The 56,145-nt window shown below is 69.1% G+C and carries 57 protein-coding genes and 1 pseudogene (2 of these 58 running past the window's edge); 31 read left to right on the top strand and 27 right to left on the bottom strand.

The window, feature by feature from the left end:
* Positions 1-26: the 3' end of a lipid-transfer protein gene (locus tag FCG67_RS16610; protein WP_077042935.1), read on the top strand. Its footprint begins 1,144 nt before the window's first position; only the last 26 of its 1,170 coding nucleotides appear in the window; its start codon lies off the left edge, out of view; it ends in the stop codon at positions 24-26.
* A 33-nt stretch (positions 27-59) separates the two neighbouring features.
* Here FCG67_RS16610 and FCG67_RS16605 read toward each other — a convergent pair whose 3' ends face one another.
* Positions 60-671, bottom strand: a complete 612-nt coding sequence (locus FCG67_RS16605; RefSeq protein ID WP_246045113.1) for a TetR/AcrR family transcriptional regulator — start codon at positions 669-671, stop codon at positions 60-62.
* A gap of 56 nt (positions 672-727) precedes the next feature.
* Between FCG67_RS16605 and zapE the strand changes: the two genes are divergently transcribed.
* The gene (zapE, locus tag FCG67_RS16600) at positions 728-1,684 is read left to right on the top strand and encodes a cell division protein ZapE (protein ID WP_211243231.1); all 957 of its coding nucleotides are present in this window, start codon (positions 728-730) and stop codon (positions 1,682-1,684) included.
* A gap of 1 nt (position 1,685) precedes the next feature.
* On the opposite strand, the gene FCG67_RS16595 is transcribed toward zapE, so the two are convergent.
* Complete coding sequence (locus FCG67_RS16595; protein ID WP_136910812.1) at positions 1,686-2,618, bottom strand: bile acid:sodium symporter family protein; 933 nt, start codon at positions 2,616-2,618, stop codon at positions 1,686-1,688.
* 206 nt (positions 2,619-2,824) lie between these two features.
* On the opposite strand from FCG67_RS16595, the gene FCG67_RS16590 reads away from it, so the two are divergent.
* The 9 genes and pseudogenes from FCG67_RS16590 to FCG67_RS16555 form a co-directional block, all read left to right on the top strand.
* A complete protein-coding gene (locus tag FCG67_RS16590) occupies positions 2,825-3,568 on the top strand; it encodes an SCO6745 family protein (RefSeq protein ID WP_136910811.1) in 744 nt (247 codons plus the stop codon).
* A gap of 60 nt (positions 3,569-3,628) precedes the next feature.
* Positions 3,629-4,549 carry a DUF4129 domain-containing protein gene (locus FCG67_RS16585; RefSeq protein WP_136910810.1) on the top strand — a complete coding sequence of 307 codons (921 nt, stop codon included), beginning with the start codon at positions 3,629-3,631 and terminating at the stop codon, positions 4,547-4,549.
* A complete protein-coding gene (locus tag FCG67_RS16580; protein ID WP_136910809.1) occupies positions 4,531-5,016 on the top strand; it encodes a hypothetical protein in 486 nt (161 codons plus the stop codon). The genes FCG67_RS16585 and FCG67_RS16580 overlap by 19 nt, the downstream gene beginning before the upstream one ends.
* On the top strand, positions 5,013-5,972 hold the full coding sequence (locus tag FCG67_RS16575; RefSeq protein ID WP_136910808.1) for an AAA family ATPase: 960 nt from the start codon (positions 5,013-5,015) through the stop codon (positions 5,970-5,972). Before FCG67_RS16580 ends, FCG67_RS16575 begins: the two co-directional genes overlap by 4 nt.
* The gene (locus tag FCG67_RS16570; protein ID WP_136910807.1) at positions 5,969-7,207 is read left to right on the top strand and encodes a DUF58 domain-containing protein; all 1,239 of its coding nucleotides are present in this window, start codon (positions 5,969-5,971) and stop codon (positions 7,205-7,207) included. The genes FCG67_RS16575 and FCG67_RS16570 overlap by 4 nt, the downstream gene beginning before the upstream one ends.
* On the top strand, positions 7,204-7,689 hold the full coding sequence (locus FCG67_RS25235) for a hypothetical protein (protein WP_211243230.1): 486 nt from the start codon (positions 7,204-7,206) through the stop codon (positions 7,687-7,689). Before FCG67_RS16570 ends, FCG67_RS25235 begins: the two co-directional genes overlap by 4 nt.
* Before the next feature lie 197 nt (positions 7,690-7,886).
* Entirely contained in the window at positions 7,887-8,651 is a 765-nt protein-coding gene (locus FCG67_RS25230) for a PaaX domain-containing protein, C- domain protein (RefSeq protein WP_211243229.1), read from the top strand.
* 66 nt (positions 8,652-8,717) lie between these two features.
* Positions 8,718-10,346, top strand: coding sequence for an acyl-CoA dehydrogenase family protein (locus FCG67_RS16560; RefSeq protein ID WP_097214272.1), 1,629 nt, complete (start codon positions 8,718-8,720; stop codon positions 10,344-10,346).
* Positions 10,297-11,754: pseudogene (locus FCG67_RS16555) on the top strand (AMP-binding protein); the annotation flags it as partial. The gene FCG67_RS16560 and the pseudogene FCG67_RS16555, both read left to right, overlap by 50 nt.
* A gap of 264 nt (positions 11,755-12,018) precedes the next feature.
* Here FCG67_RS16555 and FCG67_RS16550 read toward each other — a convergent pair.
* From FCG67_RS16550 to kstD, 3 genes are all read right to left on the bottom strand, one after another.
* Positions 12,019-13,794: a cholesterol oxidase substrate-binding domain-containing protein gene (locus FCG67_RS16550; RefSeq protein ID WP_136910805.1), complete on the bottom strand. Its 1,776-nt coding sequence runs from the start codon at positions 13,792-13,794 to the stop codon at positions 12,019-12,021.
* A 107-nt stretch (positions 13,795-13,901) separates the two neighbouring features.
* Positions 13,902-14,762, bottom strand: coding sequence for a MaoC/PaaZ C-terminal domain-containing protein (locus FCG67_RS16545; protein ID WP_097214275.1), 861 nt, complete (start codon positions 14,760-14,762; stop codon positions 13,902-13,904).
* Positions 14,763-14,774: 12 nt separating this feature from the next.
* Positions 14,775-16,499 (bottom strand): 3-oxosteroid 1-dehydrogenase, encoded by a 1,725-nt coding sequence (gene kstD, locus FCG67_RS16540; RefSeq protein ID WP_211243228.1) that lies wholly within the window; start codon positions 16,497-16,499, stop codon positions 14,775-14,777.
* Between the two features lie 126 nt (positions 16,500-16,625).
* Here kstD and FCG67_RS16535 point away from each other — a divergent pair, with 126 nt between their 5' ends.
* The 4 genes from FCG67_RS16535 to dmpG are packed head-to-tail and all read left to right on the top strand — an operon-like array spanning position 16,626 to position 21,005.
* Positions 16,626-18,221 (top strand): FAD-binding protein, encoded by a 1,596-nt coding sequence (locus tag FCG67_RS16535; RefSeq protein WP_136910803.1) that lies wholly within the window; start codon positions 16,626-16,628, stop codon positions 18,219-18,221.
* A 28-nt stretch (positions 18,222-18,249) separates the two neighbouring features.
* Positions 18,250-19,035 carry a 2-keto-4-pentenoate hydratase gene (locus FCG67_RS16530; protein ID WP_136910802.1) on the top strand — a complete coding sequence of 262 codons (786 nt, stop codon included), beginning with the start codon at positions 18,250-18,252 and terminating at the stop codon, positions 19,033-19,035.
* A gap of 9 nt (positions 19,036-19,044) precedes the next feature.
* On the top strand, positions 19,045-19,947 hold the full coding sequence (locus FCG67_RS16525; protein WP_136910801.1) for an acetaldehyde dehydrogenase (acetylating): 903 nt from the start codon (positions 19,045-19,047) through the stop codon (positions 19,945-19,947).
* Between the two features lie 5 nt (positions 19,948-19,952).
* Positions 19,953-21,005, top strand: coding sequence for a 4-hydroxy-2-oxovalerate aldolase (gene dmpG / locus FCG67_RS16520; RefSeq protein ID WP_136910833.1), 1,053 nt, complete (start codon positions 19,953-19,955; stop codon positions 21,003-21,005).
* 68 nt (positions 21,006-21,073) lie between these two features.
* On the opposite strand, the gene FCG67_RS16515 is transcribed toward dmpG, so the two are convergent.
* Complete coding sequence (locus tag FCG67_RS16515) at positions 21,074-21,406, bottom strand: hypothetical protein (RefSeq protein WP_136910800.1); 333 nt, start codon at positions 21,404-21,406, stop codon at positions 21,074-21,076.
* Position 21,407: 1 nt separating this feature from the next.
* The gene (locus tag FCG67_RS16510; RefSeq protein WP_136910799.1) at positions 21,408-22,589 is read right to left on the bottom strand and encodes a 3-ketosteroid-9-alpha-monooxygenase, oxygenase component; all 1,182 of its coding nucleotides are present in this window, start codon (positions 22,587-22,589) and stop codon (positions 21,408-21,410) included.
* A gap of 199 nt (positions 22,590-22,788) precedes the next feature.
* Here FCG67_RS16510 and hsaA point away from each other — a divergent pair, with 199 nt between their 5' ends.
* From hsaA to hsaB, 4 genes are read left to right on the top strand one after another with little or no spacing between them, the layout of a single operon-like run.
* Positions 22,789-23,964 (top strand): 3-hydroxy-9,10-secoandrosta-1,3,5(10)-triene-9,17-dione monooxygenase oxygenase subunit, encoded by a 1,176-nt coding sequence (gene hsaA, locus FCG67_RS16505; protein ID WP_136910798.1) that lies wholly within the window; start codon positions 22,789-22,791, stop codon positions 23,962-23,964.
* Between the two features lie 11 nt (positions 23,965-23,975).
* A complete protein-coding gene (gene hsaD, locus FCG67_RS16500; protein ID WP_077042922.1) occupies positions 23,976-24,857 on the top strand; it encodes a 4,5:9,10-diseco-3-hydroxy-5,9,17-trioxoandrosta-1(10),2-diene-4-oate hydrolase in 882 nt (293 codons plus the stop codon).
* Positions 24,857-25,756 (top strand): iron-dependent extradiol dioxygenase HsaC, encoded by a 900-nt coding sequence (gene hsaC / locus FCG67_RS16495; protein WP_136910797.1) that lies wholly within the window; start codon positions 24,857-24,859, stop codon positions 25,754-25,756. The genes hsaD and hsaC overlap by 1 nt, the downstream gene beginning before the upstream one ends.
* Entirely contained in the window at positions 25,756-26,337 is a 582-nt protein-coding gene (gene hsaB, locus FCG67_RS16490) for a 3-hydroxy-9,10-secoandrosta-1,3,5(10)-triene-9,17-dione monooxygenase reductase subunit (protein ID WP_136910796.1), read from the top strand. The genes hsaC and hsaB overlap by 1 nt, the downstream gene beginning before the upstream one ends.
* Before the next feature lie 85 nt (positions 26,338-26,422).
* Here hsaB and FCG67_RS25060 read toward each other — a convergent pair whose 3' ends face one another.
* Entirely contained in the window at positions 26,423-26,524 is a 102-nt protein-coding gene (locus tag FCG67_RS25060) for a neutral/alkaline non-lysosomal ceramidase C-terminal domain-containing protein (protein ID WP_169310552.1), read from the bottom strand.
* 257 nt (positions 26,525-26,781) lie between these two features.
* On the opposite strand from FCG67_RS25060, the gene FCG67_RS16475 reads away from it, so the two are divergent.
* The gene (locus FCG67_RS16475) at positions 26,782-27,570 is read left to right on the top strand and encodes a hypothetical protein (protein WP_136910794.1); all 789 of its coding nucleotides are present in this window, start codon (positions 26,782-26,784) and stop codon (positions 27,568-27,570) included.
* Between the two features lie 70 nt (positions 27,571-27,640).
* Here the strand turns inward: FCG67_RS16475 and FCG67_RS16470 are convergent, their stop codons facing one another.
* Positions 27,641-29,695 (bottom strand): neutral/alkaline ceramidase, encoded by a 2,055-nt coding sequence (locus FCG67_RS16470; RefSeq protein WP_136910793.1) that lies wholly within the window; start codon positions 29,693-29,695, stop codon positions 27,641-27,643.
* A gap of 142 nt (positions 29,696-29,837) precedes the next feature.
* Positions 29,838-30,344: a MarR family winged helix-turn-helix transcriptional regulator gene (locus FCG67_RS16465; RefSeq protein WP_136910792.1), complete on the bottom strand. Its 507-nt coding sequence runs from the start codon at positions 30,342-30,344 to the stop codon at positions 29,838-29,840.
* Positions 30,345-30,501: 157 nt separating this feature from the next.
* On the opposite strand from FCG67_RS16465, the gene FCG67_RS16460 reads away from it, so the two are divergent.
* A complete protein-coding gene (locus tag FCG67_RS16460; protein ID WP_136910791.1) occupies positions 30,502-31,719 on the top strand; it encodes an MFS transporter in 1,218 nt (405 codons plus the stop codon).
* 30 nt (positions 31,720-31,749) lie between these two features.
* Here FCG67_RS16460 and FCG67_RS16455 read toward each other — a convergent pair whose 3' ends face one another.
* Together FCG67_RS16455 and FCG67_RS16450 are read right to left on the bottom strand one after the other, a co-directional pair.
* Entirely contained in the window at positions 31,750-32,445 is a 696-nt protein-coding gene (locus FCG67_RS16455) for an acetoacetate decarboxylase family protein (protein WP_136910832.1), read from the bottom strand.
* 47 nt (positions 32,446-32,492) lie between these two features.
* Positions 32,493-33,338 (bottom strand): SDR family oxidoreductase, encoded by an 846-nt coding sequence (locus FCG67_RS16450; protein ID WP_136910790.1) that lies wholly within the window; start codon positions 33,336-33,338, stop codon positions 32,493-32,495.
* Positions 33,339-33,473: 135 nt separating this feature from the next.
* Between FCG67_RS16450 and FCG67_RS16445 the strand changes: the two genes are divergently transcribed.
* Positions 33,474-34,646 (top strand): cytochrome P450, encoded by a 1,173-nt coding sequence (locus FCG67_RS16445; RefSeq protein WP_136910789.1) that lies wholly within the window; start codon positions 33,474-33,476, stop codon positions 34,644-34,646.
* Between the two features lie 23 nt (positions 34,647-34,669).
* On the opposite strand, the gene FCG67_RS16440 is transcribed toward FCG67_RS16445, so the two are convergent.
* From FCG67_RS16440 to FCG67_RS16415, 6 genes are all read right to left on the bottom strand, one after another.
* Entirely contained in the window at positions 34,670-35,176 is a 507-nt protein-coding gene (locus tag FCG67_RS16440; protein ID WP_136910788.1) for a nuclear transport factor 2 family protein, read from the bottom strand.
* 115 nt (positions 35,177-35,291) lie between these two features.
* Positions 35,292-36,422, bottom strand: a complete 1,131-nt coding sequence (locus tag FCG67_RS16435; RefSeq protein ID WP_136910787.1) for an acyl-CoA dehydrogenase family protein — start codon at positions 36,420-36,422, stop codon at positions 35,292-35,294.
* Positions 36,419-37,375, bottom strand: coding sequence for an acyl-CoA dehydrogenase family protein (locus tag FCG67_RS16430; RefSeq protein WP_136910786.1), 957 nt, complete (start codon positions 37,373-37,375; stop codon positions 36,419-36,421). The genes FCG67_RS16435 and FCG67_RS16430 overlap by 4 nt, the downstream gene beginning before the upstream one ends.
* Positions 37,372-38,535 (bottom strand): acyl-CoA dehydrogenase family protein, encoded by a 1,164-nt coding sequence (locus FCG67_RS16425; protein ID WP_077042916.1) that lies wholly within the window; start codon positions 38,533-38,535, stop codon positions 37,372-37,374. The genes FCG67_RS16430 and FCG67_RS16425 overlap by 4 nt, the downstream gene beginning before the upstream one ends.
* Positions 38,535-39,413 carry an enoyl-CoA hydratase gene (locus FCG67_RS16420; protein WP_136910785.1) on the bottom strand — a complete coding sequence of 293 codons (879 nt, stop codon included), beginning with the start codon at positions 39,411-39,413 and terminating at the stop codon, positions 38,535-38,537. The genes FCG67_RS16425 and FCG67_RS16420 overlap by 1 nt, the downstream gene beginning before the upstream one ends.
* A complete protein-coding gene (locus FCG67_RS16415) occupies positions 39,410-40,963 on the bottom strand; it encodes a FadD3 family acyl-CoA ligase (protein ID WP_136910784.1) in 1,554 nt (517 codons plus the stop codon). The genes FCG67_RS16420 and FCG67_RS16415 overlap by 4 nt, the downstream gene beginning before the upstream one ends.
* A gap of 45 nt (positions 40,964-41,008) precedes the next feature.
* Here FCG67_RS16415 and FCG67_RS16410 point away from each other — a divergent pair, with 45 nt between their 5' ends.
* The 3 genes from FCG67_RS16410 (at position 41,009) to FCG67_RS16400 (ending at position 44,177) form a co-directional block, all read left to right on the top strand.
* A complete protein-coding gene (locus tag FCG67_RS16410; RefSeq protein WP_097214294.1) occupies positions 41,009-42,214 on the top strand; it encodes an acyl-CoA dehydrogenase family protein in 1,206 nt (401 codons plus the stop codon).
* A complete protein-coding gene (locus FCG67_RS16405; protein WP_136910783.1) occupies positions 42,211-43,020 on the top strand; it encodes an SDR family oxidoreductase in 810 nt (269 codons plus the stop codon). Before FCG67_RS16410 ends, FCG67_RS16405 begins: the two co-directional genes overlap by 4 nt.
* A gap of 74 nt (positions 43,021-43,094) precedes the next feature.
* Positions 43,095-44,177 (top strand): hypothetical protein, encoded by a 1,083-nt coding sequence (locus FCG67_RS16400; protein WP_136910782.1) that lies wholly within the window; start codon positions 43,095-43,097, stop codon positions 44,175-44,177.
* Here the strand turns inward: FCG67_RS16400 and FCG67_RS16395 are convergent.
* Positions 44,174-44,932, bottom strand: coding sequence for an SDR family NAD(P)-dependent oxidoreductase (locus FCG67_RS16395; RefSeq protein ID WP_246045112.1), 759 nt, complete (start codon positions 44,930-44,932; stop codon positions 44,174-44,176). The genes FCG67_RS16400 and FCG67_RS16395 overlap by 4 nt on opposite strands.
* 41 nt (positions 44,933-44,973) lie before the next feature.
* Here FCG67_RS16395 and FCG67_RS16390 point away from each other — a divergent pair, with 41 nt between their 5' ends.
* A complete protein-coding gene (locus tag FCG67_RS16390; protein ID WP_077042913.1) occupies positions 44,974-45,606 on the top strand; it encodes a TetR/AcrR family transcriptional regulator in 633 nt (210 codons plus the stop codon).
* A gap of 9 nt (positions 45,607-45,615) precedes the next feature.
* A complete protein-coding gene (locus FCG67_RS16385) occupies positions 45,616-46,767 on the top strand; it encodes an acetyl-CoA C-acetyltransferase (protein WP_136910780.1) in 1,152 nt (383 codons plus the stop codon).
* Between the two features lie 93 nt (positions 46,768-46,860).
* On the opposite strand, the gene FCG67_RS16380 is transcribed toward FCG67_RS16385, so the two are convergent.
* Positions 46,861-47,481: a TetR/AcrR family transcriptional regulator gene (locus FCG67_RS16380; protein ID WP_169310551.1), complete on the bottom strand. Its 621-nt coding sequence runs from the start codon at positions 47,479-47,481 to the stop codon at positions 46,861-46,863.
* Between the two features lie 104 nt (positions 47,482-47,585).
* On the opposite strand from FCG67_RS16380, the gene FCG67_RS16375 reads away from it, so the two are divergent.
* Positions 47,586-47,864: a DUF2277 domain-containing protein gene (locus tag FCG67_RS16375; RefSeq protein WP_136910778.1), complete on the top strand. Its 279-nt coding sequence runs from the start codon at positions 47,586-47,588 to the stop codon at positions 47,862-47,864.
* Between the two features lie 87 nt (positions 47,865-47,951).
* On the opposite strand, the gene FCG67_RS16370 is transcribed toward FCG67_RS16375, so the two are convergent.
* Genes FCG67_RS16370 through echA20 form a run of 4 tightly spaced genes read right to left on the bottom strand, consistent with a single transcriptional unit; the run spans position 47,952 to position 51,425 of the window.
* Positions 47,952-49,016, bottom strand: coding sequence for an NAD(P)H-dependent flavin oxidoreductase (locus FCG67_RS16370; protein ID WP_136910777.1), 1,065 nt, complete (start codon positions 49,014-49,016; stop codon positions 47,952-47,954).
* A complete protein-coding gene (gene ipdB, locus FCG67_RS16365; protein WP_136910776.1) occupies positions 49,013-49,771 on the bottom strand; it encodes a cholesterol ring-cleaving hydrolase subunit IpdB in 759 nt (252 codons plus the stop codon). The genes FCG67_RS16370 and ipdB overlap by 4 nt, the downstream gene beginning before the upstream one ends.
* Positions 49,768-50,658, bottom strand: coding sequence for a cholesterol ring-cleaving hydrolase subunit IpdA (gene ipdA, locus FCG67_RS16360; RefSeq protein WP_342775491.1), 891 nt, complete (start codon positions 50,656-50,658; stop codon positions 49,768-49,770). The genes ipdB and ipdA overlap by 4 nt, the downstream gene beginning before the upstream one ends.
* Positions 50,655-51,425: a (7aS)-7a-methyl-1,5-dioxo-2,3,5,6,7,7a-hexahydro-1H-indene-carboxyl-CoA hydrolase gene (gene echA20, locus FCG67_RS16355; RefSeq protein WP_136910774.1), complete on the bottom strand. Its 771-nt coding sequence runs from the start codon at positions 51,423-51,425 to the stop codon at positions 50,655-50,657. The genes ipdA and echA20 overlap by 4 nt, the downstream gene beginning before the upstream one ends.
* Before the next feature lie 131 nt (positions 51,426-51,556).
* Here echA20 and FCG67_RS16350 point away from each other — a divergent pair, with 131 nt between their 5' ends.
* Positions 51,557-52,357: an SDR family oxidoreductase gene (locus FCG67_RS16350; RefSeq protein ID WP_077043918.1), complete on the top strand. Its 801-nt coding sequence runs from the start codon at positions 51,557-51,559 to the stop codon at positions 52,355-52,357.
* A complete protein-coding gene (locus tag FCG67_RS16345; RefSeq protein WP_136910773.1) occupies positions 52,354-53,268 on the top strand; it encodes an SDR family oxidoreductase in 915 nt (304 codons plus the stop codon). Before FCG67_RS16350 ends, FCG67_RS16345 begins: the two co-directional genes overlap by 4 nt.
* A gap of 68 nt (positions 53,269-53,336) precedes the next feature.
* On the opposite strand, the gene FCG67_RS16340 is transcribed toward FCG67_RS16345, so the two are convergent.
* The 3 genes from FCG67_RS16340 to FCG67_RS16330 all read right to left on the bottom strand — a co-directional run bounded on the left by FCG67_RS16340 (position 53,337) and on the right by FCG67_RS16330 (position 55,751).
* Complete coding sequence (locus tag FCG67_RS16340; protein WP_136910772.1) at positions 53,337-54,008, bottom strand: GNAT family N-acetyltransferase; 672 nt, start codon at positions 54,006-54,008, stop codon at positions 53,337-53,339.
* A 107-nt stretch (positions 54,009-54,115) separates the two neighbouring features.
* Positions 54,116-54,580 carry a nitroreductase family deazaflavin-dependent oxidoreductase gene (locus FCG67_RS16335; RefSeq protein ID WP_136910771.1) on the bottom strand — a complete coding sequence of 155 codons (465 nt, stop codon included), beginning with the start codon at positions 54,578-54,580 and terminating at the stop codon, positions 54,116-54,118.
* Positions 54,581-54,587: 7 nt separating this feature from the next.
* Positions 54,588-55,751: a steroid 3-ketoacyl-CoA thiolase gene (locus tag FCG67_RS16330; protein WP_136910770.1), complete on the bottom strand. Its 1,164-nt coding sequence runs from the start codon at positions 55,749-55,751 to the stop codon at positions 54,588-54,590.
* Between the two features lie 173 nt (positions 55,752-55,924).
* On the opposite strand from FCG67_RS16330, the gene FCG67_RS16325 reads away from it, so the two are divergent.
* Positions 55,925-56,145, top strand: the 5' portion of a protein-coding gene (locus tag FCG67_RS16325) for a cytochrome P450 (protein WP_136910769.1). The gene runs 1,030 nt beyond the window's last position; only the first 221 of its 1,251 coding nucleotides appear in the window; its start codon is at positions 55,925-55,927; its stop codon lies beyond the right edge, outside the window.

Genomic DNA, 56,145 nt, shown 5'->3' with positions numbered 1-56,145 from the left:
CCTCCGGGCTGGTCCTGACGGCGTAGGCGCCTCCGGCGCCCGTGCGCGGTTGACGAGTGCTAGGACTCGTCAACCGCGCACGGGCGCGTCAGCGCCTTTGCGATCGGCGCGGCGAGCGCGGCGACGCTCTCGGCGGTACCCGGCACGGGGCCCTCGTGTGCCCTGGCGCCGACGGTCCGGTCGAAGACCAGGCCCTCCAGGAGGGCGATCAGGTCCGCCGCGTCCTGCTCCGGGTCGCCCGTGCCGAGCAAGCGGGTGAGCCCGACCGCCCGCTCCCGGGAGAACAGGCTCACGGCCAGCGCGGCTTGAATCTGCTTGTCGTGCACCATCTCCAGTGTGAGTGCGTAGCGGGCGCGGATGTCGCGAGCGCGGTTGGAGAGCAACCCGTCGACGTAGGCCGCGATCCCGTTGGCGATCTCGGTGATGCCCGCGCTCGGCGCAGGCGCTTCCGGCTGGGAATCGGTGAATGCGTGTCGTGAGCGGTCGGTGAGGTGCCCGACGGTCGCGACCAGCAGATCGCGTTTGGTCCGGAAGTAGTAGGACGTAGATCCCGCGGGCAGTCCCAGGTGTCGGTCGATGCCGCGATGGGTGAGTGCCCGGATGCCGTCCGTGGCGATGATGTCGAGCGCGGCGTCCGCGATGCGCGCCCGCCGGTCCGTCATTTCAGTCATTGAATGTCGCTCCGATCACGTTGACCCATGAAACTCTACATTTGTAGAGTCGCGCTATGAAACCTATCCGAGTGGACGCGTTCGACCGGGCCGCACACGGCGCCGGATTCGTGCTCGATCCGGCGCAGCGGGCGGCCGCCGGGCGCATGGCCGCGATGGACCTCGCCGCCGGTCGCGGCATCTACCTGTGGGGCCCGGTCGGCAGGGGTAAGACCTGGCTGATGGACGTGCTCCGCGATGGCATGAGTGGCGTTCCGACCCAGCGCGTGCACTTCCACGAGTTCTTCCGTCGCCTGCATGCGCTCGCGCACACCGAGGGCATCGAACGCGCGTTGGACCTGCTGCTCGGGCGCTGCAAGATCCTGTTCTTCGACGAGTTCCACGTGCACGACGTCGGGGACGGCGCGCTGTTGACGAGGCTGCTCGGGGCGCTGCGCAAGCGCAAGGTGACGCTGGTGGTCACCTCGAACTATCCGCCGGACGGGCTGATGCCGAACCCGCTGTTCCACGAGACGTTCGTGCCGACCATCGAGGTGCTCAAGGAGCGGATGGCGGTCGTCGAGGTGGCGGGCGCGGTCGACTACCGCGGGCAGGGGGCCGGTGGGCGGCGATTCGGGGGCGGGCGGTACCTGTCCGACGCGGCCGGCCTGCAGTGGCCCGCGGCAGGCGATCGCGTCACGCTCCGCCCGACCACCCAGTCCATCACCGCGCTCTCGGCGGCAGGCGATCGCGTCTGGTTCGAGTTCGCGGACCTGTGCGAGCGCCCGACCTCGACGCTGGACTACCTGAGCCTGGCGGCGGCATACCCGCGCTGGGTGCTGAGCGGCGTGCCGCGGATGGCCGACGCTAGTCCCGATGGGGTGCAACGATTCTGCAATGTCGTCGACATCCTCCACGACCAGGACGCCGAACTGACCCTGGTCGGCGCGGATTGGCGGGTGCCCGAGTCCGAGCCGGTCGCGGGTGGGCTGGACCTGGCACGCACCCGCAGCAGGCTGGCGCTGCTCGGATGAGCTAGCCGGCGGCGGGGTCGAGGTCGCGATCGGTCGATGGCCCCGCCGTCCCTGCCGCCGACGGACCCTGCTCGTCCGTACGGCCGCGGGTGATCAGCAATCCGAAGGCTGCCGCGACGGGGAACATGACCACGCCGTACACCGCGGCGGGGACCGCGATGCGGGTGCTGTCGAGCAGGCTGATCGCGATCGTGATCGCGAGGGTGCTGTTGTGGATGCCGATCTCCATCGAGCTGGCGATCGACTGCCTGTTGGCGATGCCCAGCCTCCGCGGCAGCACGTAGCCGATGCTCAGGCTCATGATGCAGAAGATCAACGTGATCAGTCCGACGTCCGCCAGGTAACCGGTGACGTTCTCCCGCTCGGCGATCACCGTGCCGACGATGACCAGGGCGAGGACCACGGCCGACCCGATCCGGACAGGACGGTCCATCCGGTCCGCGAAGGCGGGCCACGCCCGCCGCACCCAGACGCCGACGGCCACCGGGATCAGCACGATCGCGAAGATCTGCACCACCTTCGAGAACTGCAGGCCGAGGGAACCCGTGCCGTCCGACGGTGCGAAGTGTCCGAGTGCGAAGTTGGTGATCAGCGGCAGCGACACCACCGCGATCACCGAATTCACCGCCGTGAGTGTGACGTTCAGTGCCACATCGCCGCGGAACAGGTGGCTGAACAGGTTTGCCGTTGTCCCGCCGGGGGAGGCGGCCAGCAGCATCATGCCCACCGCGAGGAGAGGGGGCAGGTCGAACAGCAGCACCAATCCGAACGCGATCGCGGGCAGCAGGATCAACTGGCAGACCAGCGCGATCACGACGGCCTTGGGGTGCTTCGCGACCCGGGCGAAGTCCCCGATGGTCAGGGACAGGCCGAGGCCGAACATGATGATCGCCAACGCGAGTGGCAGCGCGACCGTGGACAGCCCGGAATTCATCGCAGGTCCCCGTTTCCTGGAAGTCTCGCGACGTGCACCCGTCGCCGTCAGAAGTCTCGGCGCAAAGATACGGGTGTCCGCACCGGAATTGGGCATATCGTCCAGATTCGTCGTACCGGAGGTCGCCGCGTCGGCGAAGCGGCCTTCCTCTCCTATGACGGGTGGCATAGCCTCGCTGGGACGGTACCCGGCGAGAGGTGGAATCGATGACGGTCGCACACGCGGTCAAGGACCAGATCCAGCAGATCGGTGGGGGATTCATGTTCTCCCGTGAGGCCAAGGAGTTCGGCCGCACCACCGGCGTGGACGGCTTCATCGGCCCGTACATGCGAGGCCGGTGCGGTGTCCTGGGAGAGGTCGACGCCGATGTGGTGACGGCCGCCGCGGGGTTCTTCCCCGCCGACAGCGTCCGGGCCGCCTGGGAGTCGGTGACGATGCCCGCCGCCGAGGCCGCCCGCGGCTACGCGCTTGCCGCGCAGCAGTTCGGTGTCCGCAAGCTCGCCTCGTTCGACGCCGCCGAGAGGCTCGCCGAACTGATGGAGGCGGTCGCGGTCAATGCCGATCCCGCGGGCGTGCCGCTGTTCGCCGGCTGGCGGGCCGTGCCGCTGCCCGCGGATCCGCGGGCCCGGGTCCTCCAGCTCACCCACGTCCTGCGTGAGCTGCGCGGCGGGCTTCACCTCGTCGCGGTCAAGAGCCAGGGCGTCAGCCCGCGGGACGCCGTCCTGATCGCCGGGTCGCCGCTGGCCAGCGGACCCGACCAGGCCGCGCTCTACGGTTGGCCCGCGCCCTACACGGCGCCCGGCGAGGACGTCCGGGCCAGGTGGGCGCGCGCCGAGGAGATCACCGACGAGCTCGCCTCCCAGGCATTCGACGTCCTCGACGAGCCCGAGGGCAAGGAGCTCGTCACCCTGCTCGCGGACGCCCACGCCGGGGTCTTCGCCCCTCGCTGATCGCGGATCGGCCCGCACGCATCCATCGATCTCGTGCGGGCACCGTGCGACGATGGAGTGGTGGGCACGGCGGTCGGTCGCACTGCCACGGTTATCGCGTTGATCGTGGTGAGCGTCCTTGCGCTCCGCGGCTACCTGCCCGAGGTCGAGCAGCCGACGGCGCCGCCGCGGACCGACGGAAGGGCCGCGCTGGTCGCGATGCTCGTCATCGCCGCCCTCGCGGTCCTGGTGGCCGCGATCGCCCTCGTGGCGGTGCTGGCACTGGGCCCCTCGCGCAGTCCCGTGCGGCCGGCGCCGACGTGGGTCGGCCATCGCCCGGCGCCCGGCCGGTGGTGGCAGGGGGCGGCGTGGTTCGGGTTCGCGGGACTGGTCGTGGTCGCTGCGCTCGCCCTCGCGCCGAGCCGGGACCGGGCGGCCCCCACCGATCCGAATGGCGGTGCGTCGGATCCGAACGTGCCCGCGGCCGGACAGCTCCCGGCGCCGCGGGGCAGCGAGATCTGGCCGGACGTCCTGCTGGTGTTACCGCTGTTGACCGCGCTGCTGTTGGCCGGGGCCGTCGCCCGCGCGCGGCTCCTGTTGCCCGACCACGGCGACGCCCGCGAGGACGACATCGTCCCCGGCGCTCGGCGCGCGGCCGCCGAATCCCTGAGGCGCGCAGCGGAACTGGGCCTTGTCGAGGTCGCGAACAGCGGGGCGGACCCCCGATCGGCCATCATCGCCTGCTACCTGGCGATGGAACGCGGGCTGGGTGCGGCTCCCGACGCCGCGCCGCTCGCGTCCGATACCCCTTCGGAGGTGCTGGCGCGTGCGGTACGCCACGGTGTGCTGCACCGGGAGAGCGCCACGGCGCTGGTCGGGCTCTTCGAGGAGGCCAGGTTCAGCGGGCACGAGATGACCGAGCGGCATCGGAGCGCCGCGGCGGAACTGTTGCGCGCGGTCCTGGCCGAGCTGAGGGAGACGCGATGCGCCGCATCGCCGTGATCGGGATCCTCGTCGTCGCGGCGCTGGAGGCGATGGCGCTGCGGGCGGGTGCGCCCGCGGCCTCGCTGATCGCGGTCGGAGCGTCGGCAGCCGTCGTGATCTTCGCGATGCGCCGAACCGTCGACGCGGCACCGGCGGCAGGCGAGATCGCCGTGCCACTGAACTCCCAGGAGGAGATGTTGCGTCGCTGGCGGCTGCGCACAGAGACGCTGGTGAGCTGGGCGGACGGTTCGTGCGCGGACTGGGACCGGCACCTGCGGCCACTGCTCGCCCGCGAGTTCGTGCACGTGAGCGGACCGCGTGCGCCCCGGGGTCATGCCGAGATCGAAGCGGCCGGGGCCGCGATGTTCGGCGCCGCCCTGTGGCGGTGGGTGGACCCGGCCGGGGCGCGCACGGGCGATCCGGATGGGCCCGGCCCCGGGCGCGGCGCACTCGAGCGCATCCTGACCCGACTGGAGCAGCTGTGACCGCCGCGACGCAGGCCACCACGGCCCGGGCCGGGGCAGTCCTCGCCGAGGTCGAACGGGCCGTGGTCGGCAAGCGGGACGCGATCACGACCGTGCTGCTGGTGGTCCTCGCCGGTGGGCACGTGCTGATCGAGGACCTGCCGGGGTTGGGCAAGACACTGATCGCGCGGTCCTTCGCGTCGGCGCTCGGGCTGGAGTTCACCCGTGTCCAGTTCACGCCGGACCTGCTGCCAGCCGACCTGCTCGGCTCGACCGTCTACGACATGCAGTCGGGACGGTTCGAGTTCCGCGCCGGACCGGTGTTCACCAATGTCCTCCTCGCCGACGAGATCAACCGCACTCCACCGAAAACCCAAGCGGCGCTGTTGGAATCGATGGCGGAGGGACAGGTGAGCATCGACGGCGTCACCCGCAGGCTGCCGGATCCGTTCATCGTCCTCGCCACCGACAACCCGATCGAGTACGAGGGCACCTATCCGCTCCCGGAGGCGCAGCTCGACAGGTTCATGTTGCGGCTGCGGGTGGGATACCTCGGCGCCGAGGACGAGCAGGAGATGCTGCAGCGCCGCCTGGACCGGGGCGCCGACACGGTGGCCGTCCGGGCGATCGTGACGGCCGAGGAACTGCATGCCATGCGCGGCAGCGTCGAGCAGGTCTCGGTGCATCCGGACGTGCTCCGCTACGTGGTCTCGCTGGCGGCCGCGACCCGCTCGCATCCCCAGGTGGAGGTCGGCGCGAGTCCGCGGGCCGAACTCGACCTCGTCCAGCTCGCCAGGGTGCGGGCACTCCTGGGCGGTCGGGACTACGTCGTCCCCGAGGACGTCAAGGCGCTGGCCGCGCCCGCGATGGCGCACCGGATCTCGCTGCGACCGGAGATGTGGGTACGCCGGATCCACGCGGAGGAGGTGGTCGCCGACATCCTGCGACGGCTCCCGGTGCCGAGGGCGAGCACGTGAGCGCCGTCGAGTGGCGGGCCTCGCCCGCGGCGGCGGCGCTTGCGACGTGCTCGGCCACCGCGCTGGTCGTTGCGCTCGTCGGCGGTAGGCCGGAGCTGCTGGTCTTCGCCGCCCCGATGCTCGGCGCGCTCGCGGCTCGCGCACTCTTGCCGCGCCCCGTCGATCGCGTGACCGTGCGCAGCGAGCCCACGACGGTCCGATTGTTCGAGGGAGAGTCGGTGCGGCTGGCCGTCGCGGTCGACGAGGCCGGCTCGTGGCCGGGATGCGGTGTCCGTGCCCTTCCGCAGGAAGGGCTGGAGATCGACCAGGAATCGGCGAGGTCGGGCGCCCCGCGCACCGGCGTGCTGATCACCGCCGGGCGGTGGGGGAGATATCGGCCGCGGGTGGCCGTCGACGCGACCGCGGCGGGCGGGTTGTTGGTGGGCGTGGCGGTGGCCGAGGTGGCAACGGTCGATGTGTTCCCGCTTGTGGATCCGAACCAGCCGGGGATCCCGCCGACGGATCTGCCCGATCGGTTCGGGGCGCATCCAACCGAACGGCACGGTCCCGGGGTGGAGTACGCGGACATCCGCGCCTACGTCCCCGGCGACCAACTGCGAGCGGTGAACTGGCCGGTGAGTGCGCGTCGTCGTGCTCTGTACGTCACCGAACGGAGGACGGACCGAGCGGCGGATGTCGTGGTGCTGATCGACGCGCACCCGCAGGCGCCCGGGCCAGCGAGCGAGAGCCTGGATCGGTCGGTGCGCGGCGGCTGTCAGGTCGCGCAGGCGGCGCTTCGGCGTGGTGACCGCACCGCGGTCGTCGTGCTCGGAGCCCGATCGCGATGGCTCGCACCGGATCTCGGTCGTCGGCAGTTCTATCGCATCGTCGAGGCCGTGCTCGGGGCCGGGGAGCACACCCTGCCGCTCGAGGGCACGCTGGTGCCGCGGCCCGCCGTGCCGCCCGGCGCCGCGGTGGTCGCCTTCACCACCCTGCTGGACACGGACTTCGCCCTGGCCCTCATCGACCTCCGCAAGCGGGGCCGCACCGTGGCCGTGGTGGACGTGCTCTCGGGCCCGCCGTTCGCGGACGAGCTCGATCCGACCGTCGCGAGGATGTGGCGGCTCGAACGCCGGAACATGTATCGGGATCTCGGCGTCCTGGGGATCGATGTCGTTGGCTGGCAGGGGGATTCGCCCCTCGACCGCGTACTGGCCGGGATCGGCCGTCGGGGCAGGCGGGCGGTGCCGCGATGACGGGGCTCGCCGGATCCAGCGTGATGGCCCTCGGGGCCGGCCTGGCGATGAGCGCCGCCGTCGTTCCGCACGCGCAGGCGCCTGCGCTGATCGCGGCCGGGCTCTCCGCCGTCGGGGTGCTCGCCGCGCGGTGGAGCCGGGTGGCCGTGATCTGTGCGGTACAGGGCGCGCTGCTCGCATTGGCCCTTGGCGAGCCCACGCCGGTACAGGCGGGCCTCGCCGGGGTCGGCGCGACGGTGTTCGTGCTGGCCGCCCATACCGCGCACACACCCGGGACCGCGGTCGCCGAGGCCGGGCTGGTGCTGGCGGTGGCGGTCGTGACCGCCGTCGCGGCCGTGTCGGTGTTCCTGCTGCCCTTCGAGATCGCCTGGCTGCCGCTGGTCGGGCCGATCGCCTGCCTGGCGGTGTACGCGCTGGTGCTCGCTCCCTATGCCTCGACGAAACGGGCCAGGCGTACCGGAGATCGGCATCTGGTGGACTGAGCGGCCGTGCCGCGCTGTCCCTGCGGCGAACCTGGCGCGCGCACCCACCGGGAGGTCTGGGTCCGATCTGGTCCTACGGTTGGGCGAAAGAACCCACGGCAGTGAGATCGAGTTCGACGGGGTCGTTCGTGATCGGCCGCCCGGTGACAATCGGGGTGGCGCGACTGCCTCACACCCACAGCAAGGAGCATCAGTACGTGGACGGCACCACCGATTCTTCGGCGTTGGACCTGGAGGAACACCTCCCACGCCTGACGGCGCGTGGCGTGATCCTCAGCCTGCTCGTCAGCAACCATCCCGCTCGGCCAACCCCGGCGCAAGTGGTTCGTGCGGCGGGAGCCTTCGGGATCAAGGAGTCCGCCGCCAGGGTCGCGCTGAGCCGGATGGTCACCGGCGGTGACCTGATCCGGACCGCCGACGGATTCCACCTGAGTTCGTCGCTGCTCGAGCGGCGTCAGCGGGTGCTCCACGAGGTGCAGCAGGACACCAGGTCCTGGGACGGGGAGTGGGAGATCGTGGTGGTGACCGGGACCGGGCGAGATCCCGGCGACCGGGTCACCCTGCGGTCCCGGCTGTCGCGACTGCGCTTGGCGGAGATGCGCGAGGGGGTGTGGCTTCGTCCGGCGAACCTGATTCGCCCGCTGAACCTGGCGGACCAGCCGGTGCAGACGATGCGGGGTCGGCCGGACGGCGACGCCGACGAGCTGGCCGCCCAGTTGTGGGACCTCTCCGCATGGGAGGCGGAGTCCGGCCGGCTGCTCGACCTGATGGATCTCGCCGTCAGCGCTGTCGACCGTTTCACCGTGGCCACCGCGATCGTGCGCCACCTGCTCACCGATCCCGTCTTGCCGCCTCAGCTTCAGCCGCGCCCGTGGAACGCGGAGCGTGTGCACGTGGCGTGGGCCGCCTATCAGGAGGAGTTTGTCGCGATCCCCGAGGTGGGAGACGGTTCGGAGAGCTGATTATTACTCATTGACATCGACTGTTTGAAAAACGTAATGTCCCTCGCATAGTCGAAGGAGGCAGCCATGCAGACGCATGAGGTTTTCAATCAGGCCAACCCGCTCGAGGGCCACAACGTGGCCGACGACCAGACGCTGATGGACGGGCTCGTCCGCGAGGGCGCCGAATGGTCCGTGGGCGAGGTGAGCGCGCTCGGCGAGCTGGCGGGCACCGCCGAGGTGCAGGACTGGGGACGGCTGGCCAACGAGAACCCGCCGATTCTGCGGCCCTACGACCGCTTCGGCCACCGGATCGATGACATCGAGTTCCACCCGGCCTGGCACAACCTCCTGTCCACCGCGGTGGCCAATGGCCTGCACGGCGCGCCGTGGTCGGATGACCGCGCCGGCAGCCATGTCGCCCGCGCCGCGAAGTTCTACGTGTGGTCGAACGTCGAGGCCGGTCACACCTGCCCCATCTCGGCCACGTATGCCGCGATCCCCGCCCTGCGGGACAACCCGGAGCTGGCGGCCACCTACGAGCCGCTGCTGTCCAACGGGTTCTACGAGTCGGGTCTGAAGGCTCCCCTCGGCAAGGCCGGCCTGCTCGCGACGATGTCCATGACCGAGAAGCAGGGTGGCTCCGACATCCGCGCGAACACCACGCGCGCGATCGCGCAGCCGGACGGCAGCTACCGGATCATCGGCCACAAGTGGTTCACCTCCGCCACCATGGCCGACCTCTATCTGGCCCTCGCGCAGACGGACGCAGGTGTCACCTGCTTCCTGGTGCCGCGCGTCCTGCCCGACGGCACGCTCAACGACGTGCGGTTGATGCGGCTCAAGGACAAGCTGGGCAACCGGTCGAACCCGTCCGGGGAGATCGAGTACCAGAACGCGGTCGGCTGGCGGATCGGCGAGGAAGGTCGGGGCGTGCCGACCATCATCAAGATGGTCAACATGACGCGACTGGACTGCCTGATCGGCGCGGCATCGGGCATGCGCCGCGGCGTCACCCAGGCCGCGCATCACGCGACCTACCGCAAGGCGTTCGGCGCCTACCTGATCGATCAGCCCCTGATGCGCAACGTGCTCTCAGATCTGACGGTCGAATCCGAGGCCGCGTCGCTGCTGATGATGCGTCTGGCCGGAGCGCACGACCGTTCCACTCGCGGTGACGAGGCGGAGTCGCGGTTCCTGCGGCTGGCGCTGGCCATCGGGAAGTACTGGGTGTGCAAGCGGTGGCCCGCGCACGCGGCGGAGTCGCTGGAGTGCTTCGGCGGCAACGGCTTCATCGAGGAGTCGCAGATGCCGCGGTTATTCCGTGAGTCCCCGCTCAACGGCATCTGGGAAGGCAGCGGCAACGTGGCGGCACTCGATGTGCTGCGCGCCATGGCCAAGAGCCCGCAGTCCGTTGAGGCGTTCTTCGCCGAGGTCGCCCTCGCCGGCCCCGAGCCGAGCATCCAGCGCGCCGTTGCCGAGATCCAGGCCCAGCTCACCGATCTCGCGGGCGCTGAGGTCCTGGCCCGCCGGGTCATCGAACGGATGGCTCTGGTCCTGCAGGCATCGCTGCTGGTCCGGTTCGGCGACCCGGCCGTTTCCGACGCGTTCATCGCGACCCGTCTCGACGGCGACCGGGGCAGCGTCTACGGCACCCTGCCCGGCGGTGTCGACTTCGCGGCGATACTCGGCCGCATCACCCCGAAGGTCGGCTGAGCGACCACATTCCGAGTCGGACCCATACAACGCAAGGGAGTCGATAGTGCAGGGAATCGGTGAGTGGGCGGTCCAGCGCGCCCAACTGAGCGGGGACAAGGTCGCGTTCGTCTACGGCGAGCAGTCCTGGACGTACGGCGAGTTCAACGACCGCACCGACCGACTGGCCAACCAGCTTCGTGGTCGGTTCGGGGTCCGGCGCGGGGATCGGGTCGCGGCCGTCGTCGCGTCCTCGGTGGAGTGCCTGGAGATCCTGTTCGCGAGCGCAAAGCTCGGGGCGATCTTCACGCCGATCAACGTGCGACTGACTGCGCCGGAGATCGGGTACGTGCTGGCCGATCTCGGTGCGGAGCTCCTGTTCGCGCACGGGCAGTTCAGCCAGGTGTCGGACGCGTTGACCGAGCCGGGGGTGCGGGTGCGCGACGTCGTGACCCTGGGCGACGAGTACGACACCCTGCTGGCGGACGGGAGCCCGGCGCCGGTGCCCTCGCAGGTCGACCGGCACGACGTGGCGGTGATCATGTACACCTCGGGCACCACGGGCCGTCCCAAGGGGGCGATGCTCACGCACGAGAACCTGCGAGCGAACGCCGTCGCCGTCACCTCGGCGTTCGGGCTGCGCAAGAGCGATGTCACCATCACCGCGCTGCCGATGTTCCACATGGGTGGGCTGGGGCTGCACACGCTGCCCTTCATCTACCTGGGCGCCCGCAACGTGATCCTGCCGTCGTTCGACCCGACCGTCGTCCTGGAGCTCGTGGCCAGGGAACGGGCAACCCAGCTGCTGCTCGTGCCGACCATGTGGCAGGCGGTGACGGCCGTGCCCGATCTCGATCGTCACGACCTGTCCTCGCTGGACTGTGCGCTGATCTCCGGGGCGCCGGCGCCGATGGCGGTGCTCGAGTTCTTCGCCGACCGCGGCATCCCGATCGAGGAGGGCTTCGGGATGACCGAGTGCGCGCCGTCGGTCGCGAAGCTCGACGCCGAGGACATCCGCACCAAGGCCGGGTCCATCGGCCGGTCGCTGTTCGGAATCGAGACCCGGCTCGTGGACGATCGGGACCAGGACGTACCCGCAGGCACCGTTGGCGAACTCCTCGTGCGGGGCGACAACGTGTTCGTCGGGTACTGGATGCGTCCCGAGGAGTCCGCTGAAGCGTTGCGCGGCGGCTGGTTCCACTCCGGTGATCTGGGCTGGGCCGACGAGGACGGCTTCATCACCCTGGTGGACAGGCGCAAGGACATGTTGATCAGCGGCGGGGAGAACGTCTACACCCGCGAGGTCGAGCTGGCGATCGCGCAGATGCCCCAGGTGCGCGATGTGGCTGTTGTCGGTGCCGCACACGCGAAGTGGGGCGAGACCCCGGTGGCGTTCGTGGTCGCCAACGAGGGCGAGAACGTCACGGAGGAGGAGGTCATCGCGTTTGCCCGTCAACGCCTGGCCGGCTTCAAGACGCCGACCAGTGTGTGTTCCTCGCTGCGCTACCGACCACCGCGACGGGCAAGATCCAGAAGAACGCTCTGCGTGATCGACTGTCCGCCAACATGTCCGACGGATAACCGAACAGATCGAGTGACATGGCGAGATCCACACCGCAGCGAACGCGGACGCCGGTGGTGCCCGCGCAGGTTCGCGGGCACCACCGGCGTCGGTGGAACGGGGAGCTGTGCGCTACGGCAGCAGCTGATCCATGAAGGAGTTGCTGTAGATCCGGTGCGGGTCGAGCGTGTTGAACGCCGCCCGCGCGCTGTCCCAGTTGTCACTCGCGGGCACGCCGTCGCGGTAGCTCTGCGGCAGCGCGCCGCTGATGATCCCGCCGTCGGTGTACGGGTCCGCGCCGAATGCCCAGCCCTTCGACCACTCGGGGCGGAAGGTGTAGTCGTTGCCTGTGTAATGCGAGCGCATCCACTGCTCCATCTCGCGGTAGAACTCGAACATGCCGGGGGTACCCGGGACGCCGAGCACGTTCAGCCAGATGGCGGTGTCCCACTCGGGGTGGTCCGGGCGCGGACGCATCGCGGAGATGGTCGGAGCGCCTGCCGAGGGGACCTTGACGTCCGCGGCCTGGTCGAGCCCGCAGCAGCGGATCTCGACGGGACCGTTCAGCGGGTACTGACCCTTCGCCTTGTAGAACTCGATGCGCTCGTTGAACCAGTGGGTGAAGTCGTGGATGACCTGACCGATGTTGGCACGGTTGGTGATGACCGCGCCGCCGCCCTCGGTCAGGCGGAGGGTGGTGGCCTTGATGTAGAACTGGATGTCCTTCGACCAGCCCCAGATGTCGGTGGCGCCGGTCGCGGCGAGCCCGGCGACCGTGGTCGTGTACATGATGTTGCCGAACGCAGGCGCGATGCCGGGAAGGCCCGAGTTCATCTGTCCGAGAAGGTCGGTGACCGCCTCGGGCAGGTTGTCCGAGAACGGGTAGTTGTACGGGCCGGTGACCTCGCGCGACCCGGCGGGCTTGGTGGGCGCGACCGACCAGACCTTGAGCCACGGCTTCTCGGTGAAGGGGTACCAGATGGCCTCCACGCCGCCGTTGGAGGCGACGTAGCTCTCGAAGGTGCGGCCCGAGGCGCCCTTGGCTCCGAACATCTCGGTCCACTTGATGTCGGTGTAGCTCTGGCACCGCATCCGGAAGTTCGGACCCGCCTGCAGCGTCACCGAGGTGAGGAAGGTGCGGCCGAGGTTGGTCAGCAGGGGCTTGATCTGAGGATCGTTGCGGGAGTAGGTCTTCTCCGCGTACTTGGAGCCATCCCAGACCACCGCGGTCAGCGAGGTCACCAGGTTGCTCAGCGAGCCGTAGGTGTGGCCAGGGGTGGTGGCCTGTCCGTTGGCGGGCAGGGCGGCGCCGTGCGCATCCACGGCGAGAGAGCCCGCGATCGACAGCACGCCCGGAGCGGGCAGGTTCGCGAAGCCGAGGCCCTGTGCCTGCAGCGCGGTGGTGATCGCGTCCAGGGTGGCGCCCGGGCCCGCGGTGACGGTCGCCGGGGCACCGCCCGCGTTGACCGAGACGCCGTTGAGGTGCTTCATCGTGTCGACCAGGATGACCTTGTCGACGGGGGCGCCGTTGACGACGGTCAGCGGGGTCCAGCCGTGCATGGCGCCACGCGGACGGATCTTGTACCCGTTGGCGTGCGCCCAGTTCGCCAGGCGGACGACGTCGTCGGGCGACTTGGGGTGACAGGTCCAGACGGAGTCCAGCATGATCTCCTTGGACCAGTTCTGGTACGCCTGCTGCGCGAGTTCGATGCCGTCCGGGAAGTTCGGCGGCGCGGGGAGCGTCGGCCCGCCGAGCGAGCCCGAGCCGCCTGCCGAGCCCGACGAGCCGAGCGGGATGGCGTAGACGGGCGTCCACGCGCCCGCCGCCGTCGCTGCCAGGGCCCCCGCCCCTGCAGCGAGGAATCCCCGCCTTGATAAGCCGAGACGCTTATCGTTCGATTCCGGCATGCGTTTACTCCAGTCGTGTGTGAGAGAGGGGGAGTTGTGTTCGTCAGTGCTGGGTAGGTCGGTCGGCCGTGCTGGGAACGGCCGACCGACCAGTCGTTCTTACTGGATCAGGCGAGCGTGAGGACCACGTCTGCCAGGGCCGGCGAGTCGTCGCGCTCGAGAACGCTTGCCGAGATGAGCAACTGGCCGGCTTCTTTCCAGATCCGGATCTTGAGGGTCTCGCCCGGGTAGACCACCCCGGCGAAGCGGGCCTTGTAGCCCTTCACCTTCGATGTGTCAGCGTCCAACGCGGCATCGACAGCGGCCTTGCAGACCATCCCGTACGTGCACAGCCCATGCAGGATAGGCGCAGGGAAGCCGGCTGCGCTGGCGAATTGGGGATCCGAGTGCAACGGATTCCGGTCACCGCACATCCGGTACAGCAACGCCTGCTGCGGCAGGATCGGCGCCTCGACCTCGAAGTCGGGGGACCGGTCGGGCAGTGTGACGGACTCCGAGGGGCCGCGCTCACCGCCGAAGCCGCCCTCGCCGCGCGCGAAGATCGACGAGCGTGCGGTCCACAGCGGATTCCCGTCCAGGTCCGTGGTGGTGGACTCCTGGACGATGACCGCGGCCTTGCCCTTGTCCCACACCTCGGAGATCCGGGTGGTGGTGCGTGCACTTCCCTCGGCCGGAATCGGCTGGTGCACGGTCACTTCCTGGCTACCGTGCACGACCTTGGCGAGGTCGATCTCCACTCCGGGGAAGGACACCTTCGGTGCCTCGGTGGCATGGAAGTTCGCCACCACGGTGGCGAAGGTCGGCAGCACCTGCGGCTTGCCGTCCTCGAGGTAACGCAGCTCCTTGGCGTCGAGCGGGCGCGCGCCCGCTCCGATGCCGAGATGGTAGTGCTGCACGTCCGAGCTGGTCCAGGAGAACTCCTGGGTGGGCAGCTCGGCGCCGATCGCGATGTTGGGGTCGATGGGCAACGTGGCTTCCTGTCAGTTCGAGGTGGCGGTGGCGGATTCGGCGCTCACGCCGGAAGCGGACTCGGTGCCCGACTTCGCCTTCTCGGCGATGTCAAGGACCGCGAGGTACGCGAAGGTCATCGCGGGACCGATGGTCGCGCCGGGACCGGCGTAGGTGTGACCCATCACGGGGGCGCTGGCGTTGCCCGCCGCGTAGAGGCCCTCGATCACGGTGCCGTCCTCACGCAGGGCGCGACCCTCGGTGTCGGTGCAGATGCCGCCCTTGGTGCCGAGGTCGCCCGGCACCATCTTGATCGCGTAGAAGGGCGCCTTGCTGATCTCCCCGAGGCTGGGGTTCTTCAGGCGCGGGTCGCCGTAGTAGGCGTCGTACCCACTGTCACCGCGACCGAAGTCCTCGTCCTTGCCGCTGCGCGCGAACCCGTTGAAGCGCTCGACCGTCTCGGTGAGGGCGTCGACGGGCAGTCCGGTCTTCTCGGCGAGTTCGGCGATGGTGCCCGCCTTGACCACGACGCCGGCCTTGAGCCAGCGGCCGGGGAAGGGGGAGCGCGGCGTGATGCCGGCGAAGGTGTAGCGGTTGCGGTAGCGCTGGTCCAGGATCATCCAGGTCGGGATGTTCTCGCCCGGGCCCTCGCCCTGGCCGTACTTGCCGCCGTACATCATGTGGGTCGCCTCGACGTAGGGCGCGGCCTCGTTGCCGAAGCGCTTGCCCGAGGTGTTGACCATCATCGAGCCGGGCAGGGTCCGCTCGGAGAGGGCGAACCAGGGGCCGCCGGTCAGCGGGATGGACGGGCCCCACCAGGCATCGTCCATGAAGTCCACTGCGGCGCCGACCTTCTGGCCCGCCTCGATGCCCTCGCCGGTGTTCGCCTTGGCGCCGACCGTCCACTCGGTGCCGATGGGTCCGCGCTGGTACTTCTTGCGCATCTCGTCGTTGTGCTCGAAGCCGCCGGAGCCCAGCACGACGCCGTGCTTGGCGCGGATGACCTGCTCCTCGCCGTCGACGAGGACCTTCACGCCGCGGACGGCGCCGTCTTCCGTGTACAGCTCGGTCAGCGGCGTGTTCAGCAGGATCGGCACGCCCGCGTCACGCAGGCCGATGCGCATGCCCGCGACCAGGGCCTGACCGCGGACCAGCAGGTCCTTGCCGGTGGCCTTGGCGGCCAGGAAGCGCATGCCGACCTTCATCGCGCGCACGGGTCCGCGGCGGTTGCGCATCAACAGGTTCAGCCACTTGTAGTCGGCCTGCGTGATGACGAAGTTCTTGGGAGCCTTGACGTAATCCGGCTCGAGGTTCTTGCGGTCGTCGCCGAGTTGGTTGCCGTCGAAGGGCGACGGCTCCACGGAGCGTCCGCCGAGACGGCCGCCGGGGGCCTCGGGGTAGTAGTCCGAGTAGCCGGGCACCCACTGCAGCTTCAGTGCGCTGTTCTTCAGCACGAACGAGAGCATCTCCGGCCCACGGTCGAGGTAGGTGTCGATGCGCTCGGGCGCTACGACGTCGCCGATGATGCTGTGCAGGTACTCGCGGGCTGCCTCGCGGGTGTCGGTGACACCGTCGGCCTCGAGCACCTCGTTGTTGGGGATCCAGACGCCGCCACCGGACCTGGCGGTGGAGCCGCCGTAGTGGGCGGCCTTCTCGACGATGACGACGCTCAAACCCTGGTGGGCGGCGGTCAGGGCCGCGGTCATGCCCGCCGCGCCGCTACCGACAACGACGATGTCGTATTCCTGCTTGCTCATGTAGAACACGTTATAGAATCAAGTGGGTCTCAGTCCATGCTTTCTGCCAGGAAGTATTGCCGAACTGGGTCTTGACAACCGGAACCAAACGAAAACACGTTGCAGGCAGACGGAAGGTGGTGCGCGGTGTCCTGGGACCTCTCCGCGGATGTCGTTGTAGTCGGGGTGGGCGTCGCGGGTGTCTCCGCCGCTCTCGAGGCCGTCGCGGCGGGTGCGGATGTGATCGCGCTCGACCGCTACAGCGGCGGCGGGGCCAGCACCATCTCGGGCGGCATCGTCTACGCCGGCGGCGGGACCTGGGTCCAGAAACAGGCCGGGGTCGCCGACAGCTCGGACGCGATGTTCGCCTACCTCAGCCGCGAGGTCGGGGACGCCGTCAGCGAGGAGACGCTGCGCAAGTTCTGCGACGAGAGCCCCGCGATGATCGACTGGTTGTCCGGCCACGGGGTGCCGTTCGAGGCCTCGCTGTGCCCGTACAAGACGTCGTACCCGAGCAACCGCCACTACCTGTACTACTCGGGCAGCGAGGCGGCGGGCGGCTTCCGCGACATCGCGAAGCCCGCACCCCGCGGCCACCGGGCCAAGGGCAAGGGCACCTCCGGCAAGATGCTCTACGGGCCCCTGATCGCCTCCGCGCTGGCGAATGGCGTCCACCTGGAACAGCAATCCCGTGCGACAGAGCTGATCATGGACGACACTGGGACCGTGGTCGGGGTCCAGTGCCTGAGCTTTCGCAGCGCGCCCAAGCAGGTGCGCGCGCGGTATGCCGCGCTGACCTCCCTCTCCGCCAAGCCGGGCATCTACTACCCGCCGATGCGCAAGATCCTGCAGAAGCAGATCGAGAAGATGGAGGCGCGGTACGCCAAGCCGATCCGTATCCAGGCCCGTTCCGGTGTGGTGCTCAGTGCGGGCGGGTTCATCGCGAACCGCGAACTCGTCGCGGAACACGCGCCGCAGTATCGCGGCGGGCTGGCGCTCGGCACGGCGGGCGACGACGGCAGCGGAATCCAGATGGGAACCGCCGTCGGCGCGGCGACCGACAAGCTCTCCAACATCTCGGCCTGGCGTTTCATCGTCCCGCCCAGCGCCTTCCTCAGCTCGGTGTTCGTGAACGAGAAGGGCAACCGGATGGTCGACGAGTCCCGGTACGGGGCCGCGCTGGGGTACGCGATGATCGCCGAGAACTCCGGGCAGGGGTGGCTGCTGGCCGACGCCGACCTCGTCAAGGAGGCGCGCTCGCAGCTCGGCACCCAGACCATGTGGTTCCAGCGGGTCCAGGCGGAGACCCTGCTCCGCGGCGAGGGCGTCACGGGGAACACCCTCGAAGAGGTTGCGGCCAAGGTCGGGATCGACGCGGCCGGGCTGGCGGCGACGGTCGCGGCGCACAACGACGCGATCGCGGCGGGCGAGGCGGACCCGATGGGCAAGCCTGCGGACTTCGTACGGCCGGTGCGGACGGCGCCGTTCTCGCTGTTCGACGTGTCGCTGAAGAAGAGCCTGACCAACCCGCTGCCGATGCTGACCCTCGGTGGCCTGGTCGTGGACGAGGGGACCGGTGAGGTCACCTCGACTGCGGGCGTAGCCATCCCGGGTCTGTACGCGGCTGGCCGCACGGCGGTGGGGATCTGCTCGAACTCGTACGTCAGCGGGCTCTCGCTCGCCGACTGCGTCTACTCCGGCCGCCGGGCAGGCGCGCATGCTGCGCAAGGTGGCTCCGCCTAGCACCAGGTACTGACGAAAGGACCCGATGATGCTCACGACCGAGTTGCGCACCCAGATCGCGGATCGTCTCGATGCCGCAGAGAAGGGGTGCGCTGCGATCGATCCATTGTCGGAGCAGTACCCGGACCTCGATGTCGTGGACGCCTACGAGATCCAGCTGATCAACATCCGCCGCCGGGTGGCGGCGGGCGCCCGGGTGGTCGGGCACAAGGTCGGCCTGACCGCGGCCGCGATGCGCGAGATGATGGGCGTCGACGAGCCCGACTACGGCCACCTGTTCGACGATCGGGAACTGCGCGAGGGTGAGCCGGTGGACACCTCGCGCTTCCTGTTGCCGCGCGTGGAGGTCGAGGTCTCCTTCATCCTGGGGGCGGATCTGCCAGGGGCGGGGTGCACCGTTGATGACGTGATCGCCGCGACGGAGTTCGTGGTGCCGTCAATCGAGCTGATCGACACCAGGATCAGGGAATGGAAGATCGGCATCTGCGACACGATCGCGGACAACGCCTCGTACGCAGGCCACGCGATCGGTGCCCAGCGCGTCCGGCCCGGCGACATCGACCTCACCGCCATCCAGGCCACCCTTCTGCGTAACGACGAGTTGGTCGCGGAAGGATGTAGCGATGCCGTCCTCGGTAACCCGGCGGCAGGGGTGGCCTGGCTCGCTCAGGAGGTCGAGGGCTTCGGGGTGCAACTGAAGGCGGGCGACATCGTGCTCCCGGGGTCGTGCACCCGGGCGTTCGACGTCCGCCCAGGTGACAGGTTCCACGCCGAGTTCAGCGGGCTCGGTTCCGTTTCTCTACAGTTCAAGTAGGAGACACCCATGACCAAGGCAAGTGTGGCGATCGTCGGGTCGGGCAACATCAGCACCGACCTCCTCTACAAGCTGCAGCGATCCGAGTGGCTCGAACCGCGCTGGATGATCGGCATCGATCCCGAGAGTGAGGGCCTCGCGCGGGCCCGAAAGATGGGACTCGAGACCTCCGCGGAGGGCGTCGACTGGCTGCTGAACCAGCCCGAGAAGCCGGATCTGGTGTTCGAGGCGACCTCGGCCTACGTGCACCGCGACGCGGCGCCTCGGTACCGGGAGGCGGGGATCCGCGCGATCGACCTCACCCCCGCGGCCATCGGTCCGGCGGTGGTTCCGCCAGCCAACCTGCTCGAGCACCTCGACGCCCCGAACGTCAACATGATCACCTGCGGCGGCCAGGCGACCATCCCTATCGTGTACGCGGTCTCCCGCGTGGTCGACGTCGCTTACGCGGAGATCGTCGCGTCGGTCGCGTCCCTGTCCGCCGGACCGGGCACCCGCGCCAACATTGACGAGTTCACCAAGACCACCAGCCGCGGCATCGAGGTCATCGGCGGTGCCCGTAAGGGCAAGGCGATCATCATCCTGAACCCGGCCGATCCGCCGATGATCATGCGCGACACGATCTTCTGCGCCATCCCCGAGGACGCGGACCACGCCGCGATCACCGACTCCATCCACCGCGTGGTGGCGGACATCCAGCAGTACGTGCCCGGATACCGTCTGCTCAACGAGCCTCAGTTCAACGAGCCGAGCGTGGTGTCGGGCGGCTATGCAACCGTCACGACCTTCGTCGAGGTCGAGGGCGCAGGCGACTTCCTGCCGCCGTACGCGGGCAACCTCGACATCATGACGGCGGCGGCAACCAAGGTGGGCGAGGAGATCGCCCAGAAGCTTCTCACCGTGAGGGCGTGAGCGAGATGGCACCGATCGACAGCACCGTTCATTTCGACTCGGCGTGGGACGTGCGGGTCACCGACACCTCGTTGCGGGACGGCTCGCACCACAAGCGGCACCAGTTCACCGGTGACGAGGTGCGGGCGATCGTCGGCGCACTCGATGCGTCCGGCGTGCCGGTCATCGAGGTGACCCACGGCGACGGCCTCGGCGGGTCCTCCTTCAACTACGGCTTCTCCAAGACCCCCGAGCAGGAACTGATCAAGATCGCGGTGGACACCGCGAAGCAGGCGAAGATCGCCTTCCTGATGCTGCCCGGACTGGGCATCAAGGAGGACATCATCGAGGCGCAGGGCAACGGGGCCTCGATCTGCCGCATCGCCACGCACTGCACGGAGGCGGATGTCTCGATCCAGCACTTCGGCCTGGCCCGCGAGCGTGGCCTCGAGACCGTCGGGTTCCTGATGATGGCGCACTCGAGCACCCCGGAGAAGCTCGCGGAGCAGGCCCGGATCATGGCCGACGCCGGCTGCCAGTGCGTGTACGTGGTCGACTCCGCCGGCGCACTCGTGCTGGAGCAGGTGTCGGAGCGCATCGAGGCGCTGGTGTCCGAGCTCGGCAACGATGCCCAGGTCGGCTTCCACGGCCACGAGAACCTCGGTCTCGGCGTCGCGAACTCGATCGCCGCAGTGCGCGCGGGCGCCAAGCAGATCGACGGCAGCACCCGCCGCTTCGGCGCGGGCGCGGGCAACGCGCCGGTCGAGGCGTTCGTCGGTGTCTGCGACAAGATCGGGGTCAAGACCGGCATCGACTTCTTCTCGATCGCCGACGCCGCGGAAGACGTCGTCCGCCCGGCGATGCCCGCCGAGTGCCTGCTCGACCGGCAGGCCCTGATGATGGGGTACGCCGGGGTCTACTCCAGCTTCCTCAAGCATGCCGAGCGTCAGGCCGAGCGGTACGACGTCTCCGCGGCCGAGCTGCTGGTGCGCGCGGGCAAGCGCAAGCTGGTCGGCGGTCAGGAAGACCAGCTGATCGACATCGCGCTCGAGCTGCAGCGGGAAGCCGCCGCCGGCTGAGAGTTCCGGATACGGAAAAGGGGCGCGCATCCGGATGGATGCGCGCCCCTTTTCATGTTCGGTGTTCGCTACGCGTCGGTGTCGCGCACCTCGAGGATGCCCTCCATGACCGCGTGTTCGATGCTGCTCAGCAGCCGCGGACAGGTCTGCTGAGACCCCGTACGTCCACCGGAAGTGGTGAACTCCGGGCACGCCTGCGCCGGATCGGCCTGCCACTGGATGCTGGTGTGCTTGAAGCTGTTCTTTCGCACGAGGACGCAGGTGCCGCAGGCGCGGCACTCCACCTCCTGCAGTCCGTCCTCGAGGTAGGTCTGCAGGTCGATGGCGGTCTGTGCGCGGACGGCCTCGACCCGGGCCGGGCTGTCGGCGAAGTCAGGGGCCTTGGCCCAGGTCGAGGTCATCTCACACTCCCGTCTTGTTGTCGGCGGCCTCCGCCGCTGCCTTCTCCTCCGCCTGGCGAGCCAGGTTCTCCTCGACCTCACGCTGCCAGGCCTCGACGGCCTTGGTGGTGTCGATCTCGAACTCGAAGCGCTGCGTCTGCTTCTCCTCGACATCGGCGACGTCGACATAGAACTGCTCGTACCAGCGGCGCAGCTGGTAAACGGGGCCGTCCTCCTCGCAGAGCAGCGGGTTGTCGATCTTGCTCTTGCTCTTCCAGATCGCGACGTCCTGCTCGAAGCCCATCGCAACACCCTCGGTGAACTTGCGCGAGATCTTCTCGGTGGTGGCGTCGTCGAGGCCCTTGGGCTTCTGCACGCTCACGCCGTACATCAGCACGAACGAGTCCTGCGTGACCGGGTAGTGGCAGTTGATCAGGATGCTCTCTGCCTTGTACCCGCTGTAGTCGTTGTGCAGCCAGTTGATCATGTACGACGGGCCGAAGTACGAGGCCTCCGAGTCCAGCACGGACTCGCCGTACTGGGTGCCCATGCTCTGCACGTCCGGACGGCCGTGGTTCTGCAGGTACTGGGTGGCGACGTGGCCCTCGAAGACGTTCTTGAAGTACTTCGGGAACCCGAAGTGCACGTAGAAGAAGTGCGCCATGTCCACCACGTTGTCGACGATCTCGCGGCAGTTCGATCCCTCGACGAGGATCCGGTTCCAGCGCCAGTCGGTCCACTCGTCGGTGAACACCTCGGGCAGGTGCGGGATCGTCACGCCCTCCGGGGGCGGGTTGCCCTCGGGGTCGTTCCAGACGAACAGCTGCTTGTTCTCCTGCAGCGTGATCCACTTGCGGGTGCGTGCCAACGGCGGGACGCGGCGGGCGTAAGGGATGCCCGTGCACTTGCCGTTGCCGCCCCAGCGCCAGTCGTGGAACGGGCAGGCGACGGAGTCGCCCTTGATGCTGCCCTCGCTCAGGTCGCCGCCCATGTGCCGGCAGTACGCGTCGAGCACCTGCAGCTTGTTCTGGCTGTCGGCAAAGACGACGAGCTTGGTGCCGAACGCCTCGACCGCGTGTGGCTTGCCGTCCAGGAACTCGCTCTCCAGGCCGATGCAATGCCACCCGCGGGCGAATCGCGTCGGGTTGGCTCCCACGTCGATCTCGCGAATGCCCTTGCCGGATGCGCCGCTACTCTGCGTCATCTTTGCCCCTCACATCCCTTCGTTCTTGTACTAGAACACGTTATAGAACTTGTGCCAGTTTTGCTAGATATTGGCGCTAGTAGTCGCAGTCAGGGACTTTCGTCCCAGTGGAACCCATTCTGCTCGACACGAATGGGAACGTGTTCTAGTCTCAGGTGAAAGTGAAGCACCGAGACGCACGACACATGAGGGAGTACCAGTGGGTGAGCACGACAGCCGCGCGGTGATCGAGAAGCTGAACGAGCTTCTGCCGACCCTGCGCGAGCGCGCACAGGAGACCGAGGATCTGCGTCGCATTCCCGACGACTCGATCAAGGGGCTCCAGGAGGCCGGCTTCTTCCGGCTCCTGCAGCCGGCGCAGTGGGGTGGCTTCGAGGCTGATCCCGTCACCTTCTACACCGCTGTCCGCAACATCGCGAGCGCCTGTGGGTCCACCGGCTGGGTCTCCGGCATCATCGGCGTCCACAACTGGCACCTCGCGCTGTTCGATCAGCAGGCGCAGGAGGACGTGTGGGGCCAGGACACCGACGTGCGGATCTCCTCGTCGTACGCGCCGATGGGTGCGGGCGAGGTCGTCGAGGGTGGCTACAAGGTCAACGGCGCGTGGGCCTGGTCCTCGGGCTGTGACCACGCCAGCTGGGTTGTCGTCGGCGGACCGGTGATCAAGGACGGCCGCCCGGTCGACTTCGGCAGCTTCCTGATCCCCCGCGAGGACTACCAGATCGACGACGTGTGGAACGTGGTCGGCCTGCGCGGCACCGGCAGCAACACGATCGTCGTCAAGGACGTGTTCGTGCCGAGGCACCGCTTCCTCAGCTTCAAGGCGATGAGCGATCTCACCGCGCCGGGCCTCGCGCAGAACACCGCGCCGGTCTACAAGATGCCGTGGGGCACCATCCACCCCACGACCATCTCGACCCCGATCGTCGGCATGGCGTACGGCGCCTACGACGCCCACGTCGAGCACCAGGGCAAGCGCGTCCGCGCGGCCTACGCGGGTGAGAAGGCCAAGGACGACCCGTTCGCCAAGGTCCGGATCGCCGAGGCCTCCAGCGACATCGATGCCGCCTGGCGTCAGCTCTCCGGCAATGTCGCCGACGAGTACGCGCTGCTGCTCGCCGGCGAGGAGGTGCCGATCGAGCTGCGCCTGCGGGCCCGCCGCGACCAGGTGCGTGCCACCGGCCGCGCCATCGCCTCGATCGACCTGCTCTTCGAGAACTCCGGTGCAACCGCTCTCGCGAACGGCACTCCGATCCAGCGCTTCTGGCGCGACGCGCACGCAGGCCGCGTGCACGCCGCCAACGATGCCGAGCGCGCCTACGTCATGTTCGGTGGCGCGGAGTTCGGTCTGCCGCTCACGGACACGATGGTCTGAGGCGGGGAATCGTGACGACGACAGAACAGGCCGAGATCACCTACGAGTCGACCTCGAAGTTCGCCCAGGTCCGTCCGGACCTCAAGCTGCACTACCACGAGGCGGGCGTCGGCAACGGCCCGACGATCGTGCTGCTGCACGGCGGCGGACCCGGCGCCTCCTCCTGGTCGAACTTCTCCAAGAACATCCCCGTGCTGGCCGAGAAGTTCCACGTGCTCGCGGTGGACCAGCCCGGCTACGGGCTCTCGGACAAGCCGACCGAGCACCCGCAGTACTTCGTGCACAGCTCCTCCGCGCTGAAGGACCTGCTCGACACCCTCGAGATCACCGGGCGGGTGCACCTGCTCGGCAACTCGCTCGGTGGCGGCGCGGCCGTGCGGTTCGCGCTCGACTTCCCGGATCGTGCCGGCCGGCTGGTGCTGATGGGCCCCGGCGGGCTGAGCGTCAACCTGTTCTCGCCCGACCCGACCGAGGGCGTCAAGAACCTCGGCAAGTTCAGCTTCCAGCCGACGCGGGACAACCTCGAGGCCTTCCTGCGGATCATGGTGTTCGACCAGTCGCTCATCACCCCGGAGCTGGTCGAGGAGCGGTTCGCCGCGGCGAGCACCCCCGAGTCGTTGGCGGCCGCGAAGGCGATGGGCAAGTCCTTCGCCAGCGCCGACTTCGAGAAGGGCATGCTCTGGCGCGACGCGCACAAACTGCGCCAGCGGGTGCTGCTGATCTGGGGCCGCGAGGACCGGGTCAACCCGCTCGACGGCGCCCTGGTGGCGACGAAGATGATCCCGCGCGCGCAGTTGCACGTGTTCGGTGGCTGCGGCCACTGGGCGCAGCTCGAGAAGTTCGACGAGTTCAACCGTCTGGCAAGTGATTTCCTTCTCGACGGAGGTAACTGATGGGTATTCGTTCGCTTGCGTACATGCGCATCGAGGCCACCGACATGGCGGCCTGGCGCGAGTACGGCCTGAAGGTTCTCGGCATGATCGAGGGCAAGGGCACCGACGCCAACTCGCTCTACCTCCGGATGGACGACTTCCCGGCCCGCCTGGTGATCGTGCCGGGTGAGCGAGACCGCCTGATGGTCTCCGGCTGGGAGACTGCCAATGCGGCCGAGCTGCAGGAGATTCGGGACAGCCTGTCCGCGGCCGGCGTGCCGTTCAAGGAGGGCACTGCCGACCAGATCGCGGACCGTCGGGTCGCCGAGCTGATCGTCTTCGAGGACACCTCGGGCAACACGCTCGAGGTGTTCCACGGCGCGGCCCTCGAGCACCGCCGGATCGTGAGCCCGTACGGACACAAGTTCGTCACCGGCGAGCAGGGTCTCGGACACGTCGTGCTCACCACGGACGACGACCAGGCCTCGTTGCGGTTCTACCGTGACGTGCTCGGATTCAAGTTGCGCGACTCGATGCGGCTGCCTCCGCAGATGGTCGGGCGGCCCGCCGACGGCGAGCCGGCCTGGCTCCGGTTCCTCGGCTGCAACCCGCGCCATCACAGCCTGGCGTTCCTGCCGATGCCGAACCCGACCGGCATCGTGCACCTGATGGTCGAGGTGGAGAACTCCGACGACGTCGGACTCTGCCTGGATCGCGCGCAGCGCAAGAAGGTCAAGATGTCGGCCAGCCTCGGCAGGCACGTCAACGACCTGATGCTCTCGTTCTACATGAAGACGCCGGGCGGCTTTGATATCGAATTCGGTTGCGAGGGGCTCGAAGTCGAGGATGAAAGCTGGATCGCTCGGGAGAGCACCGCGGTGAGCCTGTGGGGTCACGATTTCACGGTGGGAATGAAGTAGTGACGGCGCCTCAGGAGTCGACGACTGGCGCGGAGATCGATCCGCGTCAGTTCCGTACCGTGCTCGGTCAGTTCTGCACCGGCGTCACGATCATCACGACGATCGACGACGGCGAGCCGGTCGGCTTCGCGTGCCAGTCGTTCGCGGCGCTGTCGCTGGATCCGCCGCTGGTGCTGTTCTGCCCGACCAAGGCGTCGCGGTCCTGGGCGGCGATCGAGCGCAGCGGCAAGTTCTGCGTGAATGTGCTCGCGGAGGAGCAGCAGGAGGTGTGTGCCCGGTTCGGTTCTCGTGAGCCGGACAAGTTCGGTGGAATCGGCTGGGAGGCCTCGCCTCTCGGATCTCCGATCATCGACAGGTCGCTGGCGCACATCGACTGCACGGTGGAGACCGTGCACGACGGCGGTGACCACTTCGTGGTGTTCGGTCGGGTGCACTCGATGAGTGAGATCAAGACCGAGCGTCCGCTGCTGTTCTACCGCGGGCAGTACACCGGCATCGAGCCGGACAAGACGGTCCCCGCGCCCTGGCGCGACGACCTCGAGGCGTTCCTTACCGCGACGACCGAGGACACCTGGCTGTAGAGCAACACTGAAGACGACTGAAGGGCACCTCTGAGGGGAGGTGCCCTTCAGTCGTTTTCGGGTTCAGGCGTCAGCGTCGACCGGCTCAGATCTCGAATTCGGCCGAGGTGCCGGTGAACTCGGAGATCTTGCCCTCGCGGCCCTTGTGGTCGCCGAAGTGCTGGATCCGGTAGCGGCCGGCGCGCAAATCGACTGCACGGTCGAGACCTTCGATGGCGGCGCGACCAATTCGTGGAATTGTCCGGGTGCGCTCGATGAGCGAGATCAGGACCGAAGGGCCGTTGCTGTTCTATCGTGGTCAGTGCACAGCCATCGAGCCGGGAGACCTCGAGGCGTTTCTGACGGCAACCACTGAGGACACGTCGCCGTAGGGTTCTCACTACAGAGAGGCGGAACGCGGTGCATGTGTCCCGTGGACGACGACGGGCGTTGGCACGGGGTGCGATGGGTGCGTTCGCCCTTCCCCTGATCCTCGTCGCACCCGCCGCTGCCGATCCGGCCGCAGCGGGTGCGACGCATGTCGGGGTGGTGGAGGCACGGTCATGTGCCAACCTGGGTGTCACGATCCCGCTCGACCCAGCGCAGGCCGAGAGGGCACGGGCGATGCTCCCGGCCGGATTCGTCCTCGCCGCGATGCCCACGATGCTGGTCGAGACCTCGACCTGCGCGGGTGCGGAGGTGAACGGAACCGAGATCGGCCGATTCCACCTGTCCGAAGCTGCTCTGTCGGTCGAGCCGCCGCTGCCGATCGCGTCGCCGCGCCTGGGTGAGGCAGTCGCCGAGAACATCTACATGATCTCGCAGTTGGACACGAACGAGTTGCTGTCCGAGTTCAAGTTGGGGCTCGGCTATCGCAGCGAACTCGTAGACATCACCCTCGACCTCGGCGCGCCCGATCAGCTCGGCCGGCTCGCCTCGGCGACGGCCGGCGGTGAACTTGCGCCGACCGCGGCCACGGCACAGTTGACGCCGTCACTGCTTCCCGGCGAGGTGCGGGTACCGAACCCGGGAATCGTGTACAAGTTGTGGACGCGGGATGCCCAGGGCCGCTACGTGGTCACCACGAATGCGAACATGACGATCGACCGCCCCGCGGCGGGCGTAGGGACCGTGACTGCGCCGGAGGGCACCGCGGTGCACCGGATTCTCGGCGCGGACAGCGCGAACGGTATCGCCTTCTCCGGTCGCGCGGAGCGCTTCGTCAACGACATCTTCGTCATCCCCGCGGGCTGACCGCGCAGGGTTTCGTGTCCGACCCGCAGACGCTCTCGCCCGCCTCGGCTTCGAGGCGGGCGAGAGCGTGTCAGACGGTGAATTCTGCGGAGGTGCCGGTGAATTCGGAGATCTTGCCGTCGCGGCTCTTCTGATCGCCGAAGTGCTGGATCCGGTAGCGGCCGGCGGGCGTGCCCTCCGGCACGTCCCAGGTGATACGCGCGACCGAGGCGTTCGAACCCTCACGGCGCCAGCGGTACTTGGTGGACCAGTCGCCGTCGTCGGCGTGCCGGACCCAGCGCCCGCCGTCCCGGCGCTGCACCTCCAGGTATGTCGCACCGTGGCGGAGATTGTTCTTGGGATGGCCGGTGACGAATTCCGCGACGACCTGCTGACCGGCCGCGGCCTGCGGGTTGGGCTGGACCAGGACGTCGCCGAAGGCGCGACCGGGCGCGGGTTCGTCGAAGGTGACGCCAGCGACGAAGTTCGGCTGGAACGCGGACATGTCGCGGGGCGCGGGTCCACGCGGGACCTCGCCACCGGTGCGCAGCGCGCCCGCGAGCTGCGCGTAGCCCTGCTGGTAGGCCGGCAGGGTGTTGCGGCCGAACAGGGTCGAGCCGCCCTCGTACTGCTGGGCCTCGTACTCCTCCGGCGTCGTGCAGTAGCTCGAGTAGGAGTTCGCGTAGCCCTGGAAGATCACGTTCTCGAGCGGCACACCGAGTTCCTCGGCCACGGTCCGTCGGATCCGGAGTCCGGAGACGATGGTGAACTCGGCCGGTCCGCCGACCACATAGAGGTCGCCGATCCGGATGATCTGGATCTTCAGCACGTGGGGGACCCAGCCGTCCGGTGGGAGCAGACCGACGGCTACCAGGACGAGCTTGGGTGCCTGCGCGTCGGCCAGCCAGTTCGGCACCGGGGCGTTCATCCCGCCAAGCGCATCGACCATCGGGTTGCGAGCGCCCTCCGGGAAGATCGGGATCGCGGGGCCGTCCTCCGTGCTGCCCGCGCTCATCGCGGCGCCGACGCAGGCGGGTGCGGTGCGGCGCTGCTGCCCGTCGGGGGTGAAGCGCCCGTCGACGACCTGGTTGGCCATGTCGAGGTACATCACCCGGCTGTCGACGGTGGTCGAGGACATCGGGTCGGCATCGGCATAGGCCTTGCGGGCCGCGGCGACCTGACGCTCGCCGATGATCCGGGTGTTTTCGAACTCGTCGTCGGTCGGGCCCTTGCCGGGCTCGAGCTGCAGGTTGGGCGACATGTCGCCGGAGTTGGTCTGCGGGAAGGCTGCAACGAATTCCGGGCTGCCGTCCAGGTAGCGGACGCCCTCGATGTCGTGCTCCCAGAAGTACGCCGCGGCGCCCTTGTTGTCGCCCGAGATGAGGTAGTTCTCGTTGGTCAGTGACGCGCAGTGGGTGGCGAACCAGTTGATTGCGCCGATGTCCTTGCCGCCCTGAGCGATCCGCAGGGTTCGCATCGACGTATCGATCCCGAGTGGGTAGTAGTCCTTGTCGCGTTGCGGGTTCCGGTCGAAGGCCACCCGCGACCGGTTGACGCTGGCGTCGGCGAGCTCGCTGCGGCCGTAGGCGAGGGAGCCGGCGGACAGCGTCTTGTGTGCGGTAGTGATCGCGTCGACGATGCCGTTGACCTCGGAGTCGAAGACCTGCTGCTGGAATCCCATGATCGCCAGGTTGTAGGCGTAGTCGTGCGACGCCCCGCCGCAGGCCGCGTGTGAATGCACGGCGGTCAGCATCACGTTGCGCTCGGTGTACGTGTCGCCGAAGGCATCGTGGAGGCGCCGGAGGACGGCGTCGTGCACGGACTGGAAGACCATGCAGGTGTCGACGCAGACGTAGACCACGCGCGCGTCGGACGCGTCGGCGAACACGTACGCGCGGGCCCTGGTGCGCTGGTGCAGGCCCTGGGAGATCTGTTCGAAGCTCGAGTAGCCCATCATCCCGTTCTCGGCCACCGGGCCGGTCACGTCCGAGATCCCGACGCCGACACGGAGTCCGGCGCCCTGCGGTGAGCGGCGCAGGCCTGCGGGGGACGGGGTGGCGGCGTGGGCGGGGCTCGCGCCGATCGCGGCGAGTGCGGGGCCTGCCGCGGCACCCGCGAGCACAGTCCGTCGACTGATCGTGACCACTGGGGATCCTTTCGGGGAATCGGGCACCGTGTTGGTCAAGTGTCCAGATGACAGCACACACCACCGCGGCCCCGTTGGCAATACCCTTTGCCGGACTTGTCCGGGTGGGGTCGGATCGCCATGCGGTGAGGGCCGATTCGGATCATTCGATGGAGGTGTCGCCGAGCGCCTCGAGGACGCGCCGAAGTCCGTCGGCGGTCTCGTCGACGACCTCGCGATCGACGTCGGCCAGCAGTCGCGCGTAGTTCGCGAAATGGTCGACGATCACGGCGCGACCCAGCTCCTGTCCGCGCTCGGTGAGGCGGATCTTGACGGTGCGTCGGTCGTCGCCGTCGCGGACGCGCTCGACCAGCCCCTTGGCCTCCATGCGGTCGGTGCGGTTGGTGATCGCGCCGGAGGTCACCATCGAGGCCTTGATGAAGGCGCCTGCCGTCAACGCGTACGGGGGCCCCGACCGCTGCAGGGTGACGAGAACATCGAACTCGCCTGCCTCGAGGCCGTGCTGAGCGGCGGTGGCCTTGGCCGACTTGTCCACCAGGCGTGTCAGTCGCTGGGCTCGCGCGAGTAGTTGGACCGGCCAGAAGTCCTCGACCAGGTCGGGACGCTCGGTCGCCCACTGTTCGAGGATTGCGTCCACCGCGTCGCTCATGTCGTTCCCTCCAGGATTTATCTCAATATCAAGATACTTGACGTCAAGAGAGCTGTCTGCTTTTATCTCAATGTTAAGAGAGTCAAGGTTGAGCGATATCGTCCTGATGTCGCGGCGACCGTCCGAAAGCGCCCGCCCTCGAACCCCGGAGCCGGTCATGACACAGCTCACCCGCGTACAGCCCGGCGCCTCCCGCGCCGCTGGGCCGCAACAGATCTCAGCGCTCTGGCTTGCGCTGCTGGCGAGCCCGATCGCCGCAGGCGCCAACAGTCCGGTCCTGATCCTTCCGGTGATGGCCGATTCACTCGGGGTCCGAACGGCAACGGTGACCTGGCTCGTCACCGTCTTCGCCTGGGCGATGGCGATCGGCACCCCGCTGATGGCGACCCTGCTCCGCCGTCGTGGAACCCGTCTGACGCTCGCGGTGGGGAGCTTCCTGATCGTGGCGGGCACCGCGCTCGTCGCCGTTGCGCCCTGGCTGCCGCTGGCGATGGCCGGCCGCGCGGCCCAGGCGGTCGGTGGCGCGGGACTGGCGACCGTCGCGATGACCCTCGCGGGCACCGCCCGTCGGATGGGGGCGATCACCGCGGGCTTCGGCATCCTCGGGGCGATGGGGCCGCTGGTCGGCTCGTGGATCGCGGAGGCGGCATCCTGGCGCGCGGCGCTTGCGATCTCGCTCGTCGCGCTGTTGGCCGTCCCGGCGGTGATCCGGCGTAGCCCGGCCGCCGTCCCCGTCGTGACCGCGCCGTTCGATGGCCGGGGCGCCGCCCTGCTCGTGTGCACGGCGTCCGCCCTGGTTCTCGTGCCCCGCTACCCGGCGCCTGCGGTCGCCGCCGCGATCGTGGTGGGCGCGGTACTCGCCGCCCATATCCACAGACACCCCGACGGGTTCGTTCCCGCAGCGCTGCTGCGTAGCCCGGCGTTCGTCGCCTCGACCCTCCTCGCGTGCGCACTCGCGACGTCGTACTTCACGCTGCTGTTCACGATCCCGCAGCTGCTGCGGGAGCGGACCGAATGGTCAACGGCCGCAATCGGCGCCGGGCAGCTCGTGGCCCTGTTGATCGGCTCCGCGCTGTCTCTCGTACTGGCTGCCGGCGCGGTGCGGATCGGCCGTCCCCGGGTTCTCGCCGTCCTGATCGCAGTCGGAGCATTGGCCCCGCTGACCGCCGCCATGACCCCGTGGGCGCCGCTGCTCCTGGTGGCGGCAACCCTGGCGGTCTTTGCCACCACCGGCGGGCAGGCCACGCTGGCGGTCTACGCGACCGGTGCCGCGCCGGAGTCCCAGCGCCCCACCACGATCGGCTTGTTCAACCTCTGCTATCAGCTCGGCGGGGCCTTCGGCCCGGCGATCGCGGCCCTGCTCGTCCTGGGCTGACCGAGTCCGATTGCACCGGTCGGTGGGCGTTCACACCGCCCGCGCGTCCCCGAAGGTCATCTTCAGATCGGGAATCGACGAGGTGAGCAGGGCGCGGCGCGGTAGGCCGAGTGAGCGCAGCTCGTCGGCGATGGGATGGGTGCCCAACGTCAGGTCCGCACCACCGAGCCTGGAACGGACGCCGGACGGGTTCATCTCCCACTGGGTGTGCCTGGTGACGCCGTCGAGGTGCGAATAGGCCTCCACCGCGGCGCCCGCCCCAGAGCCGGGCACAGTGATGCCCGGTTTGATGCGCAGTTCGGCGATGAGCTTGCCGTCCTGGCTGACCGACGCCCGCTTGGCCGGGCTCGCGTGATCGGCGTCGAAATCCGCCAGCACCTTGGGGAATCCCCAGATCCCGCGACCGGCGGCCATCGTGAACTCGCCGTCGACGGGTAGCTGGTGGATCAGTGCGCCCGCCCCGCCCGTCGCCAGCGACCTGAGGTCCGAGACGACGGAGGCCTTGCCGGTGTCGCGATGGTTGCGGACCATGAAGCAGACACCGAACTCGTTGTAGGGGCCCAGGTCTCCGTCCACGTAGTCGACGAACACCAGCACGCACAGTCCGCGACCGGGGCGATACCGGAGGATCTCCAGGCCGGTGTGATCGATCAGCGCCTGCGCCGGGGCGGTCGGGACCGAATACATGGCCATGAACGCCGTCGCCTGCCGGATCTGCACCGGCATCTCGACGCGCTTGCCGAGAACGTCGTGGGAGGTGGCGCCGTGGGAGGTCACTGCGTCACCACGCCGCGCAGGCCGTCGACGCCGTAGACCTGCTCGAGCATCGAGCTGAAATCGGGTCCGCGCCGAAGCATCTGGCCGCCGTCGACGTTGATGATCTGGCCGGTGATCCAGGTGGACTCGTCGCCGAGCAGGAACCGCGCGAGCGCCGCGATGTCCTCCGGCTCGCCGATGCGGGGCAGGGGAGTGCAGGCCTGGTAGTCCTCGAGCAGCGGCCCGCCGTCGGTGATGAGGGCGACCAGATCGGTGCGGGTGAGCCCGGGCCGGATGCAGTTGACCCGGACGTTGCTGGCCCCCAGCTCGTCCGCGCCGAGCTGGACGAGGTGGTCGACGCCTGACTTCGAGACGCCGTACGCGCCGAACCAGCGGTGGGTGTTGCTGCTCGCGATGGAGGAGATCGCGACGAACGATCCGCCCCCGCCGCGGACCAGCTCGCGGGCGGAGTGCTTGAGCGTGAGCATCGTGCCGGTGATGTTGAGCTCCACGGTGCGGCGCCAGGCATCGACGTCGATCTGGGTCACCGGGGCGATGGTCTCGTTGCCGCCCGCACAGGCCACCACCCCGTCGAGACGACCGGTGACCGCCGCGGCGGCCGCAACCGCCGCGACCACAGCGTCCTCGTCGGTGACGTCGGCGGCGTGATGGGTGATCGACCCGTCGTGCGCGGGCGTGACCGACGCGGCGGCCTTGATCAGCTTCTCCTCGGTGCGTCCGCAGATGGTCACGTGGGCGCCGGAACCGGCCAGCAGGGAGGCGACGCCGAGGCCGATTCCGCTGCCGCCTCCCGTCACCAGGATCGACTTGCCCCGCACAGCTCCCGTGCCGTTCGTGTCCACCGCGACTCCCTCCGTTGTGCAACCTGTTCTACCACCGCCGCGCCGATTTGGATATGCAATCCCGCCAGCAGGAATAGGCTCGATGGACCCGGTGCGAGCAGGTTCGGAGAACGGCTGAGCGAGGGAGTGGACGGCATGCGACCCGACATCGAACTGGTGGATGGACGGTTCTATGCGGGTGAACGCGGCGACCCGCGGGACGCCTACGCCTGGATGCGCGCCAACGAGCCGGTGTTCCGGGACCGGGACGGCACGCCGGGCGCCGCGAGCTATGCCGCGGTGATCGACGCCGAGCGGGACGCAGGCCTGTTCTCCAACGCCGGGGGGATCCGGCCGGAGGTGGGGCCGCTGCCGCACATGATCGACATGGACGACCCGGAGCACCTGCACCGTCGCAAGCTGGTCAATGCCGGCTTCACCCGCAAGCAGGTCGAGGCCAAGATCGGCGGCATCGGGCGGATCTGCGACGAGTTGATCGACGCGGTGATCGACAGGGGCGAGTGCGACTTCGTCCGCGATCTCGCCGCGCCGCTGCCGATGGCCGTGATCGGCGACATGCTCGGCGTGCGGCCGCAGGAGCGGGAGATGTTCCTGCAGTGGAGCGACGACCTGGTCGAGGCCCAGGGCAGCAACGCCTCCGAGGAGATGCTGTCGAAGATGATGGCGGCGTACGTGTCCTTCGTCGAGTTCACCATGCGCACGATCGAACAGCGCCGCCGCGAACCGACCGAGGACCTGACCAGCGTGCTGGTACACGCCGAGATCGACGGCCGCAGGCTCACGGACGAGGACATCGTGGCCGAGACCCTGCTGATCCTGGTCGGCGGCGACGAGACCACCCGACACGTGCTCAGCGGCGGCATGGAGCAGCTGATGCGATACCCCGAGCAGCGTGACCGGCTCGTCGCCGACCCGTCCCTGATCCCGCAGGCGCTCGAGGAGATGGTGCGCTGGGTGTCGCCGGTGAAGAACATGTGCCGCACCGTGACCCGCGATGTGGAGTTCCACGGCACGCGGCTGCGCGCGGGCGAGAAGATGCTGCTGCTGTTCGAGTCCGCGAACTTCGACGAGTCGGTGTTCGAGAACCCGGCGCGGTTCGACGCGTCCCGGAATCCGAATCCACACGTGGCCTTCGGTTTCGGGTCGCATTTCTGCCTGGGCAACCAGCTCGCCCGGCTCGAGGGCCGGCTGATGTTCGAGCGGCTGCTCGAGCGGATCCCGAACATGGAATTGGCAACCGACCGGCCACTACCGCGCCGACCCGCGAACTTCGTGACCGGCCTCGAGAAGATGCCGGTCCGCTGGTAGTCGGCGGTCGAGCCGACCCCGGATCAGGAGCTCGTCGCCGGGGGAGTGGCCCACATGTGCGAGAGGAACTGGAAGCTCGGGACGTCGTCGAGGGAGATGATCGACTCGTAGATCCGTTCGTATGACGTCTCCGCGATCCGCCAGCGCCCGTCGTCGTCGCGGTGGTACCGGTCGGTGTAGTAGCCGGCACCGCGGATCAGCCTGTTGGCGGCGGGCACGATGACCGTGTCCTCGAAGTTCCACGAGCCGGACGCGTCCGATCCGTCGACCGAGATCTCCGGATGGTTGGCGATGTGCACGGTCGTGATCGCCGGACCGAGCGCGTCGCGCATGAACCCGGCGACGGCGTCACGGCCATGGAAGACGAGCGGTTCGGCGAGCGCGTGCGTGCCGTAGTGCGCGACGATGCCCTCGGCGAGGGTATCCGCGAACTCGTCCCACCGTTTCAGGTCCAGCGCGCGGAAATACCGGTACTTGAGCTGCCGGAGGTCCTCGAGCGAGCTGAGGTCTTCGAGCGATCGGGGGGCCATTCGCGGAGCTTCTCACAGTCGATCGCGCGGGGTTCGGAATTCAGTCGATCTCGTCCCGACATGCAGAAGGCCGGCCCGGGAATCCGGGCCGGCCTTCGAGCTCACTGCAACGGGATCAGGCGGGCAGGCCCGCGGCCGACTCCAGCGACTTCAGGTACCCCCGCGGCTGGCCGAAGAGCTGGGCGCTGCCGTGTGCGCGCTTGAAGTACAGCTGGGCGTCGTGCTCCCAGGTGATCGCGATGCCGCCGTGCAGCTGGATGCTGTCCGCCGCGACCGACTGCAGGGCCTCCGAGCAGTACACCTTCGCCACCGCGGCGTCCGTCGCCGCGGTGGGCGCTCCGTCGACGAGCGAGCGGACCGCGCCGTAGGACGCCGAGCGGGCCGTCTCCACCAGGAAGTACAGGTCCGCCATCCGGTGCTTGAGTGCCTGGAAGCTGCCGATCGGACGACCGAACTGCACGCGGGACTTGCTGTACTCGACGGTGAGGTCCAGCGACTGCGCGGCCGCACCGATCTGCTCCGCGGACAGTGCGACGCAGGCGATCTCGCGCACCCGCTCCAGGGCAGCCGTGCCGTCGGCGGTGAGCAGACGGGCCGAGGCGCCGTCGAACTCCACGACCGACAGGGTCCGGGTCGGGTCCATCGCAGGCAGCCTGCGGCGGCTGACCGACTCCTGCGCGGGATCGACCTCGAACAGCGCCACGGCGCCGTCGATCTCGGCGGCGACGACGAGCACGTCCGCGATCGAGCCGTCCAGCACGAAGTGGCTCGCGCCGGTGAGCGAGTGCCCGTCACCGGTCACCGTGGCCGTCACGTCGACCGACTCCGTGTCCCAGCTGCCGTCGGCGCCGGTCCAGCACAGCGCCGCGACGGCGGTGCCCTCCGCGATCCCGGGCAGCAGTCGCTCGCAGGCCTCGGTGTCGCCGCTGGCCAGGATCGCCTGCGCGCCGAGCACCACCGAACCGAGCATCGGGGTCGGGGCGAGGGTGCGGCCGAGTTCCTCGAGCACCAGGTGCGTCTCGACCGCCGACGCGCCGATGCCGCCGAACTCCTCGGGGATCGCGAGCGCGGCGACGCCGACCTGCTGGCAGAGCATCTCCCACAGCGCGGTGTCGTAGCCCTGCTCGGTCTCCGCTGCGCGGCGGACCGCACCGGGATCGGAGTGCTTGGCGAGCAGCGCCCGCACGGTCTTGCGGAGCTCGAGCTGCTCCTCGTCGAATGCGCCTACCGCGGCAACCTGGCTCACAGCGACTCCATCACTCGGGCGCGGTGCACCGACGGGGTGCCCCACGCGGTCAGCAGGGCCCGGGTCTTGGTCAGCCACAGGGACAGGTCGTGTTCCTGGGTGTACCCGATGGCGCCGTGCACCTGCAGCGCGATCCGCGATGCGCGGTACGCGGCGTCGCCACACGCGACCTTCGCGGCGGAGATGTCGCGGCGGGCGTCGGCCGAGCCGTCCCGGACGGACAGCGCGGCGCCGTGCAGCAGCGGTCGCGCCATCTCGAGGCCGATGGCGACGTTCGCCAGGTGGTGCTTGATCGACTGCTGGCTACCGATGGCCGTGCCGAACTGCTTGCGCTGCTTGGCGTATTCGGTGCTGATCTCGAGCATGGTGCGGCCGAGGCCCAGCAGCTGGGCGGCGGTGGCGAGCGCGCCCATGTCGAAGGCGCGCTCGGTGTCGGCGTCGCCGAGCGTCTCGGCGGCGGTGACGGAGAACAGCTTCCGGGCCTGGTCGACGGAGCCGTGCTCGTCACCGACGGTGGCGGTGGACACCGAGTCGCCCTGCACGAGCAGAGTCAGCTCGACGGCGTTCGCGTCGACGGCGAACGGCACCCGCGGCGGGGCCGCGACGGTGGCAAGCGCGCCCTCGGCGAGCGCGGACAGCCGGTCCGGCGCCGCGCCCGCGAGCAGCACCGGTGCGACGGCGATGGTCTCGGCGACCGGACCCGGCACCGCGTGCCTGCCCAGCTGCTCGACCGCGACGACCAGGTCGATGGCGTCGGCGCCGAGGCCGTCGTGCGCCTCGTCGATGATCAGGCCGTTGACGCCGGTCTCGGCCAGGCGCTGCCACACCTTGAGGCCGGGCGCGGTGTCACCCGCGTTCCAGGACCGGATCACGGCGGGCATGTCGGACTTGGCGAGCAGCGAGTCGATGCTGTCCGCGAAGTCGGTGTGCGAGGAGTCGAGTGCGAATCTCATCGGTCCGCCTTAGGTAGGCCGAGCAGCCGCTCGGCGATGACATTCTTCTGGATCTCGTTGGTGCCGGCGTAGATCGGACCGGAGAGGGAGAACAGGTAGCCGTCCATCCACGCGGTGTCGGCGAGCTCGGACTCGGGGCCGAGCAGGTCGAGCGCGGTCTCGTGGGTGGCCACGTCCCACTCGGACCAGAACACCTTGTTGATGGAGGACTCGGCGCCGAGCTGGCCGCCGCCGGCGAGCCTGGTGACGGTGCCCCACGTGCTCAGCTCGTAGGCGCGCGACCCGATCCACGCGTCGACGACCCGGTCGCGCAGCGCGGTGTCGGACTCGTCGCCGTTCGCCTTCCACAGCTTCACGAGCCGGTCGGTGGCGGCGAGGAAGCGGCCGGGGGAGCGCAGCGACAGGCCCCGCTCGTTGCTCGCGGTGCTCATCGCGACCCGCCAGCCCTCGTTGACAGCGCCGATCACGCCGGACTCCGCGGGGTTCGCCGGGTCGTCGGGCACGAAGACGTCCTCGAGGAACACCTCGGCGAAGCCCGGCAGGCCGTCGAGCTGGTCGATCGGACGCACGGTGACGCCCTTCGACCGCAGGTCGAACATGTAGTACGTGATGCCCTTGTGACGCTGGGCCTCCGGGTCGGAGCGGAACAGGCCGAATCCCCAGTCCGCGAACGCGGCGCGGGAGCTCCAGGTCTTCTGACCGTTGAGCAGCCAGCCGCCGTCGACCTTGGTGGCGGTGGCGCGCAGGCTGGCCAGGTCGGAGCCGGACTCGGGCTCGGACCAGGCCTGGGCCCAGATGTCGTCGGCGCGTGCCATGCGCGGCATGATCCGCGCCAGCTGCTCGGGCTTGGCATGCTCGAAGAGCGTGGGTGCCAGCAGGAAGATGCCGTTCTGGCTGACCCGACCGGGTGCGCCCGAGCGGTAGTACTCCTCCTCGAAGATGACCCACTGCTCGAGGGTCGCGTCGCGGCCGCCGTACTCGGCGGGCCAGGACACCACCGACAGGCGCGCGTCCGCGAGGGTGCGCTCCCACTGCCGGTGTGCCTCGAAGCCCTCCGCAGTGTCCATGTGCGGCAGCGGTTCGGCGGGGACGTTCGCCTTGAGGAACGCGCGCACTTCGTCGCGGAATGCGACTGTGGCGTCGTCGAATTCGAGATCCACTATTCTTCTCCAGCCTTCTTCATCGCCGCGGCTGCGCCGCGCTTCATTGCTGTGGCGTCCATGCCGCCCAGGGGCCCCTTGCCGATTTCGGCGTTGTGTGCGTGCGCGAAGTGGTGCAGACCGAAGACCGAGTCCATGCCGGCCCGCACGCCCATCAGGTCCTCGCACTGGTTGACGGCCTTCTTGGTCAGCGCGAGTCCGAACTGCGGCATGGTCGCGATCCGGTCGGCCAGGTCCATCGCGGTGGCCTCGAGGTCCTCGCGCGGAACCACCCGGCTGACCATGCCCCACTCGTACGCGCGCTGCGCGGTGAAGCGGTCGCCGGTGAACAGGATCTCCTTGGCGCCGCGCACCCCGAGCACCCACGGGTGCGCGAAGTATTCGACGCCCGGAATGCCCATCCGGACAACAGGGTCCGCGAAGAAGGCGTCGTCGGAGGCGACGATGAGGTCGCACACCCAGGACAGCATCAGGCCGCCGGCGATGCAGGCGCCGTGCACCATGGCGATGGTCGGCTTCGGCAGCTCGCGCCACCGCCGGCACATGCCGAGGTAGACCTCCATCTCGCGGGCGAAACGCTGGTCGCCGCCCTCGCGGTCGACGTGGTCCCACCACATGACGGCCTTGTTGTCGTAGGACACGTGGTGGTCGCGGCCGACGGTCCCGATGTCGTGCCCGGCGCTGAAGTGGTCGCCGTTGCCGGCCAACACGATCGCGCTCACCTCGGGGTCCTCGACGGCGTGCTGGAAGGCGGCGTCCAGGGCATAGGTCATCACGGAGTTCTGCGCGTTGCGGAACTTCGGCCGGTTCATCGTGACGACCGCGACCTTGCCGCGCACCTCGTAGGTGACGACCTCGCCCTCGTCGGGAACACTCACGACTTGCCCTCTCGGAGATCGTTCTTGAGGACCTTGCCGGACGGGTTGCGCGGCAGCGATCCGACCACGAGGACCGAGCGCGGGATCTTGAAGTTGGCGAGGTGCTCCTTGCAGTACGCGAGGACCTCCTCGGCCGTGATGGTGCGACCGGGCTTTGCGACGACGTAGGCGCGGCCGACCTCGCCCATGCGCTCGTCGGGCACCCCGATGACGGCCGACTCGGCGACCGCGTCGATGCGGGCGAGGGCGTTCTCGACCTCGGCGGGATAGACGTTGAAGCCGCCCGAGATGTACATGTCCTTGAGCCGGTCGGTGATGTCGATGTATCCGCGCTCGTCCATGACGCCGACGTCGCCGGTGTGCAGCCAGCCGTCCTTGTCGATGGTTGCCGCGGTGGCTTCCGCGTCATCGAGATAGCCGAGCATGATGTTGTCGCCGCGGACCAGGATCTCGCCGTGGTCGCCGATCCGGACCTCCATGCCCGGCACGGCCCGGCCGGAGGTGGTCGAGACGGTGACCGGGTCGTCGTCGGTGCGGCACATGGTGACCACGACGGCCTCGGTCTGGCCGTAGGCGGTGAGCACCGCGTCGTAGCTCAGCTCGGACTGGAGCCGCTCGACCAGGGTGACCGGGACGGCAGCGGCACCGGTGATGGCGACCCGCAGGCTCGACAGGTCGTAGTCGTCGCGGGTGGGGAAGTCGAGGATCGACTGATGGATCGTGGGGGCGCCGGGGAGGATGCTGATCTTCTCCTCGGCGATCTTCGCCATGACCTTCGGGACGTCGAAGATCGCCATCGGGACGATGGTCGCGCCGTTGAGGATGCAGACCAGGAAGCCCGCCTTGTACCCGAAAGTGTGGAAGAACGGGTTGATGATCAGGTACCGGTCGGCCGCGCTCACCTCCGCGCATTCGCCCCAGGCCCGCGCGACGCCGAGCGTCTGCCGGTGCGCGGTCATCACGCCCTTGCTCTTGCCGGTGGTCCCGGAGGTGAACAGGATGTCCGCGAGGTCGTCGGGTCCGATCGCCTGCGCACGGGCGTCAGCCTGCTCGGCCGGGACCGACTCCGCGAGCGCGTCGAGCTCGCTCCAGTCGATCACGCCCTCGATCGGGTCAGCGGCGTCGAACGGGATCCGGATCACGGTGTGCAGGCCGTCGAGGTCGCCAGGCGCCGCGGCCCTGGCCAGCTCAGCGAAGCGGTCGGTGCCCAGGAAGGGGCCGACCACGAAGAGGCCCGCGGCCTTGGTCCGGACGATCAGGTCGAGCGTCTCGCTGCCGGTGTAGCGGGTGTTGATCGGAACGATCACGGCGCCGGCGTAGTGCGCGGCGAGCGCGGCGATCACCCAGTGGTAGGTGTTCGGCGACCAGATCGCGATCCGGTCGCCGGGCTCGATCCCGCGGGCGATCAGTGCCCGTGCCGTGGTCCGGACGCGGTCGAGGAGGTCGGAGTAGCTGATCCGGACCTCGCCGTCGGCGATGGCCTCGGCGTCACCGAATTCGCGAGCCGCCCTCGCGAGGGCCGCGGGGGTGGTATTCACATCACTGGTCACTGGACTCCTCTACAAAGCAAGTGCTTGGTAGGTTATCCTACCGGGGTGGATGTAAGCCAGGGGCTGGGGACAGCCAAAGACGACGAGCAGTTCGCCGCGACCGTCCGTGAGTGGTTGGCCGACAATCTCACCGGTGAGTTCGCCGGTCTGCGTGGGCTCGGTGGACCCGGACGTGAGCACGAGGCCTTCGAGGAGCGACTCGCGTGGGACCGCCATCTGGCGGCCGCCGGGTGGACCTGCCTGGGCTGGCCGACCGAGTACGGCGGCAAGGGCGCGACGCTGAGCCAGCAGGTGATCTTCCATGAGGAGTACGCCCGCTCGGGCGCACCCGCGCGGGTGAGCCACCTCGGTGAGGAGCTGCTCGGGCCGACGCTGATCGCGTTCGGCACCGAGGAGCAGAAGCGACGCTTCCTGCCCGGTATCAACACGGTCTCCGAACTGTGGTGCCAGGGCTACTCCGAGCCGGGCGCGGGCTCCGACCTCGCGGCGGTCTCCACCTCGGCGCGCCTCGACGGCGACCAGTGGCGGATCAACGGGCAGAAGGTGTGGACCTCGCTCGCGCACGTCGCGCAGTGGTGCTTCGTGGTCGCGCGGACCGAGCCCGGCTCGCAGCGGCACAAGGGCCTGTCCTACCTGCTCGTGCCGATGGACCAGCCGGGCATCGAGGTGCGGCCGATCCTGCAGCTCACCGGCACCTCCGAGTTCAACGAGGTGTTCTTCGACGACGCCCGCACCGACGCCGACCTGGTGGTCGGCGAGGTCGGCCAGGGCTGGTCGGTCGCGATGGGCACCCTCACCTTCGAGCGGGGCATCTCCACGCTCGGCCAGCAGGTCGGCTTCGCCAAGGAACTGTCGGAGATCGTCGAGCTCGCCGAGCGCAACGGCGCGGCCTCCGACCCCGTCATCAAGGACAAGCTCACCCGCGCCTGGATGGGCCTGCAGGTGATGCGCGCGCACGCCATGCGCACCCTGTCCGCGGTCGACGCCAGCGCACAGGGCGGCGAGGCCTCGGTGGCCAAGCTGTTGTGGGCCAACTGGCACCGCGGTCTCGGCGAGCTCGCGATGGAGGTCGCCGGTGCGGACTCGCTGCTGGCGGGCAACGGGCCGTTCGGCGCCGATGCCGACCTGAGCGACCAGCAGCGCCTGTTCCTGTTCAGCCGGGCCGACACCATCTACGGCGGCTCGAACGAAATCCAACGAAACATCATCGCCGAGCGGGTGCTCGGACTTCCCCGAGAGGCTCGACCGTGACCACTTCCCTCAAGTCCCCCCTTGCCGTCGCCCCCGCCGAGATCGAGGGCCACAACCTGCTCAAGGGCAAGAAGGTCGTCGTGACCGCGGCCGCGGGCACCGGTATCGGCTTCGCCACCGCGCGCCGGGCGCTGCTCGAGGGCGCCGACGTGCTGGTCTCGGACTTCCACGAGCGTCGCCTCGGCGAGACCGTGGAGAAGCTGTCGGCCGAGTTCGGTGGCCAGCAGGTCGAGTCCTTCGTCTGCGACGTCTCGAGCACCGAGCAGGTCGACGCGCTGATCGCGGGCTCCGCCGAGAAGCTCGGCCGCATCGACGTCCTGGTCAACAACGCGGGCCTCGGCGGCGAGACGCCGGTCGTGGACATGACCGACGAGCAGTGGGATCGCGTCCTCGACATCACGTTGACGAGCACCTTCCGCGCCACCCGCGCTGCGCTGCGCTACTTCAAGTCCGTCGATCACAACGGCGTCCTGGTCAACAACGCCTCCGTGCTCGGCTGGCGCGCGCAGCACTCGCAGGCGCACTACGCCGCGGCCAAGGCCGGCGTCATGGCGCTGACCCGCTGCAGCGCGATCGAGGCTGCCGAGTACGGCGTCCGCATCAACGCCGTCGCGCCGTCCATCGCCCGCCACGCGTTCCTGGCGAAGGTGACGAGCGAGGAACTGCTCGACAAGCTGGCCGAGGGTGAGGCCTTCGGTCGCGCCGCCGAGGTGTGGGAGATCGCCGCGACCATCGCGATGCTCGCCAGCGACTACACGACCTACCTCACCGGCGAGATCGTCTCCATCTCCAGCCAGCGCGCCTAGGCGGCTCCGCCGCCTGTGGATAACCCGGCCCGATCTCGTCGATCCGGTCGGTGCCCGACGCCAGTGTCGTCGGTATGTCCGCAACGTTCTCGCCCGCAGCGCTTCAGGCCCTCGTCGACCGCCAGTACGGATTGGTCACCGCGGCGCAACTGCACGCCATCGGATTCCCGCCGTCGCGAACGTGGCAGCGTCTCGAGATCGGGCGTTGGCAGCGGGTGCTGCACGGGGTGTACGCGATCACCTCGGGCCTGCTCACCCGGGACGCGATCCTCGAGGCCGCCCTGCTCTACGGCGGGACCACGGCGCTGCTCAGTCACCGGACGGCCGCGGAGCTGTGGGGGATGGTCACGGTGGACGAGGCCGGTCCCGTCCACGTGACGGTTCCCTACGGTGTCTCCGCGATCGGTCAACCCGCGACCGCGGTCGGACACGCGGTGCACGGCGATCGCGTGGTGCCCTCGCGGGGGAGCATCCTGCACCCCGGGGTGGCGGTGCACCGGTCGCGCGCGCAACGGCACATCGGTGCCGGCGACCTCCTGCCACCGCGCACGACCCGCGCGGACACCGCGCTCGACCTCGCCATCGCGCAACCGTCGGCGCACGAGGCATACGTCAGCCTGATCGGCGCCGTCACCAACGCTCGCGTCCGGTTGGACGACATCCGGCGCCGGATGAACGAGCGGACCCCGCGTCGCTACCGGAAGGCGCTCGAGGCGGCCGTCAGTCTGCTGGCCGAGGGTGTCCAGTCGATGCTCGAGTACCGCTTCGCGGTCGAGGTGGAACAGGCCCACGGACTTCCCGCCGCTCGCCGCCAGGGGCCGGTGGTGGTCGACGGCCGGACGCTCTGGGAGGACTGCGACTACTCCGAACACGGTGTCCCGCTGATCGTGCGACTCGACGGCCGCCGGTCGCATTCCGCGCGCGAGGTCGCTTTCCGGGACCGTCGCCGCGACAACGCGGCCGAGCTCGCCGATCGGCCACGGCTGGTGTTCGGCTACGAGGAGGTCGTCGGGACGCCGTGCCTGGTGGCCGGGGAGGTCGAGCAGATCCTGCGCCGCGAGGGGTGGGTCAGGCGGGACGAAAACCCGTGTCCCGCCTGTGCGCGGTTAGCGAGTCCTGACACTCGTCAACCGCGCACGGGCGGCGGAGCCGCCTAGACGGTGTAGCCGCCGTCGACGTTCAGCTTCTGGCCGGTGATGAAGCCGGCCTTGTCGCTCGCGAGGAAGCAGACGGCCTCGGCGATGTCGACCGCGGAGCCGAAGCGCTGCAGGGGGATGCGGCTCATCGCGACCGCCTGTGCGCGCTCGTCGAGGTCGGCGTTGCCCATCAGGCGTTCGGCCATGCCGTCGGTGAGCATGCCGGGCCCCACGGAGTTGAAGCGGACGCCGAAGCGGCCCTCCTCGGCGGCGAACGCCCGGACAAGCGCCTCGACGGCGCCCTTGGTCCCGGACGAGAGGCCGTCGCGGACGGGGAAGCGGTCGGTGGCCGCGGTGGTCACCGCGACGACCGACCCGCGCGCCACGCGGAGCCCGGGCAGCAGGGCGTGCACGAGCGCGAAGAACGCGGTGGCCTCGGCGTTGAGATGCTCGGAGAAGGTGTCGGGGGAGACCTTGGACAGGTGGACCATCGGGATGTGCGGGCCCGCCGCGTGCACCAGCACCGACGGATCGCCGAGCTCGGCGGTGATCTCCTGAGCCCACCGTGCGACCCGGTCGCGGTCGGTCAGGTCGACGGCATCGGCACGGGCCCGCCCGCCCGCCGCGGTGATCTCCTCGACAAGGGCGGCGGCGCGCTCGGAGCCGGAACGGTAGGTGAACGCGACGGGGAGCCCCTTGGCGGCGAGCCGCCGGGTGATCTCGATCCCGATGCCGCCCGATCCGCCGGTGATCACGGCGCAAGTGTTTTGCTGCACCCCGATACCCTAACAAGCGCTTGGTTGATACTCTGTCGGATGTGACCCCTCCGCCGAGAGCTGCCGAAGAGTCTGCCAGCAAGTCCGGCCGCCGCGCCGAACTCCTCGCGCTGGCGGCCGCCCTGTTCGCCGAGCGCGGTCTGCGCGCCACCACAGTGCGCGACATCGCGGACTCGGCCGGGATCCTGTCCGGCAGTCTCTACCACCATTTCGACTCCAAGGAGTCGATGGTCGACGAGATCCTCAAGGGCTTCCTGGACGAGCTGTTCGGCCGCTACCGCGACATCGTCGCGGCCGGTCTCGGATCGCGCGCCACCCTCGAGGCGATGGTGATCGCGTCCTTCGAGGCGATCGACGGATCGCACGCCGCGGTCGCGATCTATCAGGACGAGGCCAAGCACCTGGTCGGCAACGAGCGCTTCGAGTACATCACCGAGCGCAACAAGGAGTTCCGCGGCCTGTGGGTCTCGGTCCTCGAGGCCGGCATCGCCGACGGCAGCTTCCGCCCCGACATCGACGTGGAGCTGGTGTACCGCTTCATGCGCGACACCGTCTGGGTACCGGTGCGGTGGTACCGGCCCGGAGGCCCGATGACCGCGGAAACGGTCGCCAAGCAGTATCTCGCCATTGTGCTCGACGGGCTCTCCAGCCCACAGTCACGGTCCGATTCGTAGGGAGTTTCCATGCCTGAGGCATACATTGTTGACGCCATCCGCACCGCGGTCGGCAAGAAGGGCGGTGCCCTCTCCGCGGTGCACCCCGCGGACCTCGGCGCCGGGGTGATCAAGCAGCTCCTCGAGCGCAACCAGGTCGACCCGAGCGAGATCGACGACGTCGTGTTCGGCTGTGTCGACGCGATCGGCCCGCAGGCCGGCAACATCGCGCGTACCGCCTGGCTGGCCGCCGGCTACCCGGAGGATGTCCCCGGCGTCACCGTCGACCGTCAGTGCGGATCCAGCCAGCAGGCCGTTCACTTTGCTGCGCAGGCGATCCTGAGCGGAACCGCAGACCTGATGGTGGCCGGCGGCGTGCAGAACATGAGCATGATCCCGATCGCCTCGGCGATGGTCGTCGGCGAGCAGTTCGGATTCGAGACCCCGTTCAAGGGTTCGAAGGGCTGGGAGCACCGCTACGGCGACGAAGAGGTCTCGCAGTTCCACGGCGCCGAGCTGATCGCCGAGAAGTGGGACATCAGCCGCGAGGAGATGGAGCGCTGGGCGCTGCAGAGCCACGAGCGCGCGCGCAAGGCGATCGCCGAGGGCCGCTTCGACAAGGAGATCGTGCCGGTCGGCGAGTTCAGCATCGACGAGGGCCCGCGCGAGACCAGCCTGGAGAAGATGGCCGGGCTCAAGACCCTCACCGACGGCGGACGCCTGACCGCGGCCCTGGCGAGCCAGATCTCCGACGGCGCCAGCGCGACGCTGCTCGCCTCCGAGGCCGCGGTGAAGGCGCACGGTCTCAAGCCCCGCGCCCGGATCCACCACATCAGCGCCCGCGGTGCCTCGCCGATCTTCATGCTCAGCGCGCCGATCCCCGCGACCAAGTACGCGCTGGAGAAGACCGGCCTGACCATCGACGACATCGACGTCATCGAGATCAACGAGGCCTTCGCCCCCGTCGTGCTGTCCTGGATCAAGGAGATCGGCGCGGACCCGGCGAAGGTCAACGCCAACGGCGGCGCGATCGCGAACGGGCACCCGCTCGGCGCGACCGGCACCAAGCTGTTCGCGACCATGCTCAACGAGCTCGAGCGCACCGGTGGGCGCTACGGCCTGCAGACCATCTGCGAGGGCGGCGGCACCGCGAACGTGACGATCATCGAGCGCCTGGGCTAGAAACCCCTCCGCGCAAACAGATTCGGCCCCGCATCACTCCTGTCGGAGGGGTGCGGGGCCGAACCCGTCGGTGGACCGGGTGGACGCTGTCCGTCAGTCGATGGTGCCGATCAGCGCGAACAGCGCGTCAGCGATGCGTTCGCACCACGCGTCCGAGTCCTCGAACCCGCGCGAGACACCGCGGAGCATGGTGGCCGACACCAGCAGATCGAAGACAGTGTCCGCGGTGGACGTGGCGGCGGCCGGCTCCGCGTCCGGCTCGGCCAGCCGGATCCGGGCGAGAAGAGCCTTGCGGGCGGGCACCTCGGCCCGCTGGACGAGCCGCTCGTAGACGCCCTCGTTGTGATTCCAGGTGGACATCAGCCCGGGTATCGCGGAGCGGGCGGCCGGGTGCGCGGCGCGCTCGAGGAAACTGCGCGTCCAGGCCAGCAGGTCGGCGTGAAGGTCGTCGGTGCTCGGGGGGAGCGGCACGTCGCCCATGGACTCGAGGCCGAAGATCGCGTCCTCGATGATCATCTCGCGGGTGGCCCAGCGCCGGTAGATCGCGGGCGCGCTGACCTTGGCCCGCCGGGCGATGGCCTGGATCGTGGTCTTCTGGTAGCCCGACTCGACGAGCAGCGCGATGGTCGCATCGAGGACCGACCGGTCGACCTGGGGATCTCGGGGCCGGCCTGGGCCGGCTGCTTCGACTGGGTGGTCTCCGGATCCATTCACATCGCCGGACAATACCGGAGCGGATTACCACTGGAGCCAAAATAGTTACGGGGTGACACGGAACTCATCGCGCGCTGGCGATGGCTCGGGGTTATCGTCGGGATATGTGCCGAAACATCACCGAGCTCCGCGGCCTCGAGCCGGCCGCCACCGCGGAGGAGATCGAGGCGGCCGCCCGTCAGTACGTGCGCAAGGTGAGCGGGGTGCAGAAGCTGTCCGACGCCACCCGGGAGCCCTTCGAGCAGGCGGTCGGCGAGGTCACGGAGACCACGATGCGGCTGCTCGGGGTGCTGCCCGCCCGCAAGCAGCCGCCGGCAACGGTGCCGCCGCTGCGCAGGCCCGAGGTCCGCGCGCGGATGGCCGCGGCCGCCGCGAACGACTGAAGGGCACCGCCGGCCGGATGACCGGCCGGCGGTGCCCTTCAGTGTGGAGAGTGTGCTTCCGCGCTCTGGCGCGACCGGCGGTGCCGGTCAGGCGCGCAGCGCGCCCAGCGCGTCGATCCGCTTCACGGCGTCCGCCATGATCCGGTCGATCAGTTCCTGGCAGCTCGGCAGGTCGTCGACCATGCCGACCACCTGACCGGACGCGAGCACGCCGGCCTCGGTGTTGCCGTCGACCAGGCCGGCCTTGAGCAACATCGGGGTGTTGGCGTACATGATGATCTGCAACCACGTCTTGTCGGTGGTCTTGCGCATCGCCAGGCCCTCTTTGAGCAGGGTCGACCACTTCATGCCGGTCATCGCCCTGACCTTGGGGGCGTTCCTGGCCGCGGCGACGAGTCCCCGTGCATAGCTGGACTTCTCGAGGCTGTTGACCAGGTCGGTGTTGAGCACCCGGTGCGGCATGCCGTCGACCTTCACGGACACGGTGGTGTCCTGCAGGCCGCGCTTGAGGTACTCCTGCTTGACCGAGTCCGGCACCGCGCTGTCGCTGGTGAGCAGGAAGCGGGTGCCCATCGCGACGCCCGCTGCGCCGTAGGACAGCGCAGCCGCCAGGCCGCGGCCGTCGAAAAAGCCGCCGGCCGCGATCACTGGGATGTCGACCGCGTCGAGCACCGACGGCAGCAGCAGCGTCGTGGCGACCGGGCCGGTGTGGCCGCCGCCCTCGCCGCCCTGCACGATCACCGCGTCGGCGCCCCAGGAGGCGACCTTGACGGCGTGCTTGGCGGCGCCGATGGACGGGACCACGACGACGCCGTTGTCCTTGAGCTTGCTGATCAGGTCCTTCTTGGGCGCCAGCGCGAACGAGGCGACCTTGACCTTCTCGCGGATGAGCAGGTCGATGCGCTCCTGCGCGTCTGTCGCGTCGGCGCGGATGTTGACGCCGAACGGCTTGTCGGTCAGCTCCTTGGTCCGCAGGACCGCCGCCTCGAGCTCGTCGTAGGTCATCGTCGCCGAGGCGAGGATGCCCAGGCCGCCCGCGTTGGACGTGCCCGCGGTCAGGCGCGGGCCGGAGACCCAGCCCATGCCCGTCTGCACGATCGGGTGCTCGATGCCGACCAGTTCGGTCAGCGGCGTGCGCAGGACGGCGGTCATGCCTGGACCTCGCGCTCGCGCAGGCCGCGCGGGTCGATGACCTCGCGGATCAGGCGCAGTTCCTCGGCGGTGGGCTCGCGGGTCACGCCCGCCTCGGCCAGCCCGGCGACCTCGAAGGAGGTGTTCTCGGCGACCTCGGCCGCGGTGACGCCCGGGTGCAGGCTGAGCGCGCGCAGGGTGTGGTCCGGTCCGCCGAAGTCGAAGACGCCCAGGTTGCTCACCACGCGGTGCAGGTGCAGGTACTTGAACGCCGGGTTCGCGGGATCGACCTTGTCGTAGCCGACACCCGAGACCACGTCCACCTTGTCCACGAACACCCGCGAGGAGTGCTTGGGGACGAAGTAGCTGGTGGCGTGGTTGATGGTGTTGCCGGGGGCGCCGCGGACGCCGAACATCTGCCGGGTCGGCTGCTGCAGCGGACCGAACGCGGACAGGTTCTGGTTGCCGTACCGGTCGATCTGGTTGGCGCCCATGACCACGTGGCGTCGGCCGGAGGCGACGACGTCGAACACCTTGCGGAACGGCATCCAGCCCTCGATCGGGGCCTTGGCGCCGACCGCGGGGGTGTCGCTGAAGATCAGCGCCTCGCCGTCGGTGATGAGCAGGTCGGGCTCGGTGGTGAGCCGCGCCAGCCGCGCGCCGATGGTCGCCAGCGTCGACATCGGGCTGGCCATGATCTCGCCTGCGCCCGAGAAGATCTCGGCGCACGCGATCGCGCAGTACTCCGCGCGGGTGATGGTCTCGGTGGAGGTCATGCCTGCTCCTCTGCGAACTTCTTGACGGCGGCCTGGTAGTCGTCCTCGCTGCCGGACAGGTACGTGTCGACGAAGACCTGCCACGACTCGGGGGTCTTGGCGGCCTCCGCGTAGTGACGCTGGAACTTCTCGTCGCGGCCGTAGCTCTCGCCCGCGAGGGTGAAGTGGGCGCCGTTCGGGGCCTCCACGACGCCGTCGACCATCATGCGGTTGAGGATCAGCTGCTGCAGCGGAACGGCCTTGACCAGCTCCTCGGTCTCGACGATGCGCTCGACGGAGACGTAGCGCTTCTCGGCGGCCATGCAGTACAGGTCGTCGAAGTACGGATCGACGCCGTTGTAGGCGGCGTTGCCGTGCTTGTCGCCCAGGTTCAGGTGCACGAACGACGCATCCAGGTTCAGCGCGGGCATCGCGATGAGCGTCTCGGCCTTGCCGGACTCGTCGGTGTACGGCGAGGTGACGGTCTTGAGCTCGTCGCCCCAGAAGTTCAGGACGTCCGAGCCGAGGCCTGCGCGGATCGGCAGGAAGGGCAGGCGGGCCGCGGCGGCCTCGAGGCCACACTTGACCATGCCCTCGTCCATCTCGCGGACCTCGATGGCGCCGGTGGTGCGGGCCTTGGCGAACCAGGGGTCGTAGAACGGCGCGGAGTCGAGCGAGACGAATCCGTAGTAGGCCTTCTTGACCTTGCCGGCCGAGCACAGCAGGCCCAGGTCGGGTCCACCGTAGGTGACGACGGTCAGGTCCTTTATGTCCGAGCGCAGAATCGCGCGCACGAACGCCATCGGCTTGCGGCGCGAGCCCCAGCCGCCGAGGCCGATCGTCATGCCGCTGCGCAGTTCGCCGACGACCTCGTCGAGCGTCATCCTCTTGTCACGCATAGTTGTCAGCTCCCTTTGGCGTTCGACTTGGGCTTGCCGGTGGCGACGAACTCGTCGCGGTGCTCGTCGGCGACGCCGGCGAGGTTCAGCTCGAACGTGAAGCCCTGCTCGATCCGGTAGCTGGTGTGCACGTCCATCACGTCGATGCGGTTGATCGCTTCCTTGGCGCGCCGGATGACCCGGGTGTCCTTGGCGGCGATCTCGCCTGCGATCTTGAGTGCGCACGCGTCGAGCTCGGCGCGCGGGACGACGTCGTACACGGAGCCGAAGTGCTTGAGCGTCTGGGCGTCGACGTTCTTGGCCGTGTAGTACAGCGTGCGCATCATGTGCTGGGGGACCAAGCGGGCCAGGTGCGTGGCCGCACCGAGGGCGCCGCGGTCGACCTCGGGAAGGCCGAAGATCGCGTCGTCGGACGCGACGATGACGTCGGCGTTGCCGACCAGGCCCACGCCGCCGCCGACGCAGAAGCCGTTGACGGCGACCACGACGGGAACCTCGCAGTCGTAGACCGCGGAGAATGCCGCCGCGCAGCCGCGGTTGGCGTCGATCAGGGCGCCGTGACCCTCGGTGGCCTGCATCTCCTTGATGTCGACGCCGGCGTTGAAGCCGCGACCCTCGGCTCGCAGGATCACCACATGGGTGCTCGGATCCTTGCCCGCCGCGAGGACGGCGTCGGCCAGTTCGAACCATCCCTTAGACGGGATGGCGTTCACCGGCGGGTAGTCGACGGTGACCGTGGTGATGCCGGCCCCATCGGATTTGGAAGTGATTCCCATCGTGATTCCTTAGGTAGGTCGCCAAACCAAGCGATTGCTTGGTAAGTTAGCACACCTGCGGGTCGGGCTGGAGTTCGCTTTTCGGCGGATGACCCCCGACCCGCAGAGAATCCCTGACAGTGGAGGTACTGGTGGATCTAGGTCTTGACGGCAGCGTGGTGCTGGTCACCGGCGGAGTGCGCGGCGTGGGTGCGGGCATCAGCCGCGCGTTTCTGCGCGCGGGCGCCACGGTGGTGACCTGCGCGCGACGGCCGGCCGACGAGCCGATCGAGGTGGACGGCCGGGGCGTGGAGTTCATCTCCTGCGACCTGCGCGACGCCGAGCAGGTGCAGTCGATGATCGACTCGATCGTCGCCACGCACGGCCGCCTCGACGCCGTCGTCAACAACGCGGGCGGGGCGCCCTACGCCCTGGCCGCGGACGCGAGCCCCCGCTTCCACTCGAAGATCGTCGAGCTCAACCTGCTCGCCCCGCTCCTGATCTCGCAGATCGCGAACGCCGTCATGCAGAAGCAGGACACCGGCGGCTCGATCGTGATGATCAGCAGCGTCAGCGGCAGCCGCCCGTCGCCAGGGACCGCCGCCTACGGCGCCGCCAAGGCAGGCATCGACAGCCTGGCGACCAGCCTCGCGGTGGAGTGGGCGCCGAAGGTCCGGGTGAACTCGATCGTGGTCGGCCTGGTCGAGACCGAGCAGAGCCACCTGCACTACGGCGGGGCCGACGGCCTCGCCGCGGTGAGCAAGACCGTCCCGCTGGGTCGGATGGCGCGGCCCGAGGACATCGGGAACTGTGCGACCTTCCTGGCATCGCCGCTGGCGTCCTACGTCAGCGGTTCGACACTGACGGTGCACGGCGGCGGCGAGCGCCCCGCGTTCCTGGCGGCGTCGGACGCAGAGACATCCAACAAGCCAGTGATGGAGGAGCAGAAGTGAGTGGATTGGTAGAGGGTCGCGTCGTCATCGTGACGGGCGCGGGCCGCGGTATCGGACGGGCGCACGCGCTGGCATTCGCGGCCGAGGGCGCGAAGGTCGTCGTGAACGACATCGGCGTCGGCGGCGACGGCACCGCGACCGGTGAGAGCCCCGGCGAGCAGGTTGTCGCGGAGATCATCGCCGCGGGCGGGCAGGCCGTGGTGAACGGCGACGACGTCGCGGACTGGGACGGCGCGCAGAACCTGATCAAGACTGCCATCGACAACTTCGGTGGCCTCGACGTGCTGGTCAACAACGCGGGCTTCCTGCGCGACCGGATGCTGGTCGGCATGAGCGAGCAGGAGTGGGACTCGGTCATCCGGGTGCACCTCAAGGGCCATTTCGCCCCGCTGCGGCACGCGGCCGCGTACTGGCGCGCCGAGTCCAAGGCCGGACGTCCGGTGGACGCGCGGATCATCAACACCAGCTCGGGCGCCGGCCTGCAGGGCAGCATCGGTCAGGGCAACTACGCGGCCGCCAAGGCCGGCATCGCGGAGATGACCATCCAGGCCGCCGCCGAGCTGAAGAACTACGGCGTCTCCGTCAACGCGATCGCTCCCGCGGCGCGCACCCGGATGACGGTGGGCGCGGGCGGCGCGATGGCCGAGGCGATGGCCGCTCCGGAGGAGGGCTTCGACGCGATGGCGCCGGAGAACATCTCTCCGCTGGTGGTCTGGCTGGGCAGCGCCGAGTCGAAGGACGTCAGCGGCCGGGTCTTCGAGGTCGAGGGCGGCAAGATCACCGTCGCCGAGGGCTGGCGGCACGGCCCCATGCAGGATAAGGGCGAGCGCTGGGATCCGAAGGAGATCGGCCCCGTCGTGGCCGACCTGCTCGAGAAGGCGGAGACCCCCACCCCGGTCTACGGGGCGTAGGCAGCTCCGCCGCCTGTGCGCGGTTGACGAGTCTGTGGACTCGTCAACCGCGCACAGGCGCGAAGCGCCTAGACGGGGGAGCGGACGATGACCGTCGTGCCGGGGAAGTAGGCGGCGAGCTCCGGCCGCGACAGCTTGATCACGGCAGTGCCGTAGCCCTGCTTGCGCGCCTCGGGCGCGACCCACACCGCGAGGTCCACCTCGCCTTCGTGTAGTTCGCCGAAGACGAGCCCGACGCACTCCGGCCGGTCGCCGCTGGTGTTCTCCGCGACGAACCACGCCGCGATCTCCTCGTCGACCCGGTTCAGGCCTGCCCGGCGCTCCTCCTCGATGCGGTCCGCAGGCCACGGCGTGCCGTCGGCGTCGAGCTGCTCGGCGGAGCGCCGCCGGTAGAGCTCCGCGTCCTCGTCGTTGTAGGTGAACGGGCGCAGCCGCACGTTCGTGCCGGTGCTGAAGGGGCGCTGTTCCGGCAGCCACTTCAGCGTCGCGTCCAGGTTGGTCACCTCGTCGCGGAGGTGGTCGCGCTCGAGCCTGGTCAGGCGCCCGAGCTGCAGGCCCAGCACCGCATTCGCGTTGTCCTCGGTCGTCTCGAGGAGCGTGCTCACATTGCGTACGGCGGCGGCGTGGTCGTCACTGTCGACGATGGCATCGAGGACCTCGTGCCGCATTTCGAGCGCCCGCAGGAGCGCCGAGGCGAGTTCGCGTCGGTCCAGGATCTGATCTTGGGGGCCAGCCGTCATGACGAAATCTCCCTATCCGTTGAGGTGCAACAGCGCGGAGCACGCACCTGCCGGATGGGCAATCCTGCGGGCTCCCCCCAGATTGTCTGTCAACGGGCCCACAATTGCTACGAACAGACGACGACCGGGATCTTGCGTTCGACCCAGGACTGGTAATCGTCGAACTCGGGGTACATCGCCACCAGCTTGGGCCACAGCTCCGCGTGCTCGGCATCGTCCGCGACCTTCGCGACCAGATGGCGCACGTCGGAACGGATCTGGACCTTCACTTTGGGGTCGGCCTTCAGGTTCAGGTACCACAGCGGGTTCTTGGGCTGGCCGCCCTGCGAGGCGACGAGCACGACCCGGTCGCCGTCCTCGAGGAACAGCAGCGGGCTCACCCGGGGCTCGCCGCTCTTGCGGCCGGTGGTGGTGAGCAGGCAGATCGGCAGGCCGCTCTTCGCGGCGCTGCCGACCCGCCACTTACCGCCGACGCGCCCACCGGTCGCCCGGTACGCGATCACGTTCGTCTTCGACATCCATTTGATGATGATTCGGGTGAACTGCGTATCGAGCATCGGTGGGCGCTTCATGGCCGGATCAGATCCGCTCGATGATGGTGCCGGTGGCGAGCGCGCCGCCGGCGCACATGGTGATCAGTGCGGTGGACTTGTCCGTCCGCTCGAGCTCGTGCAGTGCGGTGGTGATCAGCCGGGATCCGGTGCTGCCGACGGGGTGGCCGAGGGCGAGGGCGCCGCCGTTGACGTTGACCTTGTCCATGTCGGGGCCGTGCACCCGAGCCCAGGACAGTGCGACGGACGCGAAGGCCTCGTTGACCTCGAACAGGTCGAGGTCGCCGATCTTCATGCCGGCCTTCTCGAGCACCTTGGCGGTGGCCTGGACGGGGCCGTCGAGGTGGAACTCGGGCTCGGCGCCGACGAGCACCTGGGAGACGATCCGGGCGCGGGGCTTGAGGCCGAGGGCGAGGGCGCGGTCGGAGTCCATGAGCAGGACCGCGGCGGCGCCGTCGGAGATCTGCGAGGCGGTGCCTGCGGTGTGGATGCCGCCCTCGATGACCGGCTTGAGCTTGGCGAGCGACTCGAGCGTGGTGTCGCGCAGGCCCTGGTCCCGGGAGACCAGCGTGGTCTCGGCGGTCGGCAGCTTGTCCTCGCCGATGACGGGGGCGGTCACGGGCAGCACTTCGCGGTCGAACCGTCCCTCGGCCCAGGCCTGCTTGGCCAGCGCCTGTGAGCGGACGCCGAGCGCCTCGATGTCCGCGCGGGTGATGCCGCGGCGCTTGGCGATCCGCTCGGCGGCCTCGAACTGGTTGGGCATGTCGATGTCCCACGACGCGGGGCGGCGCGGGCCTGCCTCGGTGCCGACGTTGGCGCCGAGCGGGACCTGGCTCATCTGCTCGACGCCGCAGGCGACGCCGATGTCGATGGCGCCGGTGGCGATGAGGCCGGCGATCAGGTGGTTGGCCTGCTGCGCGGAGCCGCACTGGCAGTCGATGGTGGTGGCGCCGGTCTGCCACGGCAGGCCCGCAGCCAGCCAGGCCACCCGGGTGACGTTGTTGGACTGTGCACCGGCCTGGGTGACGCAGCCGCCGATGGCCTGCTCGACGAGGAGGGGGTCGATGCCCGCCCGCTCGAGAAGTCCGACCTGAACCGCGCCAAGGGTCTCCGCCGCGTGCAGGCCGGACAGCCAACCCCCTCGCTTGCCGATCGGGGTACGGACTGCCTCGACGATTACTGGTGTGCCCACGGCGGGCTCCTTTCCACGTGTCTACAAAAAGTAGAACAGGTTCTCCCCTTTGAGCAAGGAGAATGGGCCCAGTTCTTTGCCTAGTCTTTCCCCGATCGAAGCTCTATGCTTCAATCTTTGTAGAACGTGTTCCACATCACGCGCGGCGCCGATCGCGATGGCAGGAGACAACAGTGGCACAGCCCAACATTCCCGCGGGATTCGACTTTACGGACCCCGATATCTACGCGCACCGGCTGCCGGTGGAAGAACTCGCCGAGGTCCGCAAGGCCGAGCCGGTGTACTGGGTCGAGCAGCCCGACGGTGTCGGCGGATTCAACGACGGTGGCTACTGGTTGGTCACCCGTCACGAGGACATCCGCGACGTGTCGATGCGCGACGTGTTCTCCACCTG

The organism is Rhodococcus oryzae (assembly GCF_005049235.1).
GTDB lineage: Bacteria > Actinomycetota > Actinomycetes > Mycobacteriales > Mycobacteriaceae > Rhodococcus_G > Rhodococcus_G oryzae.
The sequence above is the reverse complement of the archived record's forward strand: the minus strand, read 5'-3'. Positions and strand labels throughout refer to the sequence as shown.

Bases quoted from the DNA above. Each gene is read 5' to 3' on its own strand.
- FCG67_RS16530 (WP_136910802.1), top strand. From the start codon at position 18,250: ATGCTCACGACCGAGTTGCGCACCCAGATCGCGGATCGTCTCGATGCC.
- FCG67_RS16455 (WP_136910832.1), bottom strand. From the start codon at position 32,445: ATGCCGGTGCAGATCCGGCAGGCGACGGCGTTCATGGCCATGTATTCG.
- FCG67_RS16605 (WP_246045113.1), bottom strand. From the start codon at position 671: ATGACTGAAATGACGGACCGGCGGGCGCGCATCGCGGACGCCGCGCTC.
- echA20 (WP_136910774.1), bottom strand. From the start codon at position 51,425: ATGGGAATCACTTCCAAATCCGATGGGGCCGGCATCACCACGGTCACC.
- FCG67_RS16400 (WP_136910782.1), top strand. From the start codon at position 43,095: ATGTCCGCAACGTTCTCGCCCGCAGCGCTTCAGGCCCTCGTCGACCGC.
- FCG67_RS16335 (WP_136910771.1), bottom strand. From the start codon at position 54,580: ATGAAGCGCCCACCGATGCTCGATACGCAGTTCACCCGAATCATCATC.
- hsaC (WP_136910797.1), top strand. From the start codon at position 24,857: ATGGGTATTCGTTCGCTTGCGTACATGCGCATCGAGGCCACCGACATG.
- FCG67_RS16460 (WP_136910791.1), top strand. From the start codon at position 30,502: ATGACACAGCTCACCCGCGTACAGCCCGGCGCCTCCCGCGCCGCTGGG.
- FCG67_RS16525 (WP_136910801.1), top strand. From the start codon at position 19,045: ATGACCAAGGCAAGTGTGGCGATCGTCGGGTCGGGCAACATCAGCACC.
- FCG67_RS16440 (WP_136910788.1), bottom strand. From the start codon at position 35,176: ATGGCCCCCCGATCGCTCGAAGACCTCAGCTCGCTCGAGGACCTCCGG.
- zapE (WP_211243231.1), top strand. From the start codon at position 728: ATGAAACCTATCCGAGTGGACGCGTTCGACCGGGCCGCACACGGCGCC.
- FCG67_RS16340 (WP_136910772.1), bottom strand. From the start codon at position 54,008: ATGACGGCTGGCCCCCAAGATCAGATCCTGGACCGACGCGAACTCGCC.
- FCG67_RS16560 (WP_097214272.1), top strand. From the start codon at position 8,718: ATGCAGACGCATGAGGTTTTCAATCAGGCCAACCCGCTCGAGGGCCAC.
- FCG67_RS16580 (WP_136910809.1), top strand. From the start codon at position 4,531: ATGCGCCGCATCGCCGTGATCGGGATCCTCGTCGTCGCGGCGCTGGAG.
- FCG67_RS16430 (WP_136910786.1), bottom strand. From the start codon at position 37,375: ATGAGATTCGCACTCGACTCCTCGCACACCGACTTCGCGGACAGCATC.
- ipdB (WP_136910776.1), bottom strand. From the start codon at position 49,771: ATGACCTCCACCGAGACCATCACCCGCGCGGAGTACTGCGCGATCGCG.
- dmpG (WP_136910833.1), top strand. From the start codon at position 19,953: ATGGCACCGATCGACAGCACCGTTCATTTCGACTCGGCGTGGGACGTG.
- FCG67_RS16375 (WP_136910778.1), top strand. From the start codon at position 47,586: ATGTGCCGAAACATCACCGAGCTCCGCGGCCTCGAGCCGGCCGCCACC.
- FCG67_RS16465 (WP_136910792.1), bottom strand. From the start codon at position 30,344: ATGAGCGACGCGGTGGACGCAATCCTCGAACAGTGGGCGACCGAGCGT.
- FCG67_RS16475 (WP_136910794.1), top strand. From the start codon at position 26,782: ATGGGTGCGTTCGCCCTTCCCCTGATCCTCGTCGCACCCGCCGCTGCC.
- FCG67_RS16445 (WP_136910789.1), top strand. From the start codon at position 33,474: ATGCGACCCGACATCGAACTGGTGGATGGACGGTTCTATGCGGGTGAA.
- FCG67_RS16595 (WP_136910812.1), bottom strand. From the start codon at position 2,618: ATGAATTCCGGGCTGTCCACGGTCGCGCTGCCACTCGCGTTGGCGATC.
- FCG67_RS16385 (WP_136910780.1), top strand. From the start codon at position 45,616: ATGCCTGAGGCATACATTGTTGACGCCATCCGCACCGCGGTCGGCAAG.
- FCG67_RS16550 (WP_136910805.1), bottom strand. From the start codon at position 13,794: ATGCCGGAATCGAACGATAAGCGTCTCGGCTTATCAAGGCGGGGATTC.
- FCG67_RS16370 (WP_136910777.1), bottom strand. From the start codon at position 49,016: ATGACCGCCGTCCTGCGCACGCCGCTGACCGAACTGGTCGGCATCGAG.
- kstD (WP_211243228.1), bottom strand. From the start codon at position 16,499: ATGAGCAAGCAGGAATACGACATCGTCGTTGTCGGTAGCGGCGCGGCG.
- FCG67_RS25235 (WP_211243230.1), top strand. From the start codon at position 7,204: ATGACGGGGCTCGCCGGATCCAGCGTGATGGCCCTCGGGGCCGGCCTG.
- FCG67_RS16515 (WP_136910800.1), bottom strand. From the start codon at position 21,406: ATGACCTCGACCTGGGCCAAGGCCCCTGACTTCGCCGACAGCCCGGCC.
- FCG67_RS16590 (WP_136910811.1), top strand. From the start codon at position 2,825: ATGACGGTCGCACACGCGGTCAAGGACCAGATCCAGCAGATCGGTGGG.
- FCG67_RS16510 (WP_136910799.1), bottom strand. From the start codon at position 22,589: ATGACGCAGAGTAGCGGCGCATCCGGCAAGGGCATTCGCGAGATCGAC.